General features: G+C 45.6%; 43 protein-coding genes and 1 tRNA gene (2 of these 44 running past the window's edge). 29 read left to right on the plus strand and 15 right to left on the minus strand.

Annotated features, from left to right (window positions below; translation table 11 throughout):
* The 5 genes from AC5JPO_RS00730 to arfB form a co-directional block, all read left to right on the plus strand.
* On the plus strand, nucleotides 1-517 hold the 3' portion of the coding sequence (locus AC5JPO_RS00730; RefSeq protein ID WP_493853015.1) for an NADP-dependent oxidoreductase. 491 nt of this gene lie to the left of the window's left edge; only the last 517 of its 1,008 coding nucleotides appear in the window; its start codon lies off the left edge, out of view; it ends in the stop codon at nucleotides 515-517.
* A gap of 3 nt (nucleotides 518-520) precedes the next feature.
* Nucleotides 521-1,315, plus strand: coding sequence for an SDR family NAD(P)-dependent oxidoreductase (locus AC5JPO_RS00735; RefSeq protein WP_493853016.1), 795 nt, complete (start codon nucleotides 521-523; stop codon nucleotides 1,313-1,315).
* A gap of 208 nt (nucleotides 1,316-1,523) precedes the next feature.
* Entirely contained in the window at nucleotides 1,524-2,288 is a 765-nt protein-coding gene (locus tag AC5JPO_RS00740; RefSeq protein ID WP_319050466.1) for an SDR family oxidoreductase, read from the plus strand.
* 107 nt (nucleotides 2,289-2,395) lie between these two features.
* Entirely contained in the window at nucleotides 2,396-3,286 is an 891-nt protein-coding gene (locus tag AC5JPO_RS00745; protein ID WP_493853017.1) for an HpcH/HpaI aldolase/citrate lyase family protein, read from the plus strand.
* Between the two features lie 62 nt (nucleotides 3,287-3,348).
* Complete coding sequence (gene arfB / locus AC5JPO_RS00750; RefSeq protein WP_493853018.1) at nucleotides 3,349-3,762, plus strand: alternative ribosome rescue aminoacyl-tRNA hydrolase ArfB; 414 nt, start codon at nucleotides 3,349-3,351, stop codon at nucleotides 3,760-3,762.
* A 170-nt stretch (nucleotides 3,763-3,932) separates the two neighbouring features.
* Here the strand turns inward: arfB and AC5JPO_RS00755 are convergent, their stop codons facing one another.
* The 3 genes from AC5JPO_RS00755 to AC5JPO_RS00765 form a co-directional block, all read right to left on the minus strand.
* Entirely contained in the window at nucleotides 3,933-5,786 is a 1,854-nt protein-coding gene (locus AC5JPO_RS00755) for an autotransporter domain-containing protein (protein WP_493853019.1), read from the minus strand.
* A gap of 294 nt (nucleotides 5,787-6,080) precedes the next feature.
* Complete coding sequence (locus tag AC5JPO_RS00760) at nucleotides 6,081-7,343, minus strand: MFS transporter (protein WP_493853020.1); 1,263 nt, start codon at nucleotides 7,341-7,343, stop codon at nucleotides 6,081-6,083.
* A 330-nt stretch (nucleotides 7,344-7,673) separates the two neighbouring features.
* A complete protein-coding gene (locus tag AC5JPO_RS00765; RefSeq protein ID WP_493853021.1) occupies nucleotides 7,674-8,873 on the minus strand; it encodes a sugar transporter in 1,200 nt (399 codons plus the stop codon).
* Nucleotides 8,874-9,436: 563 nt separating this feature from the next.
* On the opposite strand from AC5JPO_RS00765, the gene AC5JPO_RS00770 reads away from it, so the two are divergent.
* A complete protein-coding gene (locus AC5JPO_RS00770) occupies nucleotides 9,437-10,072 on the plus strand; it encodes a hypothetical protein (RefSeq protein ID WP_493853022.1) in 636 nt (211 codons plus the stop codon).
* A gap of 221 nt (nucleotides 10,073-10,293) precedes the next feature.
* On the opposite strand, the gene AC5JPO_RS00775 is transcribed toward AC5JPO_RS00770, so the two are convergent.
* The gene (locus AC5JPO_RS00775) at nucleotides 10,294-10,932 is read right to left on the minus strand and encodes a TetR/AcrR family transcriptional regulator (protein WP_493852045.1); all 639 of its coding nucleotides are present in this window, start codon (nucleotides 10,930-10,932) and stop codon (nucleotides 10,294-10,296) included.
* Nucleotides 10,933-11,287: 355 nt separating this feature from the next.
* Here AC5JPO_RS00775 and AC5JPO_RS00780 point away from each other — a divergent pair, with 355 nt between their 5' ends.
* From AC5JPO_RS00780 to AC5JPO_RS00800, 5 genes are all read left to right on the plus strand, one after another.
* A complete protein-coding gene (locus AC5JPO_RS00780; protein ID WP_319050456.1) occupies nucleotides 11,288-12,439 on the plus strand; it encodes an acyl-CoA dehydrogenase family protein in 1,152 nt (383 codons plus the stop codon).
* Between the two features lie 56 nt (nucleotides 12,440-12,495).
* The gene (locus AC5JPO_RS00785) at nucleotides 12,496-13,704 is read left to right on the plus strand and encodes an acetyl-CoA C-acetyltransferase (RefSeq protein ID WP_493853023.1); all 1,209 of its coding nucleotides are present in this window, start codon (nucleotides 12,496-12,498) and stop codon (nucleotides 13,702-13,704) included.
* A 74-nt stretch (nucleotides 13,705-13,778) separates the two neighbouring features.
* Nucleotides 13,779-15,977 (plus strand): 3-hydroxyacyl-CoA dehydrogenase NAD-binding domain-containing protein, encoded by a 2,199-nt coding sequence (locus AC5JPO_RS00790; protein WP_493853024.1) that lies wholly within the window; start codon nucleotides 13,779-13,781, stop codon nucleotides 15,975-15,977.
* On the plus strand, nucleotides 15,970-17,142 hold the full coding sequence (locus AC5JPO_RS00795; protein ID WP_493853025.1) for a CaiB/BaiF CoA transferase family protein: 1,173 nt from the start codon (nucleotides 15,970-15,972) through the stop codon (nucleotides 17,140-17,142). Before AC5JPO_RS00790 ends, AC5JPO_RS00795 begins: the two co-directional genes overlap by 8 nt.
* A gap of 299 nt (nucleotides 17,143-17,441) precedes the next feature.
* The gene (locus AC5JPO_RS00800; protein ID WP_493853026.1) at nucleotides 17,442-18,146 is read left to right on the plus strand and encodes a hypothetical protein; all 705 of its coding nucleotides are present in this window, start codon (nucleotides 17,442-17,444) and stop codon (nucleotides 18,144-18,146) included.
* A 115-nt stretch (nucleotides 18,147-18,261) separates the two neighbouring features.
* Here the strand turns inward: AC5JPO_RS00800 and AC5JPO_RS00805 are convergent, their stop codons facing one another.
* Nucleotides 18,262-19,062 (minus strand): alpha/beta fold hydrolase, encoded by an 801-nt coding sequence (locus AC5JPO_RS00805; protein ID WP_493853027.1) that lies wholly within the window; start codon nucleotides 19,060-19,062, stop codon nucleotides 18,262-18,264.
* Between the two features lie 444 nt (nucleotides 19,063-19,506).
* On the opposite strand from AC5JPO_RS00805, the gene rluF reads away from it, so the two are divergent.
* Nucleotides 19,507-20,502: a 23S rRNA pseudouridine(2604) synthase RluF gene (gene rluF, locus AC5JPO_RS00810; protein ID WP_493853028.1), complete on the plus strand. Its 996-nt coding sequence runs from the start codon at nucleotides 19,507-19,509 to the stop codon at nucleotides 20,500-20,502.
* Nucleotides 20,503-20,571: 69 nt separating this feature from the next.
* A complete protein-coding gene (locus AC5JPO_RS00815) occupies nucleotides 20,572-21,015 on the plus strand; it encodes an SRPBCC family protein (protein ID WP_443526352.1) in 444 nt (147 codons plus the stop codon).
* 75 nt (nucleotides 21,016-21,090) lie between these two features.
* Here the strand turns inward: AC5JPO_RS00815 and AC5JPO_RS00820 are convergent, their stop codons facing one another.
* Both AC5JPO_RS00820 and AC5JPO_RS00825 read right to left on the minus strand, forming a co-directional pair.
* Nucleotides 21,091-21,402, minus strand: a complete 312-nt coding sequence (locus AC5JPO_RS00820; protein ID WP_493853029.1) for a DUF1244 domain-containing protein — start codon at nucleotides 21,400-21,402, stop codon at nucleotides 21,091-21,093.
* Nucleotides 21,403-21,768: 366 nt separating this feature from the next.
* Nucleotides 21,769-21,843: transfer RNA gene (locus tag AC5JPO_RS00825), tRNA-Gly, on the minus strand.
* A 259-nt stretch (nucleotides 21,844-22,102) separates the two neighbouring features.
* On the opposite strand from AC5JPO_RS00825, the gene AC5JPO_RS00830 reads away from it, so the two are divergent.
* The 3 genes from AC5JPO_RS00830 to AC5JPO_RS00840 all read left to right on the plus strand — a co-directional run bounded on the left by AC5JPO_RS00830 (nucleotide 22,103) and on the right by AC5JPO_RS00840 (nucleotide 26,296).
* Nucleotides 22,103-23,773: an alpha-keto acid decarboxylase family protein gene (locus AC5JPO_RS00830; protein ID WP_493842966.1), complete on the plus strand. Its 1,671-nt coding sequence runs from the start codon at nucleotides 22,103-22,105 to the stop codon at nucleotides 23,771-23,773.
* Nucleotides 23,774-23,962: 189 nt separating this feature from the next.
* On the plus strand, nucleotides 23,963-24,298 hold the full coding sequence (locus AC5JPO_RS00835; RefSeq protein WP_319052153.1) for a GlpM family protein: 336 nt from the start codon (nucleotides 23,963-23,965) through the stop codon (nucleotides 24,296-24,298).
* Nucleotides 24,299-24,502: 204 nt separating this feature from the next.
* Entirely contained in the window at nucleotides 24,503-26,296 is a 1,794-nt protein-coding gene (locus AC5JPO_RS00840; protein WP_493853030.1) for a potassium/proton antiporter, read from the plus strand.
* 14 nt (nucleotides 26,297-26,310) lie between these two features.
* On the opposite strand, the gene AC5JPO_RS00845 is transcribed toward AC5JPO_RS00840, so the two are convergent.
* Nucleotides 26,311-27,213 (minus strand): LysR family transcriptional regulator, encoded by a 903-nt coding sequence (locus AC5JPO_RS00845; protein WP_493853031.1) that lies wholly within the window; start codon nucleotides 27,211-27,213, stop codon nucleotides 26,311-26,313.
* A 250-nt stretch (nucleotides 27,214-27,463) separates the two neighbouring features.
* Here AC5JPO_RS00845 and speB point away from each other — a divergent pair, with 250 nt between their 5' ends.
* The 9 genes from speB (at nucleotide 27,464) to AC5JPO_RS00890 (ending at nucleotide 39,034) form a co-directional block, all read left to right on the plus strand.
* A complete protein-coding gene (speB, locus tag AC5JPO_RS00850; protein WP_443526363.1) occupies nucleotides 27,464-28,432 on the plus strand; it encodes an agmatinase in 969 nt (322 codons plus the stop codon).
* A 130-nt stretch (nucleotides 28,433-28,562) separates the two neighbouring features.
* The gene (locus AC5JPO_RS00855; RefSeq protein ID WP_493853032.1) at nucleotides 28,563-29,909 is read left to right on the plus strand and encodes a purine-cytosine permease family protein; all 1,347 of its coding nucleotides are present in this window, start codon (nucleotides 28,563-28,565) and stop codon (nucleotides 29,907-29,909) included.
* Complete coding sequence (locus tag AC5JPO_RS00860) at nucleotides 29,906-30,703, plus strand: carbon-nitrogen hydrolase family protein (RefSeq protein WP_493853033.1); 798 nt, start codon at nucleotides 29,906-29,908, stop codon at nucleotides 30,701-30,703. Before AC5JPO_RS00855 ends, AC5JPO_RS00860 begins: the two co-directional genes overlap by 4 nt.
* Nucleotides 30,700-31,443, plus strand: coding sequence for an MBL fold metallo-hydrolase (locus AC5JPO_RS00865; RefSeq protein ID WP_493853034.1), 744 nt, complete (start codon nucleotides 30,700-30,702; stop codon nucleotides 31,441-31,443). The genes AC5JPO_RS00860 and AC5JPO_RS00865 overlap by 4 nt, the downstream gene beginning before the upstream one ends.
* Nucleotides 31,444-31,565: 122 nt before the next feature.
* Nucleotides 31,566-33,302: a 5-guanidino-2-oxopentanoate decarboxylase gene (locus AC5JPO_RS00870; protein WP_493853035.1), complete on the plus strand. Its 1,737-nt coding sequence runs from the start codon at nucleotides 31,566-31,568 to the stop codon at nucleotides 33,300-33,302.
* Nucleotides 33,303-33,361: 59 nt separating this feature from the next.
* Nucleotides 33,362-35,152, plus strand: coding sequence for a D-lactate dehydrogenase (dld, locus tag AC5JPO_RS00875; RefSeq protein ID WP_493853036.1), 1,791 nt, complete (start codon nucleotides 33,362-33,364; stop codon nucleotides 35,150-35,152).
* A complete protein-coding gene (locus AC5JPO_RS00880) occupies nucleotides 35,136-36,542 on the plus strand; it encodes a YjiH family protein (protein ID WP_493853037.1) in 1,407 nt (468 codons plus the stop codon). Before dld ends, AC5JPO_RS00880 begins: the two co-directional genes overlap by 17 nt.
* A 152-nt stretch (nucleotides 36,543-36,694) precedes the next feature.
* Nucleotides 36,695-38,206, plus strand: coding sequence for an aldehyde dehydrogenase family protein (locus tag AC5JPO_RS00885; protein WP_493853038.1), 1,512 nt, complete (start codon nucleotides 36,695-36,697; stop codon nucleotides 38,204-38,206).
* A gap of 216 nt (nucleotides 38,207-38,422) precedes the next feature.
* Entirely contained in the window at nucleotides 38,423-39,034 is a 612-nt protein-coding gene (locus AC5JPO_RS00890) for a TetR/AcrR family transcriptional regulator (protein ID WP_493853039.1), read from the plus strand.
* Nucleotides 39,035-39,051: 17 nt separating this feature from the next.
* Here AC5JPO_RS00890 and AC5JPO_RS00895 read toward each other — a convergent pair whose 3' ends face one another.
* The 7 genes from AC5JPO_RS00895 to AC5JPO_RS00925 form a co-directional block, all read right to left on the minus strand.
* The gene (locus AC5JPO_RS00895) at nucleotides 39,052-39,681 is read right to left on the minus strand and encodes a CDP-alcohol phosphatidyltransferase family protein (RefSeq protein ID WP_319052165.1); all 630 of its coding nucleotides are present in this window, start codon (nucleotides 39,679-39,681) and stop codon (nucleotides 39,052-39,054) included.
* A 174-nt stretch (nucleotides 39,682-39,855) separates the two neighbouring features.
* Nucleotides 39,856-40,500, minus strand: a complete 645-nt coding sequence (locus AC5JPO_RS00900; protein WP_493853040.1) for an ATP-binding cassette domain-containing protein — start codon at nucleotides 40,498-40,500, stop codon at nucleotides 39,856-39,858.
* An 84-nt stretch (nucleotides 40,501-40,584) separates the two neighbouring features.
* Complete coding sequence (locus tag AC5JPO_RS00905; RefSeq protein WP_493853041.1) at nucleotides 40,585-42,348, minus strand: ABC transporter permease; 1,764 nt, start codon at nucleotides 42,346-42,348, stop codon at nucleotides 40,585-40,587.
* Nucleotides 42,345-43,643, minus strand: coding sequence for an ABC transporter substrate-binding protein (locus tag AC5JPO_RS00910; protein ID WP_493853042.1), 1,299 nt, complete (start codon nucleotides 43,641-43,643; stop codon nucleotides 42,345-42,347). The genes AC5JPO_RS00905 and AC5JPO_RS00910 overlap by 4 nt, the downstream gene beginning before the upstream one ends.
* 126 nt (nucleotides 43,644-43,769) lie before the next feature.
* Nucleotides 43,770-45,971 carry a dihydrolipoyl dehydrogenase family protein gene (locus AC5JPO_RS00915; protein ID WP_493853043.1) on the minus strand — a complete coding sequence of 734 codons (2,202 nt, stop codon included), beginning with the start codon at nucleotides 45,969-45,971 and terminating at the stop codon, nucleotides 43,770-43,772.
* Between the two features lie 230 nt (nucleotides 45,972-46,201).
* Nucleotides 46,202-46,606, minus strand: a complete 405-nt coding sequence (locus AC5JPO_RS00920; protein ID WP_319052170.1) for a hypothetical protein — start codon at nucleotides 46,604-46,606, stop codon at nucleotides 46,202-46,204.
* A 474-nt stretch (nucleotides 46,607-47,080) separates the two neighbouring features.
* Nucleotides 47,081-47,614, minus strand: coding sequence for a DUF2058 domain-containing protein (locus AC5JPO_RS00925; RefSeq protein ID WP_493853044.1), 534 nt, complete (start codon nucleotides 47,612-47,614; stop codon nucleotides 47,081-47,083).
* 236 nt (nucleotides 47,615-47,850) lie between these two features.
* On the opposite strand from AC5JPO_RS00925, the gene AC5JPO_RS00930 reads away from it, so the two are divergent.
* The 4 genes from AC5JPO_RS00930 to AC5JPO_RS00945 all read left to right on the plus strand — a co-directional run.
* The gene (locus tag AC5JPO_RS00930; RefSeq protein WP_493842984.1) at nucleotides 47,851-48,714 is read left to right on the plus strand and encodes a universal stress protein; all 864 of its coding nucleotides are present in this window, start codon (nucleotides 47,851-47,853) and stop codon (nucleotides 48,712-48,714) included.
* 240 nt (nucleotides 48,715-48,954) lie between these two features.
* A complete protein-coding gene (locus tag AC5JPO_RS00935; protein ID WP_493853045.1) occupies nucleotides 48,955-49,638 on the plus strand; it encodes a cupin domain-containing protein in 684 nt (227 codons plus the stop codon).
* 1,151 nt (nucleotides 49,639-50,789) lie between these two features.
* Complete coding sequence (locus AC5JPO_RS00940; protein ID WP_493853046.1) at nucleotides 50,790-51,341, plus strand: hypothetical protein; 552 nt, start codon at nucleotides 50,790-50,792, stop codon at nucleotides 51,339-51,341.
* Between the two features lie 47 nt (nucleotides 51,342-51,388).
* Nucleotides 51,389-57,671: the 5' portion of an Ig-like domain-containing protein gene (locus AC5JPO_RS00945; protein WP_493853047.1), read on the plus strand. 1,187 nt of this gene lie beyond the right edge of the window; 6,283 of the gene's 7,470 nt are visible here — the first part of the coding sequence; its start codon is at nucleotides 51,389-51,391; its stop codon lies beyond the right edge, outside the window.

Below are 57,671 nucleotides of genomic sequence, written 5' to 3' on the forward strand. Positions count from 1 at the left end.
TCAAATTGCCAAGATCAAAGGCTGCCGCGTCGTCGGTATTGCAGGCGGGGCTGAGAAGTGTAAATTCTTGGTCGATGAGCTTGGGTTTGATGCAACAATTGACTACAAAAACGAAGACGTGAAAAAAGCATTGAAAAAAACCTGTCCAAACGGCGTCGATGTCTATTTCGATAACGTTGGCGGTGACATCTTGAATGATGTACTTACTCAGATTAACCTGCGTGCGCGTATCGTAATCTGCGGTGCGATCAGTCAATACAACAACACCACAGCGGTCGAAGGTCCATCGAACTATCTGTCATTACTTGTCAACCGTGCTCGGATGGAAGGCATCGTTGTGTTCGATAATATCAAAGAATATCCAATCGCCATGAAAGAAATTGCAGGCTGGATTCAGTCAGGCGACATGAAGGTGAAAGATCATATTGTTGAGGGTATTGAGACGTTCCCTGATACGCTTATGATGCTCTTTAATGGCGAAAACTTCGGCAAACTAGTACTTAAGGTAGAGGGATAAATCATGACATCAAATACAAATGGAATTGCATCAGACGTAGCTAGTAATGTAGCTGGCAAACGAGTTTTGATCACGGGTGGTGCCTCAGGCATTGGTGCCGCAAGTGCATTGTTGTTAGCCAGTCGCGGCGCAAAAGTGGTCATCGGAGATATGGCAGAAGAGATGGGCGCTGCTGTTGCGCAGCAAGGTCAGGATGCTGGTAACAGTATTGTCTTCAAAAAAGTAGACGTGACCAGCGGTGATGAAGTGCGCGCGTTATTTGATTTTGCCATGGAAACGCTGGGCGGTCTAGACGTGGTGGTAAACAACGCTGGCATCGATCATAAACCATCACCGATGCATGAGCTGAGTGATGAAGAGTTTGATCGCAATATCGCCGTGAATTTAAAAGGCGTCTGGCACTGTATGCGTGCCGCAGTTAAGTGTATGTTACCGAGTGGCGGTGGTCATGTGATTAACGTAGCGTCTATTGCAGGTCTACGCTCAGCGCCTATGATTTCAGCCTATAGTGCTGCCAAACACGGAGTTATGGGTCTCACCAAATCAGCAGCCCATGAGTATGCTCGCGCCAATATTCGTTTTAATGCGGTCTGCCCAAGCTTCATCGATACGCCAATGGTACGCAATACTATGGCGTCTATGGATGAGCGTACGCAGCAAGCAACCATCAAAGCCAGTCCGCTGCGTCGCTTAGGAAACGTTGATGAGATTTCTAATGCGATTGCATGGCTTGCCAGTGATGAGAGCACCTTTATGAACGGTCATGCATTCACCTTAGATGGTGGTATGCTAGCGTAATCGGTGAGCACGTGTATTTTGCTCATTAGTGCTTGATAATCGCTGTTGTGTATGACAGCGATTGTCTGCGTTCAGCGGTCTAGGCTTGAATATATAGGCTTTAATATATAGTCTCAAACATACAAGCTTAGTAACCGAATTACTTTAGCCACTAATATGTATAGCCGTGAGTCTTACACGTATAAAATATCTAAAAATATAAGGAATAATGATGAAAGATTTATTTGATTTAACGGGCAAGATTGCCCTAGTAACGGGCGCTAGCCGAGGCATTGGTGAGTCTATTGCCCGTCTCTTGGCATCAAGAGGCGCACATGTCATCGTCTCTAGCCGCAAAATCGACGCTTGCCAAGCAGTCGCTGACAGCATTGTCGCCGATGGTTATAAAGCAAGCGCTTTTGCTTGTCATGTGGGCGATATGGAGCAAATTGATGCGACGTTTGCACATATCAAAAGCGAATTTGGTCAAATTGATATTTTGGTCAATAACGCCGCAGCCAACCCATACTACGGTCATATCTTAGATACAGATTTAGCCGCTTTTGACAAAACCGTTGAAGTGAATATTCGTGGTTACTTCTTTATGTCAACGGCCGCTGGCAAAATGATGAAAGAGCAGGGCGGCGGTGTCATCTTGAATACGGCATCGGTCAATGGTCTAGTAGCAGGCGATAAGCAAGGGATCTATTCAATTACTAAAGCTGCCGTCATTAGCATGACCAAAGCATTTGCTAAAGAGTGCGGCCCGCTCAATATCCGTGTCAATGCGTTATTACCAGGTTTGACCGATACCAAATTTGCCTCGGCTTTGACGACTAACGATAAAGTCTTGAAAATGGCGCTACACTCGATTCCGCTAGGACGTGTGGCTGACCCTGATGAAATGGCAGGTACAGTACTCTATCTGGTATCGGATGCTTCAAGCTATACGACTGGCGCAACTATTGTTGTCGACGGTGGTATGCTGGCTTAATTAACATGACGTCAGTCAAAAGATTGTTACTATCGAAAACCGTATGAGACTAATGCTCATACGGTTTTTCTCATTCAATTTTTGATGAACTATAAAAGGAGTGCAGTATGGGATCGATGAACAATGACCGTGTACATGCCATTTCTCAAAACAAAACATGGTTGTTTGTACCAGCGACTCGAATCGATAGAGTAGACAAAGCCTTTACTAGTGGTGCAGATGCGGTCATTGTAGATTTAGAAGATACGGTAGCGCCAGAGGATAAAGCAACAGCACGTGCAGCATTAAAAGATTACTATGACCACCAGCACCACAATCAAACCAGAGATCAAGAGAGCACTCAAGATTATCGATCGATTTGGGTCCGTATCAACAAAGCAGGCAGTGAAGCGTTCTTCAAAGATATTGTACTGTGTCAGAAAATGCCACACTTAGCAGGTGTGGTATTAGCCAAAGCTGAGAAAGCAGAAGACATTAATAGTGTACATCAGGTCACAAGCTTACCTGTCATCGCATTGATTGAGAGTGCTGTTGGGTTATACCAAATCGATAGCATGGCAAAGGCAGTTGGGCTAGTGGCATTTAGCTATGGGTTTTTGGACCTATGCAACGATTTGCAGGTGCAAGTAGGGACAGCTGCTGCAGATGTCATCGCCAATCAGATTCGCTATCAACTCATTCTAACGTCAACAGTACATCAGTTATCGCCGCCTATCGACACTATTTATGCAGACTTTGACGATGAAATAGGACTGAGCGCGCGAGTGCAGCTATGGTCACAGATGGGCCTATCAGGAATGCTATGTATTCATCCCAAACAAGTGGCTGTCGTCCAGCAGGCATTGCACCCAACAGATGAGGCGCTATCTTTTGCTAAACGTGTGGTAGATGAGTACGAGCGCAACGGGCAGGCAGTGTTCAAAATAGAGGGAGAAATGGTGGATGCACCAGTGATAGAGCGAAGTCGTCAATTACTGAACCAATTTCTGGCCGAGTAGCAGGCAAATCTATAATGCTTTATCATGAGGCACTATCCATTCGTATTTTATAAAAGCATATTATGATATTTATCAACAACCGTATTAGCCTCAATGATAATGAGGTGGAGATTAGTGCGATACGCGCCCAAGGTGCAGGCGGGCAGAATGTTAATAAAGTCTCATCAGCTATTCATCTGCGTTTTAACATTCATGACTCAAGTCTGAGTGATGAATACAAACAGCGATTACTAGATAGCAAAGATAGCCGCATCACTAAAGAAGGTGTGCTCATCATAAAGGCGCAGCAGTTTCGTACGCAAGAGCGCAATAAAATAGATGCGCTTGAACGTTTGCAAAGTTTTATCACCAAAGCCACTTACATCAATAAAACCAGAAAGCCGACCAAACCTAGTAGAAACGCCAAACGCAAACGCGTAGACCAAAAAACCCAGCGTGGTAAAACAAAAGCCTTACGCGGTAAAGTAGATTTTTAGAAGGTTTGCTATATCAGATTTTGTTGTTAAGACATATTTGCAGTAGAAGGTAATAAGCAGTAGAAGGTGCTACGCGGTAAGAACAATTGTAGGTATTCTAAAATAAAAATCGGTATAGGGGATTAGTTATCACCTATACCGTATTCCATTATTAAAGATTCGCTAGTTGTTTAGAAGGCACCGCTAAGACCAACAAATAAGCTGGTTGAGTCGTCATCATCACCTTGTGAATGCGTGACGCCAGCATTGGCGTTCAACAAGCCAAAGCTTCTAGATAGACCAAGTGTCATAGCAACATTATCATCATCAGTTTCGATCGTAGGCGTCTCAAAACTGATATCCGGTAGCGTATTCAAACGTGCGGTTACCGCATCGCGATTGTCACTCAGCTGCTTTTGATAATGAATATCACCAAATACGTTGAGGTTTTCCATCAAAGTATGATTGGCTTTTAGCCCAAGCTTGCCATATGTCGTAGAGTATTTTTGTTCATCAAACTGCATGGCAATACCAGACATCTCTTTTTCTTTGAGTCCATCGATTTTTACGCGGCTCGCTGTTGCGCCGATATAAGGGGTGATGGCAATGCGACTGACTTGCATAGGGTAGCCTGCTTGTACATTGGCATAGAAGCGCTTGCCATCAGCATTTGACTCAAACTGTTGTCGGTTGCCACCAAGTGTGACATTACGTGTAACATCGACATCCATGTTGCCGAACCCTGCAGCGCCATTAAGCTGCAAACCGCCAAGGTTGTTGCTATGGTAAACACCAAAACCAACCTCTCCGAGATCAATATCGCTCAAACCGGTACCGACGTCTGAGTCTTCAAAGTCTTTTTGGGTGATATGACCATATAAACCAGTCACCGCGTTGGCTGAGCCCGGATGAGCAAAATCTACACCAAGCAATACCTGAGTATTATTGTCACCGTCAAACCCTGCAATCTCTTGGTTGGCAACCTCACCGACTGCCCATAGGGTACGGGCAGGTTTTTGCGCGCTATTTTGGACTTGATTGATGTGTGACTGCAAGCGCTCATTGGTTGCAAGTCCAGTGGTCGTCGCAATATGAGGTAAAACGCCTATCAGACTGGGTGCCGTGACAACCGCATTTGCATAATCTGCAATCAACTGATGCGTGCGCCCTGTGGGGTGGATACCATCAGCGAAGAAGTAGTTTTCGTTAGCGTTTGCCTCTACAAGATCATCAGGTCCACAAGTTAGAGAGCTGTTGTTGTCACCACAAGCTTCGTCCGTAACATTGGTAAAGCCATATTGAGCAGGTGACGCAATGATTTCTTGTGACAAGCTAAACATATCTAGGGGTATGATGTTGGCCCCAGTACCCGCCACGCCACTCAACATAAATTGATTATATAGACTGGTAGCCCCGGTACTTTGCGCCTGAGCAATAGGACCTTGATCAATAGCTCTAGGCGTTAGACCAACATCAGGGATATTAGGCACTAAAATGTAGTTCGCGCCATTATCCTTTAGAGTGTTAATCGTTGCGATTTGGCTATCTACGGCACCAAATATGGTAGCTTGAGCATTATCAGAATCTTCAGCCGCCGCTAGCAAATCATTTGCACCTGCCCACACGACATAGAGTCCATTAGGATCGACGTTGTTATCAGCTAAGTAGTTATTGACTTGGGTACTGGCAGAATCAATGGGAACACCACCAGGGAAAACTTCCTCTTCGCCTGCTCTTGCACCGCCAATAGCATAGTTATTACCAGTTTGAGGACTACCAAACACCACAGGGGTAGCGGTTGTACCTAGCTGTTCAGCAAATGAGGTCGCCCAGGTATTATCAGGGTTAGTAGTGAACTGAGCAGGACCTGGCACAACTTGGCTAAAATAGCCGCCATCGGTTAGGCTATCACCAAAAAAGGTCACGCTACTATAATCATTAGCATGAGCAAATCCTGCCGTACATAGCGTAATGGCCAGCATGCTTTTGGTAAGAGTTTTGAGCGTGGTATGACCAACCTGTGAGCGAGAGATATTACGAGGCATAGCGACTTCCTTGTCGTGAATGTAATAGTTTGTCAGCCGAGTGTAACCGCTTTTGGGCAAGCTATCAATCTTTTTGATAGCAAAAAAAAGAACATAGCGGTCAAAATATCAATTGCAAATATTCAAAAAGTCTGTGGCAGTTAATTGCGGTCCTCTATTTTAAAGGAACAGTAAGTATATGATACATATGAAGATTGCGTTTTTTAAATCAGTTGCTTTAGCCGACCAACCTCTCTATTCAACTCAAAACATGTCCAACCATATATAGTATAGAGAGTGTCGCCTATAGCAATATTAAGATGATTTTTGTGGACGCAAGAATAGAGCCAGCCCAAGTGCCACAAAAGCTGCGATGCCAGATAGCAGATAGCTGATACTAAAATCTCCAGTGATCTCTGCAAGATAACCTGCCAGCACAGGTCCAAGCGCCTGCCCACCCGAAAAAGCAAACGTCAGTGCCGCGAGCGCACTTGCTGCGGCTGCCGCTCCAAAATAATCGCCTGCAGAGGCAGCCATAATGACAGGAACACTCCATACCACTATGCCAAACAAGACAATTGATAAATACAGCCCTAACTGCCAATCAGTGAGTCCGACCAACAGATAAGCGATAGCCAAGAAGAAAAAAGCCAAGGCAAGACCAAGGCGTCTGCCAATGTGGTCAGAGATCCAACCAAACAACATGCCTGAAAACATGCTAAGCAGTCCAATCCACGCCCAAATACCACCAGCAGTCGCTTCGCTCAGTTGATAAGCGCCGACCATGCTAGTGACGATAAAGGTGACGTAAACCATATAAGTGGCACCATAAATCGCAAAGATGATACCCAAATGTACAAGTAGCTTGATATTGCTGCGTTCTAGCTTTTTTTTGTTTTTGACAGGTGAGGTAGGGATACGCCCAAAAGGGTCTTGCCTCACATCATCTGGATGGTTGCGAATCAAAGTAAAAGTTAGCAAAGCCACTACCACGTTGATAACAGCAAAAATGAGCCAGCCTGTCTGCCAAGATAGTAGGCCTAAAAGGGGCACAAGTTTGGGTACCACAAAACCTGATAGTATGATGCCAAATCCCGGGCCTGCCATAACCAATCCTAAGGCAAGTCCGCGATGCGATGGAAAAAACCAATGTGACATGACGCTCATCATTGGTAGAACCACACCGCCGCTACCGATACCTGTCAGCACATAGAGTGCGCACAATGCCGGAAACCCTGTCGTAAAAGCCATACCAAGCATAGAAACTGCAATAAGGAACAGACTGGCTGTCGCGGTATTGCGAGTGCCAAGTCGCGGTAGCACCAATGGACTCAGAAGTACGGCGACGAGATAGCCTATTAGGTTGGTAAATCCCAATAGGCCACTTTGGGTGTAATTCAGCCCCAAAGAAGATGACATAGATGGCAATAGCATACCGAAGGCAAATCGCCCCAATCCTAGTCCGCAGAACATTGCCACAGACCCAGTCATAGCGACGATCCAAGCATAATGCACATTGCCTAGTCTAAGCGGTGCGGTGCTGTTCTGGTTCTCTCGTTGAGTTGATCCGTTCGACATCACCAACCTCCAACAAGCTGAAAATTGGCAATATTCAATGCCGTTAAAGGCAGAGCGTAGACAACAGCGTCCCTGTTTTTAGTGTCATTCATTTTACACGTATCCTTGTGTGCTCAATCCTTGTCGATCTTTTATTAAGTATGCTTATCGATTAAGCATACTTTTGTCCAATAGAAATCAGTATAACGATACGTGAACGTTCGTTCAATGAAAGTTTAAGTAAATTCTTGCAATGAACTAAGAGACAATGACAAAAAAATACCAGCCTGTTTATATGGCTGGCATGTTTACTGCTATTTTTTAATGACTATCTTTTGATAGTGTTTTTGGTTAACCCAGTCGCCGACTCAGCTCAGGAAAACGCTTTATCATAAATAGCATGAGCAGTAGCGCAAGGCTGGCAATCGTAGTACCCGCATAGCCCACGCTAGACAGCGAGATGTGGGTGACAGCATAACCGCCAAATAGCGCACCCGTACCGATTCCCAGATTAATAATACCTGAGAACATCGACATGAGCATGTCTTGGGCGTTGACATCAACCATGATGACTTTGGCCTGCATTGAGATGATCAGTAGCATGAGCGCCGTACCCCACAGTATGGCGTTGATGCTAAGTGCCCACACTGAGGTTACGGCAAACAATAGTGTCAGCATCGCTACCAGTATCAATATCGTCGACATCAGCATCAACTGAGTATTGAATCTATCGCCCCAACGACTAAATATAATACTACCCAAAATACCTGCCGCGCCAAACAGCAGCAACACAAAAGTCGCTGCGTTCTCGCTGATGTTACCAACCTGACGCATAAACGGCTCTATATAAGAATACGCCGTATAGTGGGCGGTAAAGACCAATAAGATAAGCAAATATAAGCAGACCAATAGTGGGTTTTTGAGTAATTCTGGAATTTTTCTAAAAGACCCCTCAAACATACTGGGCAGCGTGGGCAAAAGCCTCGCCTGTAGCACAAATACCACCAGCGCAATGAAACCAATACCGCCAAAAGTGGCGCGCCAACCGAACCATTGACCGACCAAGCGACCTAGCGGCACACCCAATACCATTGCCAATGAAGTGCCAGTCGCCAGTACACTGAGTGCCAACGCTTTTTTGCCTTCAGGAGCCACGCGTATGGCAATAGCTGCTGTGATGGACCAAAATATTGCATGCGATAGTGCAATACCGACGCGGCTAATGAGCAGCACGTCAAAACTCCATGCAAATACAGACAGCACATGACTGGCGATGAATACCGCAAAAATTCCCAACAGCAGTCGTTTGCGCTCAAATCGGCTGGTCAGTAGCATCAGCGGTAATGACATCGCTGCGACAATCCAAGCATAGAGTGTCAGCATCCATCCCGTCTCCGCCGTAGTGATAGAGAAGTCTTGAGCGATATCACTGAGCAGTGCCACAGGAACGAATTCTGTGGTGTTCATAATGAAGGCACTAACGCCCATCAAAAATACTTGAAAATATTGAGTTCGGCGAGCGTTTGCGCTGGCCTCAAGGTTATGTGTCATAAGATCCAATATAAAGCAGGTGCTAATACTACGGGTGATAACTCAAGGTGGGGTAGACATTTGGTAATACAAGGGTCGCGGTGCAAGATAGCAAGTCAAAGAGGATCGTCATAGATATTTTCTGATAAGAGATGTTACGTAGACTTTACTAAAAGAGAGCATGGTATACAGTGCTATTGAGCAATGATATTAGAGCGCTTTAATTCTATCATTTGGATTGACGAGGCAACGTACCACAATGAAGATTAAGACATATTTGTAGTCCCAAAAAGCAGCTGCTGACATACGAAAAATAAGTAAACATTTCGGTATTTATTTTCTGTCATCTGATGTGCTATCATCGTTGAACGATCTATCGTGGGTTTAACAGTTTTGAGTGGTCGATCATAAGGCAATCCTTATGACAGCATTCGAACCTTGCAACTTCCAGCACGATATAAAACAACTCTGGTAAAGCGCATGAGCCTGTACTCCGACACCCTCATTTGTGCCTGATTTTTTGCCTATTTGGCATATCTCAACCTTTTTTGTCGGAGTTACAGGAGTCTAAGGTGTTCAATATCATGAGCCACATTACTAATCCATCTAAATATACCCGTCGTTATCATCCACGCCATTCTCTAGCGCAGTATATAATTAATCAAATAGAGTCGCTTGAGCTGCGCCCGCAAGATATCGTCAAGCAAATGGGCTATCCTCTCAAACACACCATACCTGCCTATGACCGCCTGCGCCATGTGCTATCGAACAAGCACCTCGGACTCGATGGCAGCTATATGGATAAATACTTTACGGCAGATGAATTTTTGATAGCACTTTTCGCTGTGCTTGAGATACCGTATCAGCCATTCGCAGAAGACATCGCTCAGATTAAGGATGATGTAGCGAACCATTCCAATACACTACCCAAATATAGCTTGCGTGCCGATGTGGGTTTTACCTTTGTCAGTAGCACAAACTGGATGTCTCGCGATGCAGCGTCGCGTTTTGCGCAAGTATATCTGCCCAATGGTTTTGCCAAATTAGACGATGCTGCACGTAAGTCAGCGATTGAAGAGTGTATCTGTGAGCACTATCAGCAGTATGAGAGCCATTTGCCATATGATGGGGTTATAAAAAGTTATCAGCTGACTATCGAGAAACCCAATCACAGGATCGAACATATAGAGTACGGATTGCCGAAATCTAGTAGCATCTGAAATACTGTGAATATACAATCAGCTTAACTGATTAGTTATATTGACTGAATAATCAGATTGATTTTAAAAGACAAATAGTTTCAAAAAACAAAAAATTTTAAAAGACAGAAAAAAGCCTCACTTTTTCGTGGGGCTTTTTGGTTTTTTTAATTACGGTTGGTGTGTTGAATACCTTCTTGTGCTAAACATTGAGGCATAAGAATCGTTGTACAAGTATCATATTAAACCTCAGGTTTAGAGATAGCACGCCACAAAATAGTGAATAGTGCATCAAACTCTGCATTTATGGGTGTCTCTGTTTGGCGAATGGTATGCATGAGTCCAAGACGACTGATAAAGCCCATAAACACATCAAAGAGTATATGCAAGGGAACGGTATCATTGAGTACCCCACGATTTTGCCCATCTTCTAGTACCGCCAAAAACGCCCCAATCAGCTCTTTGTTTTCGTAGATTGCGATATTACGTATCCGTGATGCCGACACAGATGAGAGCACCATCACTGCATCTGGGTGCGAGTCGACAAAGTCAAAACACACCCACAGCGTCTTTCGCAGACGATCTTGGACGCTATCGATACCTTGCAGATGATCCATGATACGAGCAGCCAATCTGCCCAGCACAATATCCATAATGGTATAAAACAGCGTTTGTTTGTCGCCGAAGTACTTGTAAAGCGTTTGCAATGAGACGTTTGCAGATTTTGCAATCTGCGCCATCGTTACCTCATTCGCATCAAATCCTGCAAAATCTTGACGAACCGCCTTCTCGATTTTCTCCAAAGTTGCAGGTCGCATATCGGATAGCGAGGCTAGAGCTCGAGTTGGGTTGGCATCATCTAACTGATTGGCGACGGTCATACTTATCATTCCTTATTTATCACTGCCTGTTTATCACTACCTATTCAGCATCGATTATTTATCACTACGTTAAGTCATGGTCTATCTCATGCATAGCACTTGCTAGATATCTGATGATATAGCCTGATTGATAAAAGCCTATTTAATTTATATTTAATGAGTAACGATAATTACTATTTTTACTCATTTGATTGCGAATTTATTTTTCATCACCTAGTATAAGACTCAGTTGTTAATAAATACAATGAATCTATAGTATATATCTAATGGTAATATAAATTACCGTAATTTGTTTTTCTACCAAAATAACGTAGATATCGTTGTTGTTCACTTAACCTTGTCAAGGATAGACATTATGAGTATCGAAAAATTCACTCCGAACTGGATGACCGAAGAGCATCAGATGGTGCACGACAGTGCCCTAAAAATGTTCCAATCTTGGGATTCCAAAGACGAGCAGTGGCGCAAAAACGGCATGATTGATCGCGATGCGTGGGAAGAGGCGGGCGAAATGGGGTTTCTGTGTGCGGCGATACCAAGCGAGTATGGCGGCGGCGGTGGTGATTTTGGTCATGAGGCGGCGCTTATCTACGCACAGACTGAGGCCAATCAGTCAGGATTTGGCGGCATGGTGCACTCAGGTATCGTCGCGCCCTATATTTTAGACCACGGTACTGAAGAACAAAAACAAGCGTGGCTACCCAAGATGGCAACAGGCGAATACATTGGCGCTATCGCTATGACCGAACCTGGTACAGGGTCTGATTTACAAAACATCAAAACCTATGCGATAAAAGATGGTGATGACTACATCATTAATGGTTCAAAGACCTTTATTACCAACGGTCAGCATGCCAATCTGATTTTATTAGCTTGCAAAACAGACCGTGAAAAAGGCGCACAAGGTGTCTCACTTATTATCGTAGAAACCGATAAAGTAGAAGGGTTTGAGCGTGGACGCAATCTTGATAAGATTGGTCTGACGTCGCAAGATACCTCAGAGCTGTTCTTTAGTAATGTACGTGTGCCGCAAACCAACCTCTTAGGTACGGTAGAAGGTATGGGTTTCATACAAATGATGCAGGAGTTGCCACGTGAGCGTCTGATCATTGCGTTATCAGGTATTGGGTCGATGAAGCTGGCGATTAACTTGACCCTAGATTATGTAAAAGGTCGCGAAGCTTTTGGCAAGCCCATCTGGAAGTTCCAAAATACCCGCTTCAAGATGGCAGAGTGCTATGCCGATTATCTTGCTGCTAGTAGCATGTGTGACGCGGCAGTAGATGCCATGTTAGATGGCAAACTGTCTGTACCGCATGCGTCATTGATCAAATACTGGGTTACCGAAAAACAATGTGAAGTGTTGGATGAGTGTGTACAGCTGTTTGGTGGCTATGGCTATATGACAGAATATCCTATCGCACGTCTATACGCTGATGCCCGCGTACAAAAAATCTATGGCGGTACCAATGAGATTATGAAAGAGCTGGCTTCGCGCTTTATGTAGACGTGTCGCTTATTGATTGAAATGATGGTTTGTTTAAAAATAAAAAAGGATTTTTTATGACTGAGAATGCATATATTTATGATGCTATGCGTACGCCACGTGGTAAAGGAAAAAAGGATGGCTCTCTTTATCAGGCATCACCGATTTGGCTAACACGTACCTTATTAAAAGAGATGGAGCAGCGCCACAACTTAGATACCAGCTTGGTTGATGATGTGGTGCTTGGCTGTGTGACACCAGTGGGCGAGCAGGGCTCTGATATTGCGCGTATCGCCGTGATTGATGCTGGCTGGGCACAAAGTGTGGCTGGAGTAACCTTGTCTCGCTTTTGTGCCTCTGGTCTAGAGTCTATCAATTTGGCGGCTGCTAAAGTCATGTCAGGAATGGAGGATATGGTGGTGGCGGGCGGCGTTGAGTCCATGAGCCGCGTGCCGATGGGCTCTGATGGCGGCGCTTGGTACATGGATCCACGCGTCAATGAAGCGACGCATTTTGTACCGCAAGGCGTAGGTGCGGATACTATCGCGACGCTCAAAGGCTTTAGTCGTAGTGATGTCGACGCCTTTGCCACCGAGTCGCATCGCCGCGCTGCAAATGCTTGGGAGAAGGGCTATTACGACAAATCTGTCGTCCCTGTCACCGACCTCAACGGTATGATGCTGCTGGATAAAGATGAAACCATCCGCCCTAATACCAATGTCGAGACTTTAGCAGGTCTTAAACCTTCTTTTGTTATGCCAGGTAAAATGGGCTTTGATAGCGTGATATTGGACCGATATACCACGATTGAAACCGTCAACCATGTGCATCATGCAGGTAACTCTTCAGGTATCGTTGATGGGGCCGCGATTTGTTTGGTCGGTAGTGCTGCTGCTGGTCAAAAAGCAGGTCTAAAACCACGCGCCAAAATCACGATGGCATCAGTTATTGGCTCAGAACCTGCCATCATGCTGACAGGTCCAACGCCAGCTTGCCAAAAAGCCCTCGATAAAGCGGGCATGCAAGCCTCTGATATAGACCTGTGGGAAATCAACGAAGCATTCGCTGCTGTCCCGATGAATACCGCTGATGATTTTGGAATCTCGCTTGATATTGTCAATGTTAATGGTGGTGCAATATCCATGGGTCATCCGCTTGGGGCAACGGGTGCGATGCTAATGACAACCGTCCTCGATGAGTTAGAGCGCCGTGACCTCAAGACCGCTATGATCACGCTATGTGTGGGCGGTGGTATGGGCATTGCCACCATCATCGAGCGCGTTTAACTTCTTTCTCAAATAAAATGAAAAACAAGTAGGCAAAAAACAATAGATAAAGAATCATTTAAGGGATAAAAATGATGACAAACAACCAGGCAGCTAACCAGACAACAGATAGCGTGACAGTCATTAAAGCATTAGAAAACTTCTCCGCCCAGCGTGATGACGATGGCATCGTCACCGTTACAATTGACCAAAGCAAACGCAAAATGAATGTCATCGGTGACGGTTTTACGGAGTCGTTTGCCACAGTGGTCGATAGCGTTATCAATGATGACTCAGCCAAAGGCTTGATTCTCACTTCTGCCAAAGACACCTTTGTAGTTGGCGCAGATATCGACCAATTGGGTAAGATCGAGACAGCCGAGCAAGCATTTATATTAACTGAAGCGCTCAAAGGGAGTTTGCGTCAGCTTGAAACCTCAGGCAAGCCTGTGGTCGCTGCGATGACGGGAACGGCGCTGGGCGGTGGTTTAGAGTTGGCGCTTGCCTGTCATTATCGCATTGCCATTGATACGCCGAAGACTAAGCTTGGTCTACCTGAGGTGAAATTGGGCTTGCTGCCGGGCGGCGGCGGTACGCAGCGCTTGCCGCGATTGGTCGGTATTCAAGTGGCACTAGAGCTGATGACGCAAGGTAAAGAGCTGCGCGTCGCTGCGGCGAAAGACATCGGTCTGATTGATGCGACAGCTATCGATCATGCAGATATGCTGGTGCAGGCTAAGGACTGGATTCAAAATAATCTAAGCGTGCAGCAGCCATGGGATAAGAAAGGCTTTAAAATCCCTGGTGGTGATAGCAAACACCCCAAAGTGGTGCCTATATTCTCCATCGCCCCAGCTATGGCCAATCAAAAATCTCACGGCAACTATCCAGCGATTACTCATATTATGTCTTGTGTGTTTGAGGGCTGTTTGGTAGATATCGATACGGGACTTGAAATTGAGTCGCGTTATTTTGCCGCTTGTGTGCTGTCGACTGAATCAAAAAACATGATCAACACCCTATGGACGCAGCTGAATAATATCAAGAAAGGTCAGTCTCGCCCTCAAGGGTTTGAGCGGACACCGACCAAAAAAGTCGGTATCTTAGGGGCTGGTATGATGGGCGCAGGCATCGCTTATGTCACTGCTAAAGCAGGTATAGATGTCGTGCTATTGGATACAGATATTGCGAATGCTGAAAAAGGCAAAGCGTATTCTGCTAACATTTTGGATAAAGCCATCAGCCTAAAGCGCGCTACCGAAGAGAAAAAGCAAACCCTCTTAACACGTATCACGCCAACCGTCTCTTACGATGATTTGGCTGATTGTGATCTCATCATCGAAGCAGTATTTGAAAACCGAGAAATCAAAGCCAAGTGTACCCAGCAGAGTGAGGCAGTGATTCCAAGCACAGCTATTTATGCGTCTAATACCTCAACGTTACCTATTACAGGACTGGCAAAAGCCAGCACTCGTCCAAATCAATTTATTGGTCTGCACTTTTTCTCACCAGTAGACAAGATGCCACTGGTCGAAATCATCGTAGGCGCGCAAACCGACGATGTGACGCTCGCCAAAGCGTTCGATTATGTTTTGCAAATCGGCAAAACGCCTATCGTCGTCAATGACAGCCATGGATTTTATACTTCCAGAGTATTTGGTACCTATGTATCAGAGGGCATCGCGATGCTGGGCGAGGGTGTCCATCCGCGTAGTATCGAAGTCGCTGGATTAAGAACGGGCATGCCTATGCCGCCCCTGGCATTGCAAGATGAAGTGTCACTGAGTCTAGCGTTACATGTCAGCGAGCAGCAGCAGGTGGATATGGCAGCCGAAGGCAAATCTGTCACTGTGCGCCCTTCTTACGAGATACTAAAGACACTGGTCAATGAGCATGGGCGCGAAGGCAAAAAAAATGGCAAAGGGTTCTATGATTATCCAGAAAACGGTAATAAGCATTTATGGCCTGAGCTTATCAACTTGTATCCACCACAGTCAGAGCAACCCTCACAGCAGGACCTAGTTGATCGCTTAATGTTTATTCAAGCCAATGAATCTGCGAGATGCTATGAAGAAAACGTCGTGCGCTCGGTCGCCGATACCAATATAGGGTCTATCTTTGGCTGGGGATTTGCCCCGCAGCACGGCGGCACGCTACAGTTTATCAATGCGATGGGCGTCGATGAGTTCGTCAAGCGTAGTCGCGAGCTGGCGGCAAAATATGGTGAACGGTTCGAGCCTGCCAAGATATTGTTAGACATGGCAGCCAAAGGCGAGGCGTTCTCTGATGACTGATGTACATGTATCAAATCATGGTCAAATGACAGATTGTCTACAAGGGTTACGAGTCGTCGATTTGACTCGTAACCTACCAGGGCCCTTTGCCACGCGTCTGCTTGCAGATCTAGGGGCAGACGTCCTAAAAATAGAACCCAAACAAGGCGATCCTGCGCGCGTGTTTGGTGAGCTATTTGCGGCTTTAAACCATGGTAAGACGACTGAGAAGCATGACTTTCATGATCCTAAAGCGATAGACAGTATAAAAGCACATCTTAAAAATGCTGACGTGATGCTAGACAGCTTTCGTCCAGGTATCCTTGCGGACATCGGACTAGATGCCAAGACGCTTCATACTATCAACCCAAAGCTAGTCATGGTGTCGATTACTGGTTATGGTGTGGCAGGCAAAGACACAAAAGAAGAGTCTCACGGAAAAGAAGGTGTGCATCTAGAAGGTGCTTACTTAGAAGACGCCCACTTAAAAGATAACTCTCAAGTAACTCATCATTGGTCTGACAAGGCCGGTCACGATATCAATTTCATGGCTATGAGCGGTGTGCTTGATCAGTTAAAAACAGCAGCAGGCGGGCAGGCCATGCCCAACATCCAGTTTGCGGACTTGGCAGGTGGTAGTGATACAGCAGTGATTGCGCTACTGGCTGCTGTGTTTGCCGCCCAGCGTACCGGCAAAGGACGACATATTGCTATTAGTATGACGCATAGCCTTTATAATCATATGGTCATGCCAAAGGTAACCGGCAAGTTAATCAATCGTTTGTCAGGTGATACTTCAGCAACGCCGCCTATGCCGCAGCACGATTTTTTAGGTGGCGCATTGCCATGTTACCGACTGTACCAAACCGCTGACCTACGCTATATGGCCGTTGGTGCATTGGAGCTAAAATTTTGGCAAGGTTTATGCGAGGTTTTGGATTTGCCTGCCCTTAAAGACATACATTGGCAGCTTGGGGTCATGCCAACTACGCCTGAAAGTCAAACAGCCACCAAAACAATGGCGGAGACATTCGCCAGTCAGACGCTTGAGCATTGGCAGGGCGTATTTGCAGCAACGGATGTCTGTGTGACGCCTGTATTGAATTTATATGAAGCTAAAGCGCATCCATTATTTGCACATCAAGACGAGCATCATACAACGTCTGGATGGCAGCAAATCAATTAACGACTAGTATGTAAGTAGCTTTAGCGAAAAGTGAAAGTTGGATTAGCGCTTGAAGGCGATACCAAGCCGCTGCTGGCTAGTATCGTCTCTTTAGTCTGTACCATTTAGACTGCCTGTCTAAAGTAAAGTGATTGAACGTGTATATTTATAACTGTCTATCTAAAATCGTCTGAATAAGAGACAATATACATATAGAACCTAAGGCACTATGATATTCACAAATCACGCGCTTAAAGGTTTAGCTAGTTCGATACTTACCGCTATTCAACACATTAACTTAAGCAAAAAGGCCGTTCTGAATGACCACAAATAACCCATATAATTTCCTACCTTTGCAGCCTACTGGTAGAAATGAGAACGATACTGCCAATACCTATGCTCCTGAAGATATGATCAAAATATATGAGCAGCAGTTCCTTATTCAAGTACCCGAAGACAAGCTGACAGAGTTTCTGCCAGCGCTCAAAGCGTTTTATGATATTGATAATCATACGTTAGATGTTAGTGCTATTATTTTCGATGCAATCGCAGACTCTGCTATTATTTATAATCACAAAATCAAAGTAGGCGACTATCAACTGCTGGGCGGACTGGTAGAGGAAGCGATTGAATACGACGAAGACGATACAAGCGCGGATAGTGTGGAAGGTGAAGAGATCCAAGCCTACACGTTAGAGTGTCAGCGTAAATTTTTTATTAATGATATAGAGATACCTTATCATTTCAATCTATTTATCTACGGCGATGGTTATTCTACATTGACCAAAAAAGACACGGTACTCGAAAAGATGTATTGGTTCGTTAGAGGTCGATTCGAAGAAGACTTATTAGATGATGCTGAAGACAACGATAGCTTAGCGTCTATCAATAAGCAACTGGCTGAGTTAGGTATTCGAGAAATGGACCTGACAACTATAGATGAAATGGTCAGCTATGTAGAAAACAGTATCATAGACGATGCCATGGTAGATGAGTTAAATAGGCTTTTAGATGATGCCGAGTAAGGTGAAGCACTATCTTGTAAGATGAGTAGTCACTTGGTACACCACAAAAAAGGGCGCTTTAGATTATAGATCTAAAGCGCCCTTTGATTGCTATGGTTAAGTGCCTCTCGTATCATTACGAATGTGCTGAGATGAAGTCGGCAATAAACTTATTTACGATTTCTGGCTGCTCAAGTGCTACGGAGTGACCGGCCTTTGGAATGACAAACATTTTGCCGTCTGCTACCTTTTTAACAATATTTTCTGACAGGGGTACTTCATACGCATGGTCTTGCTCACCTGCTAATACCAGCATAGGTACCTGACAGCCCTCAATCTCATCTAGTATACCTGTACGATGAATAACGCCATCGGCACTACGCGCAATGTCTGGTTCTAGCTTTAGCATATGTTCGCGCCAGTACTCACGCTCGCTTGCTCGAGAGGCATCTGCCAAGTAATCATCCCCAAACATTATGTACATAAGCGTATCGATAAATGGTTCAGTACCTTGTGCACTTAATCCTTCTACCAAAGGTGAAAAATCGGCTAGTTTGTACTCAAGCTCTCCGCTAGATCCAAGTACAATACAACCCTTTAATAAATCTGGGCGACGAGCGGCTAAACGTAGCGCAATAAATCCGCCCATAGAGTTACCAGCGAAGAAACAAGGTCCTAGCTCAAGCGCCTCAATCAAAGCGATAGCATCGTTGGTGTGGGTATCCATATCAACGCTCACAAGCTCTGAACGCGCACTCTGACCTTGATCTCGATCGTCATAACTTATAATGCGAATGGTTTTAGATAACTGCTCTATCTGATGAACAAACATTTTGTGATCAAAAAATAGCGAGTGACTTAGTACCAATACTGGCGCATTTTTAGGACCTTCATCGCTATAGAACAGGGTGGTTCCGTTGACATTAATATTTGGCATGATCTTTTCCTTGTGTGAACACTATTGAGTCTGATAACACGCACAATAAACAGAGCGTCATATCTACGTTGTGTGATATCTGTGTTAATCCTTTAACCTTATTATTTGTATCAGAGTTCTTTGGTCATTGAAAGCGATGAATGGTAAGACAGTCTTTTACTGAAGTAAGCATCAAAGTTGATGGGTTGTATCAGTACCATTGTCATTATAAAAGGTACACTACGAATGACTCCGTATACGCCTGTCTGAGAGTCGCTATCATTAATAAGTTGCCTTACTGCTATTTACGATTACACGACTCTGTATATATTTCTAGGTTTTTGCCCATCTCTGTTCAAAGGGTTGCTGGATTTCCTATATAATGTCAGCAGTCTCGTTATAGACGTCCCATTCAATGTAGACTTTTTTAGTAAAAATACTCCTTATCAGGTAAAACGGTGCTTTATGTTTAACGCTTCCTCGACTCGTCTAAATAAATATATCAGCGAAAGTGGTATTTGCTCACGGCGTGACGCTGACCGCTTTGTGGAACAAGGTAACGTATACATCAATGGCAGGCGTGCGGCGGTGGGTGATCAAGTGGTCGCTGGCGATACCGTAAAAGTAAACGGACAGCTGATTGAGCCACGAGAGCCTGATGATTTTGTATTTATTGCTTTGAATAAGCCCGTGGGTATCGTGAGCACGACAGAAAGCTCTGAGAAAAACAATATTGTTGATTTTGTCAGACATGGGGTTCGTATTTTTCCGATTGGTCGACTGGACAAAGACTCTCAAGGACTGATCTTTTTAACCAACAATGGCGACCTGGTCAATAAAGTATTGCGTGCTGGTAACAATCACGAAAAAGAATATCTGGTCACGGTCAATAAGCCGATAACGGACAGCTTTATTGAAGGGCTAGCAGGTGGCGTGCCGATGCTGGGCAAAATGACGAAAAAATGCCCCGTAACTAAAGTTGCGCCCAACATATTCAATATCACACTCATTCAAGGTCTGAACCGCCAAATTCGCCGTATGTGTGAGCATTTTGGTTATGATGTCGTCAAGCTTGAACGTACACGAGTTATGAATGTCAGTCTGAAAGGACTCCCTGTAGGCGATTGGCGAGACCTCACGCCAAAGGAGTTAACTGATTTGCTTAAGGCTGTAGAGAACTCTTCGTCACAAGATAATCATTCAGGCAAAAAATCTCGTAAAGCGCCAAGAAAAAAGCCTTATAACGATACCTCATCCAAGTCAAAACCATCTTCAAAATCGGCGGGCGCTTCAAAAGGGCGCAACAAACATGCTAAGGATGATGCCAGAAAGCCCGCAGGGTCTAAAGGCAGAGATGGACGTCCCACTGGTCGCGGCAAGAATGCTGGCGGCAATGGTAAGCCCACTACAAACGGTAAGCGTCCCTCAAAAGGTCGAGGGGCTAAGCGCTCTTCACGTTAACATCTGATTGCTTTACTTATTTTGAAATGCCAGTAAGCTAAATAATTCTAACCTTAACGAGACACTATTATGTTTAAAATAAAAGTAGAACGCATTGTCAAAAAACCAATTGATGACGTTTTTGAAGCCTTAAGCGACCATGCCAGCTATGGATCATTTAAAGCGGTAGGAGTAGCTAAGTTAGTCACTGAAGGTGATGAGGAGCGCAATGGCGTTGGCGCTTTACGCACCATTAAGACAGGACCTGTTAAGTTTTGGGAGCGAATTACAGCGTTTGAGCGTCCTACTCATATGCAATACCAAATCGAAAAATCTAAACCTATCAAGATGCGACACGACAAAGGCGTCATTGACCTAAAAGACTTGGGTGATGGCACTACACACGTGACGTGGGTATCTGAGGGTCGGTTGACAGTACCATTGCCATTAGTTGGTCGTCTATTCGACCGTCAAATGCAAAAACAAGGAACCATAGGGTTTAGTAGCATACTCAAATCTATAGAAAACCGCTAATCTAGTAGTCATATGAGCTCGTCTGATGTAACTTACAGGTAGTGGCTATTTTATTTGAGCCGCTACCCGTTGGCTTTAATTGGTTTTGTTCTTGGTAGCTTCAATCTCATTAAAGCGCGCTAACTGCTCTGGCGTGGCTTTTTGTTGATATTTCTCTTTCCACTCAGCGTAAGGCATACCATAAACGAGCTCGCGCGCATCTTCGTAGTCGATGTCAATACCACGCTCTTCACCCGCAGCTTTATACCATTTAGACAAGCAATTACGACAAAAATCAGCAAGATTCATCAGCTCGATATTTTGTACATCTTTACGCTCATCCAAATGCGCCAATAAGCGACGAAATGCCGCAGCTTCTAATTCGATATTTGATTCTAACTTTGCCATAAGGTTTTCCCTAATTGTCGTTGAGCTATTTTAAAACTAGATGATACTAATGATATAAACATTGCGCAACCTGTGTTGGTGTATCAAAAACGCGCAAAATAAACTCAACCATAGTAACGGTTTATCAGCTTAAAGCTTTCTAATTACAATATAACTCTGACAGTTGGAATTAGCTTTTCGCTTTAAAAAGTTAGCTTGAAATGGTTACGTTCTGTTCACGGTGATTTTCTTTAGTAGCTCTATTTGCGTAGCAACTGGATTGTTTAGTCCATACTAAAAATCGCTACAAACCCCGAAAATTAGACAAAAAAAAGCCTCATTTCTTATGTAAGAAATGAGGCTTTTAGTGCTCTTTCAAGCCATATTTGGAGCGGGAAAAGAGATTCGAACTCTCGACCCCAACCTTGGCAAGGTTATGCTCTACCACTGAGCTATTCCCGCTAATTATCAATTGACTATCGTCAGTTGATGAAGGCGTATTATACGCAGTTTTTTTTGGGTGTCAACACCTATGACGAAAAAAATTAAAGTTATTAAAATAGGCATGTCCTCTGCCCACAAATGTATGTTATAACGGTTTATTATAATATGTATTCCAAAAGCTTTGCATATATAAATAAGCTGGAACGCATTTTATACTTTCGCTTTAATTACATTCACAGTTATCAATACTTATAAAGATAAGTCATAGGGATAAAAAATGAGTCAACAGTATACCATCGCTGATTATTTGTTTGATCGTGTTGCAGAAGCAGGTGCTTCTGAGATATTCGGCGTACCAGGTGATTTTAACTTAACTTTTTTGGACAATGTACTTGCCTCTGATAAGCTACGCTGGGTAGGTAACACCAATGAGCTAAATGCAGGCTATGCGGCCGACGGCTATGCACGCGAGCGTGGGTTTGCCGCTATGGTAACGACCTTTGGCGTAGGGGAATTATCCGCTATTAATGCGACGGCAGGTTCTTTTGCCGAGTACGCGCCTGTATTGCATATCGTAGGGGCACCAAGCACCGCTTTGCAAGATTCAAAGCGCCGTATTCATCATTCGCTGGGCGATGGCGTATTCAATCATTTTATTAAGATGGTCGAGCCTGTGACGGTAGCACGAGCGCAGATTACCCCTGAAAATGCCGCCTCAGAAATTGATAGAGTCATTCGCTTGATTCTCAAAAAGCATCGTCCAGGTTACCTACTGCTTTCACCAGACGTCGCGCGTCAGCCTATCTATCCACCAACGACCAAGCTGATCGATAGTCAAGAAGATATCACCAGTCAAGCGGCATTATCGGACTTCAAGCAAGCGCTAACAGAATTTTTGCCAAATAAGACCACCACACTAATGGCAGATCTGATGGTGCATCGTTTGGGCTTACAGCCACAGCTCAAAGCGTTAATCGCTGACACCGATATTCCTTATACCACGCTGTCTTGGGGTAAGACCTTACTTGATGAAAACAGCGATCGCTGGGCTGGGACTTATGCAGGTGTTGCCTCACGTCCTATCGTCAAAGATGCGGTAGAAAACTGCGAATGTCTCATAAAAGTAGGGGTGCAATATACGGACACCACTACCGCAGGATTTAGCCAAGATATTGACGAGAGTATAGTAGTCGACTTGCATTATGAGCGTGCTTCTATCAGTGGAAAGAACTTTGCACCGATTGCCTTGCAAGATGCGTTACAGGCCTTGCATGAAGTCATGACCTCTGGCATTAATATCGTACCAAAACCATTCTGTGAGCCAGTTAAGCCGCATGAACAAAAAGGCGGGGATAATGAGGCGATTCGCCAAGACGACCTATGGCATATCATTGCTGACTGCTTAGATCGTAATAACCTAGTGTTCTCTGAGCAAGGAACAGCATACTTTGGTATCAGTGATGTGCGTCTGCCAGAGGGCGTGACGTCATATGGGCAGCCAATGTGGGGGTCGATCGGCTATACGTTGCCAGCCAGCTTAGGTGCAGCGGTTGCCTCGCCAGATAAGCGCAGTGTTTTATTGATTGGTGATGGTTCAGCACTACTTACTATCCAAGAACTGGCGGTTATGATTCAAGAGCGTATCAATCCAGTCATCGTCCTAATCAATAACGATGGTTATACGGTGGAGCGCGCCATCCATGGCGAGAACCAATACTACAACGATATTCCTAAATGCGATTGGCAGATCATGCCAAAAGCGTTTGGTGCAACCGAAGCGAATAGTGTATTGCTCAAAGCAGAAACAGCAGGCGAGCTAAAAGCGGCTTTAAACAAAGCTGCCGCGACTACCGATAAGCTCGTAATGATAGAAGTCATCGCTGATAAGCATGATATTCCGCCATTGCTAGCCGATATTAGCGCCGCACTAAAACCAAAGAAGGATTAAGTAACTTGTAAAAGCTTACTTAATAAAAGCGAAAACCCCATTTAGCAACGTCGCTAAATGGGGTTTTTGCGTTTTTTTATCACCCTAGTCAATTAATCAGCGATGCCTCTTATTTCAATTCGTAGACTCTAGTATCATGGCTGATTGGGCTATGTTTAGCCTTTATATTCAATAGGAGATAACCCCGTCGTGATTTGGTTAAAAATGCTTATTGGCGCGTTGATGGTACTGGCTATTCAATTATTTGCACAAACTCGGTTCTTTTATTTGGCTGCACTTGCGCCGCTGTTTCCTACCTTTACATTGATCAGTCACTTTATTGTTGGTACTGAGCGTAGTCCCGCAGATTTAAAGGTCGCGTTGATATTTAGTATGCTGGGGGTCATACCGCACCTGATTTATACCTTTGCCGTATTTTTTAGCATCAGTTATATCGGACTGTATAAAGCACTTCTATTAGGCGTCGTCGCTTGGCTGATTGCAGCGGCAATTTTGGTATTAGCATGGCAGTATATTCAGACGTAAAGTTTTATGATAGAGAGCACTCTGTGAGAATAGGGGTGCTCGATAAGATAGAAGAAGTGTAGATAGGCAAGCAAAAGATTTATGATCTGAGGCTGTCTGGCGTGATGTTTGCTCACAGTGGAATAACGCAAATATTTTGGCAATCGATTACTATTATGCTGCACCACATACTAATATAACAACGATAAAAATAGGGCTTCAAAAATGGATACCTTAAATATCCTATACCTTGTAGGGTCAGTGCTAATCTTTGCCAGTATCATGGCGAGCACATTGTCGGCACGCTTAGGTGTGCCACTGCTACTACTATTTTTGATCGTCGGTATGCTGGCAGGTGAGCAGGGTATCTTGGGTATTGAGTTTTCTCAATATGGGATTGCCAACTTTGTGGGTCAAGCAGCGCTCGCCTGTATTCTATTAGACGGTGGTTTGCGTACGTCCTTTAAATCATTTCGGGTCGGTCTAAAACCTGCGATTACCTTAGCGACATGGGGCGTGCTGATCACCGTGCTGGTGCTCGGAGTGTTTGTCACATGGCTACTCGATGTCGATTGGCGTTTTGGTCTATTGATGGCGGCGATTGTGGGCTCGACCGATGCGGCAGCGGTATTCTCTCTATTGCGTAACGGCGGCGTCAAGCTCAACGATCGTGTCCAAGCCACGCTTGAGCTAGAGTCTGGTGCCAACGATCCCTTGGCTATTTTATTGGTGACAGGTTTGATTGCCTTGAACGTTGATCCCGCTGGGCAAACGGTCTTTGGTTTTTTAGTTTTACTGTTGGAGCAGCTGGGCTTTGGGTTAGGGATGGGCTTGATTTTTGGTTATCTGCTATCTCGGCTGTTGCCCAAGATACATCTGGCAGAGGGTATGTATGCCATTTTGATACTATCAGCAGGCTTGGCAGTGTTTGCCGCGACCAACTTGATTGGCGGTAGTGGGTTTTTGGCAGTGTATCTGACAGGGGTGCTAATAGGCAATCACAAGGTACGCTCAACCGAGCATGTGATGCGCGTGATGGACAGCTTTGCTTGGCTATCACAAGCGGTATTATTTGTGGTATTGGGACTATTGGTCACGCCATCAAACGTCCTTAATGTCTGGCATTATTCAGTGGCGATAGCGGTCTTTATGATATTTGTTGCCCGTCCTATCGCGGTCTATACGAGTGTGAAGCCATTCAAGTTTAAAGACCGCGAGATTGGGTTTATCTCTTGGGTTGGTTTGCGCGGTGCGGTACCTATTACCCTTGCTATTTTGCCTGTTATGGCGGGTATAGATAATGCCTTTATGCTGTTTGATATTGCGTTTGGGGTTGTGGTGTTGTCGCTCATATTACAAGGCACGACCATTCCTACTATGGCAAATTTGTTTAAGGTACGTATTCCGACCAATAAAGACCCGAAAGAGGAACACGAGGTCTGGGTATCAGATAAGGCGAGTATTACTTTATACGAGTTTGAAGCGCAATCAGGCGCATTTGCCATTGGTCGTCATCCTATGGGAATATCTAGAAGCATCAACCCCGATGAGATCAGCATCTTTGCACTGGTGCGGGGACAGCAAATTGTTGTGGTGGACGAAAACACAAAGCTAAGATTTGGCGATAGCGTCTGGTATGCTATGCGCGGCAATCACGCGAGCAAAATCGCCAAAATTTTTAATGATACGACACTAGATCGTAAGGCTATCGACGATTTTTATGGCGATTGGTTGCTGTCACCCAGCGTCAAACTCGGGGACTTACCGTTTTTTGCAGAAGTAATGGCGTCTGATACGTTAGTAAAAAAGCTGAAAAAGACGGATAACAATAGCCAAGATGACATGTGGGAGCAGACGGTCGATGAGTATGTCACATCACACTTAGGTACCGCACCAGTCTCAGGCGATACCATCGTGGTAAATGACGAATGGTCGTTGGTTATCAAAGAAGTGGGTGATAAAGGCAAGCTAAGAAGCATCGGTCTAAAGCATCAACAACCGTCTACTGCAGAAATATAATAATTACTCTATTTTTATAGCAAGTTCATCATCTTGTTTAAAAAATCAGCCGCTTGCTTGGGCTGGTTTTCCCGGTATGCCCAGTGATGCTCGACGTCATAGCTTGCCTCATTGGGTAGTAGTATCTTCATCAGCCCCATACCCTCATAACGCCTCGCCAGATCACGTGGTAAGTAGCCAACATGATGGCCTGCAAGGATAAGCTGCGCCGTCGCCTCCATATGGTAAGTGGTGGCGCTCAAGGTTTTGGGTCGGATGTGATTAATATGATGTTCAACCACATAGCCTCTTTTTATCCATGGATAATTTTGCTCTAAATCCTCAAGTGTCAAATCATCTGAGTTATAAAAAAGCCTATGCTCGCGTCCGCAGCAGACCACTTGCTTTTCAACAAATGCCGGTTTAAATGTCAGTAACGGTGGAAAGCTGCCAAAATAACCCACACCGATATCGCTCTCGTTACTTACGAGCTTTTCTAACATGCTCTCAGGACTTTGTACGTCGATAGAAAAGTGAATCAGTGGGTTATCACGGTAGCTGCTGGCAAGACGCTGTCTAAGCGCGTCATAAAAAAACTTGGGCATCTGATCAATCAAGCACAGCCTGATATGGCCCCCGTGTACTGAGTCTAATTGCTTAATGTAATGCAGCTGATGCTGAAAACTTGCGACTGATTCGGTAAAACCCAAACATGCCTCATAGACCGCCGCACCGTCCTCCGTTAGCTTAAACCCTGCTCGACCACGGTGACATAATGTCATGCCCAAACGATCTTCTAAATGAGTGAGATGACCACTGATCACCGAGGTTGTGACACTCAAACGTGACTGAGCGGCAGTGACGCCTTGGCACTCCACGATAGCCATAAAGCTACGTAGTGTTTTGATGTCTATTTTTATCAGCTCATCTAATATCAAAATCGATTCCTTTTTTCAATGACGTACTGTCTTAACGTTGTCCTGCCTCGACGATGTATCTTTTTAGCCGCTGGTATCTGATCAGTATTATTGCTTCTACACTTCTGGTAATAACCAATAAAGACACTTTACTACGAAAAACCAAAAGTTTACTTCTAAATTTTACCATGGTTCCTTCCCTTATATTTATGTATTGTCAATCGTATGTAGCAAATTGTGTATATAAACAAAACGGACAAGGAAGTAACTTATGACATTCAATCAACCATTAAGCGGCAACGACATGCCAAGATTTGGCGGCTTTGCTTCTATGATGCGTCTGCCAACTCAGGCTGATGCTGAAGGCTTAGATGTGGCATTCGTTGGTGTGCCTCTAGACATTGGTGCCTCCAACCGTAGCGGCGCTAGATTGGGCCCTAGACAGATTCGTGATGAGTCAAGAATGATTCGCCCTTATAACGTCGCCACGCGTGCGGCTCCCTTCGAGTCACTACAAGTGGCTGATATCGGCGATGTTCCTATCAATACATTCAACCTGCTAAAAAGCGTTGATATCATCGAAAAATTCTATTCAGAAAAAATCGTTAAGCATGGTGCCATTCCGCTCACGCTAGGCGGCGATCATACCATCGCACTACCTATCCTGCGTGCACTCGCCAAAAAACATGGCCCTGTCGGTATGGTGCATATCGATGCCCATGCTGATATCAACGACGACATGTTCGGCGAAAAAATCGCTCATGGCACACCGTTCCGCCGCGCTGTGGAAGAAAACCTAATCGATGGCAACCGTGTGGTACAGATTGGTCTGCGCGGTACAGGTTATAGCGCCGAAGAGTTTGACTGGTCGACCCAGCAAGGCTTTCGCGTCGTGCCTGCTGAGGAATGCTGGTATAAGTCGCTTGCACCGCTCATGGCAGAAGTACGCGAAAAGCTCGGCGATGGTCCTGTTTATTTAAGTTTTGATATTGATGGGATTGACCCTGCGTTTGCGCCTGGTACGGGTACTGCTGAGATTGGTGGTTTGACCTCCACGCAAGGTATCGAAATCATTCGCGGGATGCGCGGTCTTGATGTGGTCGGTGGTGACTTGGTCGAAGTATCACCACCATATGATCCATTTGGCAACACCTCTGTACTGGCGGCAAATCTGCTATTTGAGATGCTATGTATCTTACCAGGCGTACGCTATGACGATAAGGTCAAAGCCGTCTACTAAGAGCAGCCGCTTATTAGTTAGAGCTGCAGATAAAGCAGCTATCCGAATAGGGTATGTGAGTAGATAAGGACATGGTTATCAGCGTTTTTGAGCCGCTGGTATGAATGCAATTTGGTTAAGGAAGACCCCAATGAGTAAATCCGCTTCGTTTTTTGGTCAAGACACACTCTCTCCAAATGAGGCTGGACAAAGTCTAGGCTCGATTGGTACGTTTGCGTTATGGTTTGGTGCCAATATTGTGGTCACGACCATTTTGACGGGCATGTTACTCGTACCTGATTTACAGTTCACGACGGCTATCACCACCGTGCTCATTGGTTCATTGATTGGGGCGATTCCGCTGCTGTTGGTCGGTCTAATGGGGCAGCGTACCGGACTGCCATCGATGGCGTTGACGCGCCGTGCTTATGGCCCCGTTGGTAGTCAATTGATCTCGTTAGTAAATATGGGTGTACTGATTGCGTGGAGCTGTATTCAGGCGCTATTGGCTGGCATGAGTCTTGATTACGCGGTTGAGGCCACCACAGGTTATAGTAACTTGCCACTGTTTGTGATTTTGTGCGAGACCGTGGTGGTGCTCATCGTGCTGAGAGGTCACCTCGGCATTGAGCTGGTTGAACGCTGGGCCGCATTGGCAATGGCGGCGCTTACCGTTATAGTGCTCTATCAGTTAAACCAACATTACGATGTTTCAAGACTGTTTGAGATGCCTGTTGAGTCGCGTAATGGCATTACCTTAGGAATCGCCTTTGATATTGTCATTGCTACTGCTTTTTCGTGGATGTCGTCTGCCGCTGATTACAATCGTAATTGTAAGTCCCCAAAAGTAGCCATATGGGGTACATATTTTGGTTACATTGTGGCAGCCATCGTTGCCATGGGGTTGGGCGCGACCATCTCAGGTCTGTCTATCATGTATGGTATGGAGCAGACTTATGATCCAACGCGTTTGCTTGCTGATTTTGGTTTTGGTTTGCCAGCCGCACTGGTTATTTTCTTCTCGGTCATGACCACCAATGTTATGGCTGTCTATAGCGCCACATTATCCTGCATGAATATCAAGCCTAATATGAGCTTTTGGAAACCTGCCCTTATCATTGGCTTGGTCACCATTTTTGGCGCACTGATTCCGGGTATTTTGGATCAATTCCAAAACTTTCTACTGATCGTAGGCGCGCTATTTATTCCCGCATTCTCCGTTATGATTGTCGATTATTACCTTGTTAGTAGAGAAGGCTATACGGCAAAACTGCTTGATGCGACTCATCAGTTGGGACGTCCTACTGCAAAGATTGCGATTGCAGCTTATGTGATAGGTGCGGCTCTAGCGGCTTATTGGACATTGATTGCTCCGCCGTCGTTTGGTGCATCGTTACCCGTCTTTATTATTACAGGTGGACTCTACTGGTTAGGCGCGACGGTGTTTACCCGTCCGAATGATGCCAGTATTTCCGCTAACGAGGAGCCATCATTATGAAACTGATGATTGCTCAAACCAATCCCTTATGGTCTGAACCAGTCGCTAACCTAGGCGCACTAGAGTCGCTTTGCCGCCTAGCTGCAGAAGCAAAAGTAGTTCTGCTCGCACTGCCAGAGCTTGCATTTACAGGCTACAACATCTTTGAGCGTCTTGATGATTTAGCGGAAGCGATCGATGGGCCAATTGTCACTGAGGTGGCGAGACTTGCTAATCAGTACAACTTACATGTGTTATTTGGTCTCGCTGAGCGGCGAAATAGTGGTGGGCTGAGTAATGTTGCCGTTCTAATAGACGACAACGGACAGCGCCTTGCCACTTATGACAAGCGCTACCTGTGGGATCGCGAACACGAGTTTTTTACAGCAGGTAAAAATCCCTGTGTGGTCGATACGCGTTTTGGCAAATTAGGCTTGATGATTTGCTATGACAACGAATTCCCAGAAGTAGCTAGAGAGCTTGTGCAAGCAGGCGCGCAGATCATCCTATCACCGACAGCCAATATGCTGCCAAATGCAGAACGTCAGGTGCTTCAAGTGCGCGCTCGCGCCATGGATAATCAATGCTTTGTCGCTTGTATCAACCGCTCGGGCATAGAAGAAAACCTTCATTATTGTGGAAATAGCATTGTCGCCGGTCCCGATGGTGAGGTGCTCGGCAGACTTGGCCTAACGGCTGGTACGATGATCGTCGATATCGATTTCGCCCGTATTGATGAAAGCCGTACGCACCAAAACTATCTCAGTGACTTAAATCTCAGCCGCTTGGATATTTCTAATGGAGCTGACTTATGAGTAAACAATCACTAGCGCGTATCAAACCAGAGAACTGGTATCGCACCACCGCGCATAGCGATGGTGTCACGCTCATCGATGAGCCGTGGATTAAGCCGTTTTTTCGCTGCAATCTGTGGCACGTGCGCGGCAGCCAGCGCGATTTGTTAGTCGATTTTGGATTAGGGGCAGTACCGCTGCGTCGCCATGTCGCTTTGCTCAGTGATCGCGATATCGTGGGCGTTGCCAGTCATACGCATTTTGATCATATCGGCGCTGCCAGCGAATTTGACTGCTGTCACGTCCATTCTGCTGAAGCCCATATTCTCGCTGAGCCAGACAATGCCCGTACGTTGGCAGATATGTTCGTCAATGACGAGATGTTTGACGCGTTGCCGCCCGAGCCTTACGCTCATTGCGGCTACAAAATCGCAGCACCCGCCAAAATTATGCCATTAGAAGATGGCGACATGATCGACTTGGGCAATCGTCAATTTGAGGTGATTCATACGCCTGGTCATTCACCAGGCGGTATCGCCTTGTGGGAAGGGGCTAGCGAAACGCTGATCTCAGGTGATCTTATCTATGATGGTCCATTGATCGAAGATACATGGCACAGTGACATGACTGACTATGCCAAGAGTATGCGCCGCCTCAATGCTCTGCCTGTGCGTGTCGTTCATGGCGGTCATTTCCCCAGTTTTTCAGGCAAGCGTCTGCATGTGATGATTGATGATTGGTTACGCCATCATGATTTGTGATTGAGCGCATTTAATTATCACTCTAAATAAATAGCTACTAAAAAATAACGACGCTAAATAAAAAGCTATTTCCAATAAAACATCTAACTTAATACTTATTAAATTTTTAGGATGACTGACTCATGACCCAATTGACACAAACGCCTCCTGTATCACCCAAAATCCCGTCTCTTACTTGCGGTGAGTTGCTCGTCCAGTGGCTAGAATATTATGGGGTAGAGACGGTGTTTGGCATACCGGGCGTGCATACGGTAGAGCTATATCGCGGTCTACCGAGTACCAATATTCGTCATATAACCCCGCGTCACGAGCAGGGTGCTGGGTTCATGGCAGATGGTTATTACCGTGCCTCAGGCAAGATTGGTGTGTGTTTTATCATCACAGGCCCTGGCATGACCAATATCATGACAGCGATGGCGCAAGCACTGGCTGACTCTATACCGATGCTGGTTATCTCTAGCGTCAATAAGGTAAAAGACACGGGAAGCGGGGAAGGGCATTTGCATGAGTTGCATGACCAGCAAGGTATGGTCAGTAAGGTAGCACTCACGAGCAAAACCATTTGGCAGCCTGAGACATTGCCCAAAGTTATCGCCGAAGCGTTTGCATTATTTAATGGCGCACGTCCAGGACCAGTCCATATTCAGCTGCCTATTGATGTTATTACCGCTGATGCCAGCCATGTTGCCAAACCGCCTAGTCTAAAGGGTGTAGCTGATAGCCAAGCTGACAAGAACAGCTTGACCCTACCACAAGTGATGAGACCACTGCCAAACCCTGCGCAGTTAGATCTGATTATCGAGTCATTAAAAACCGCAAAAAAACCAGTATTGCTTTATGGCGGTGGCTGTGTCGATGTCGATCACGATGCGCAAAGACTGGCAGAGCTGATCGATGTGCCTACGTTTTTGACCATCAATGCTAAAGGATTACTGCCACCTAGCCATCCGTTAAGTCTAGGCAGTAACCAGTCATTAGACGCGGGTCGAGCGGTGATTACAGAGGCAGATTGGGTGCTCGCCATTGGTACTGAGCTTGGCGAGACTGATTACGATGTGTTCTTTAAAGGTGAGTTCAAGATCAATGGCACATTAGTGCGTATCGACTGCGATGCTGAGCAATTGCAGCGTCCATTTATAGCGGATATCGCGGTATTGTCTGACGCACAGATGGCTGTCAATGGTCTATGCAATCGTTTAGAAACTCAGATATCAAACGGGCAGGTATTCGACCATCAGGCATTGTCACGAGTGAATGCTGCAAAACAAGCGCTCATAGAAGAGACAACCCCAGATTTTGCCGGTCAAAACGCCTTGCTAAAACTGATTCGGGATGAGGTGGAAGGCGTGATTTTTGTGGGCGACTCAACCCAGCCTGTCTATAGTGGCAACCTTGGTTTTGAAGCATTGGCACCGCGCAAATGGTTTAACTCCTCAACGGGCTTTGGCACGCTGGGTTATGGCTTGCCTGCAGCGATCGGTGCCATGATTGGTTCAAACCTACCTGTTGTTAGCTTAATCGGAGATGGTGGGATTCAATTTACCATTGCGGAACTTATTTGTGCAGCCGAGCTTGAACTGCCATTGATTGTACTGCTATGGAACAACCAAGGTTATGGCGAGATTCGCCGTTATATGGAAGAGGGCGGTTTGCCACTGATCGGCGTCAATATTAAAACACCAAACTTTGAGCCACTAGCCGCAGGGTTTGGCGCTGGTTATCGCAGAATTACCGATAAGCAACAGCTGCTAGAGTCGTTGCAATCAGACATCAAAGGCAAGCAGCCAATCATCTATGAGATTGATGAAGCGGATGAGTTTTTAAAAGAAATGGGGAAAACTGTCACTTATTTTAGCTAACGCTATCAATATTAGCGCTACTAATAATAAAACTGATTGTTCAAGGAAGTACGTCAATAATGCCAAATGCCAACAACTTGTCGGAAAATAGACAGAAGCGAATACCGCGCTTGTTAGCAGATTTGACGGCTGTGGTTGGCGTGAGCAATGTGTTGACCAGCCGTAGCCAGCAACAACCCTATGTACAAGGGGCGATTAAGGCAGTGACGGATGTTACCGTGGCCGTTGTGACACCGCCCTCACTTGTGGCACTATGGCGCGCTATTAATATCTGTGCCGCTGCGGACGTAGTTATCATCGCGCAAGCGGCCAATACAGGATTGACCGGTGGCTCAACACCGAACGGTAAGTATGATCGACCACTAGTCGTGATATCTATGCAGTTATTGGGCGGCGTGCACTTGCTCAATGATGCAGCAGAGCTGGTTGCTCTGCCAGCTGCCACTTTGCAGCAGTTAGAGACTACGCTTTCGCCGTTAGGGCGTGAGCCACACTCTGTACTGGGCTCTAGTTGTGTGGGCGCATCGGTGATAGGCGGTATCTGCAATAGCTCAGGCGGTATGCTGGTGCAGCGTGGCCCTGCCTATACTGAGATGGCGTTATTTGCCAGACGCAATGCCCAAGGCGCGTTTGAGCTGATCAATCATTTAGGGCTGAATCTGGGGACGCATCCAGAAGAGATACTTGAGAACTTGCAAACAGGCAGGTTCCAAAAACAGTTAGACAGTACGAGCAGTAAAGCCTGCAACCAGCACTATCAACACAAAGTACGTGATTGCGATGCCGATACTCCGGCTAGATTTAATAATGATGCTAGCGGTCTGTATGAAGCATCTGGCTCAGCGGGCAAGGTGATCGTATTTGCGGTTAGAGTGGCGACATTTGCCAAACCCAAGCAAGAGCAAACGTTTTATATTTCGTCCGATGATGCAGATACTTTAACGGCACTCAGGCAGCAGTGGTTAAAAAGCGAGCTGGCACTGCCTGTCTTAGCAGAATATATGCACAAAGACTACAACGAGATTACGTTGGATTATGGTCGTGACACTTGTCTGAGTATGCGCAAACTACCTGCTAGCAAGATAGGATTGCTGTATCGGCTGCAAGCAACCATAGGCTATTATCTGGACAAGTGGCATCTACCAAAGACGTTGCCTGATCGGATATTGCAACTGATCTCTAGGGTTATGCCGCCATCATTACCTATCTCGCTGAGTACGCAGGCGCGCTCATATCAGTACCATCTGATTATTAAGGTGTCAAATGGCATTGATGGTAGTCGTAGCAACAGTAATGACGATGACATTGCCGCTGCGCAAACGTTTTTGCAACACCATATGCAGCAGTATCAAGGCACATTACATACGTGTACAGAGACTGAATCACAAGCGCTATTGGTTTTTCGCAGTGCTGCTACAGCTGCTATGTTCCGTTACCACAATCTCAACCACACTGAATTTGGTGAGCTGCTATCGACTGACATCGCCTTGCCAAGAAACGCTGTAGATTGGGATGAAGTGTTACCCAAGCATCTGCAAGAACAAGTCAGCAAAACCTTTTATTTGGGACATTTTTTTTGTCATGTCCTGCATCAAGATTACTTGTTACACCCAACTACTAATGCCAAGCAGTTCAAGGAAGAGCTCTTAGCATTTTATGACCAGCGTCATATTGAATATCCTGCTGAACATAATGTCGGGCACATGTATCCCGCCAAGGCTGAGTTACAGCACTTTTATAAAAAACTGGATCCAACCAACTCGTTAAATCCAGGTATCGGTCAGACAGAAAAATGGAAAAACTGGCGATCATCGCCCATTAAGGAGAAGTTAAATGACGAATGCTATTGATAAATCTCAGCAGCCGATTTTAGGGAACAATACTGTCGACCCAGAAACGCCGCAGGCAGGGCAGTGGCGTGCAGCAATGTGGAAGTTTCTATTGTTCTCAGCATTGGGTATCGCTCTGTTTATCATACCGTTTGAGTGGGATGGTAAGGTCACGATTTTGTTGGGCGTGTTGACCGATACGTTGCAAGCAGTATTAGGCGGGTTTGTGGTTTATATTGCCATAGCAATTGTGACCATTTCTGCGCTGGGCGCGCTGGCAGTCAAGGTGCTAAAACCCAATTTACCTGAAGACTCACTGATAAAAAACCTTTTTGATGTTGATTGGTTTTGGCTGACCACCCGATTTTTGGGAATGCTATTTGTGTGGATGATTTATCTACAGGTTGGCCCTGAATTTATTATCAATCGTAATACCGGCGGCGTCATTTTTGAAGATTTGATTCCTATCCTCATTCCGTTATTTTTCTTTGCCATTTTATCACTGCCATTTTTGACTGACTTTGGCTTGATGGAGTTTTTGGGCACCTTAGCCAGTAAGATTTTTATAAAGCTGTTTAAATTGCCGGGTCGCTCAGCTGTTGATGCCATGTCTTCTTGGTTTGGAGCGGCGTCTATTGGTTTGCTGGTCACCATGCAGCAGTATGATAAGAGCTTTTATAGCCAGCGTGAAGCAGCCATCATCGCCACTACCTTTTCAGTGACCTCTATCGCCTTTACCTATGTTGTTGCCAAAACCATCGGCGTGGACAATAACTTTGTCTACTTTTATCTAACCATTGCGCTGACTGGTTTTATCGCTGCAATCATTATGCCGCGTATACCGCCACTATCACTAAAACCCGATACCTATCATGCTGGCAAAAGCATGCTGGACGAAGGTATTCCTGCACAGTACACCACTTATCAATGGGCAGTGAACCGCGCCGTCACGCGTGCACACTCTATGCCGAGCTTGGGTTATGTGTTCAAACGCAGCGTTGGTAACTTGTTCGATATCTACTTTGGACTGATTCCTGTTATTTTTGCTATCGGCACCATTGGTCTTGGATTAGCAGAGTACACGCCTGTCTTTAATTGGCTCGCGACCCCACTTGTGCCATTGCTTGAATGGTTGCAGATTCCGGAGGCCGCAAAAGCTGCGCCAGCTATGATTATGGGCTTTGCAGATATGTACTTGCCAGCACTGGTTGGCAAGAGTATTGAGAGTGAGATGACAAGATTTATCGTTGGTGCGGCCTCAATCACTCAGATTATCTACATGTCTGAAGTCGGTGCGCTTATCTTAAAATCAAACATCAAACTCAACGTATTAGAGCTGTTTTTTATCTTTATGCTGCGTACGCTTATTAGCTTGGTAGTGATTACCTCAGTGGCGCATCTACTGTATTAAACAGATACGTTACGATGAGGTTTGGCTAAACGATACGGCAACTGGTGGTCCTGCTATTTTGACATAAGTGTGTAGGTCGCCAGTAGTTATAGGATGCCTATAACCACCATCAGTAAAGTAAACACCGTGAAAAATAAGAGGTAAGAATACTCATGAATACAGCAAACGCTACATACCTAACCAGACAAAAGGCCCAACAGGTCGCCCAAGAAGAAGTGGTATTAAATGCCGCTTATATTAATGGCGACTGGGTCGCTATTGACAGCCTCACTACCGTTTCTGATAATAAAAATAGCCATGCCCTATATGACCCCAACTCAGGCGAAATAATTGCCACGACACGCTTGTGTAGCAGCGCTCATGTCGAATCAGCAGTCAGTGCTGCTACTGAGGCTTATGCCAGCTGGTCACAGACTGATGTGAGCATACGCGCCCGTTATCTAAGCGCGATTGCAGAGTCCATGGAGCAGCAGTTTGATAAATTGGTTGGGCTATCGGTGCTAAACAACGGCAAGCCAATTGAGGAGGCCAAGATAGACGTTGGTGATGCGATTGCTTGCTATCGCTATTATGCCGATCTCATCACCGATCAGGCCACATGGTCTAAGGTATCTACACTTGAGTCGGGCATCAGGCTGCTAAAGACGTACGCGCCTGTAGGTGTTTGTGCGCTGATTACCCCCTGGAACTTCCCGATGGTGACGACAGCTTGGAAGCTAGCACCGGCGCTAGCAGCGGGCTGTACGGTATTATTAAAGCCGTCTGAGGTGACACTATTGCCAGAGCTGATGTTAGGCAACATCTTATCCCAGATAGGATTGCCCAAAGGCGTGGTAAATATCTTACCAGGAGCAGCTGAAGTGGGCGCTGCTATGACCAGTCATCCGCTGATTGATAAAGTCTCGTTTACCGGCAGTAATGCGGTGGGCGAAAAGGTCATGAGTCAAGCAGCCAAAAACGTCAAAGACATCAGCCTAGAGCTGGGCGGTAAATCTGCCATCGTGATATGCGCAGATGCTGACATTGATCACGCTTGTGATTTGATTATTGGTGGTATATTTACTAACGCGGGTCAAATATGTTCGGCAACTTCACGGCTAATCGTCCACCAAAGTATAGCCGAGGCGCTATTTGAGACTTTAAAAGCAAAAACGACAAGTCTACAAATCGGTGACGGTTTTGATACCGAGACGCAAATGGGACCGCTGGTGAGCAAGCAGCAACTAGACCAAGTCAAAAAATACGTTGATATTGCCACGACCGAGCAGCTCACGTGCTTAACGGGTGGCAAGATCATGGATAGCGCAGGATATTTTGCGACGCCAACCATCTATACAGACGTGCCAACGACCAGTCAGTTATGGATAGAGGAAGTGTTTGGTCCTGTATTGGTCAGTACAATTTTTACCGAAGCGTCAGAAGCTATTCGCTTAGCCAATGATAGCAAATTTGCCTTGGCAGCGACTATCGTGAGTGCAGATGAGACTGTAGCGCTGGAAATGGCACTACAAATTCAAGCAGGTCACCTTTGGATTAATGAGCAGCAAATCGTGTTGCCAGAAGCGGGCTGGGGCGGATTTAAGCAAAGCGGTATCGGCCGTGAGCTGGGCGGCGATGGTTTATCTGCTTACCAGAAGAGCAAACACGTACTGCTGACTTATTAAATTGCTTATGGTTTTATAAGATACTTTAGAACCGCGCCCCTAGCTATATGACTATTGATAGCTAGGGGCATGATCGTTCTCTATTTTATGACCCAGTCTATTTTCCTGTATTCACTTTACTGAAGCGCCTATTAAGGATAAAATTGAGCAATCATTCAAATTTTATCGCCGTGCTCATTTTTATATGAGGTCACGGCTTTTTACATGGGGCATAGTATGTCACGCACCGCACTCTATAATCGTCAAGATGCTTTGGAGCGAGCTTTACAGCTTTTTTGGCAAAAAGGTTTTCATGCCACCTCATTAAAAGACATCGAACAAGCGCTCGATATGCGTCCAGGGAGCATTTATGCCGCTTTCGGTAGTAAAGATGGCCTGTTTCAAGAAGCGCTAGAATACTATGCCCGTCTAGGATTGACTGAGCTTGAGCGCGTATTAAGTCATCACCAAACGCCTTTATCAGGTTTAGCCGCTTACATCAGGCAGCTGGGCGGTATTCGTGATAAAGCATTGCCGAGTCGCGCCTGTATGCTGGTCAAAAGCTTATTGGAGCTAGGTGCTCGTGAGCAGGGGGCACTAGAGAAAGTTGAGCTACTACTGGTAGGGATGGAGACGCGATTTATAGAGTGCTTTAAAAAGGCTCAGCAGATAGGTGAGATAGACAGTAAGCTAGATGCAGTGAGGCTAGGACGACGACTACAGGCGGAGGTCATGGGTCTGCGTGCATTCGCACAGCGTGATGTCGATAGTGCGGCGATTCATAATCTTGCTGAAGATATGGCCTCATCTATAGAAGCGCTGCGACTTGATCATTCAGCAAAAGCCTAGCAGTGGATTAGATATCTCTATCGCTGTGAAGCCTCTAACTGCTTGAGGGTATGGTAGCCGCCATGGATGCGGGTAAAGATCGTAATCGCGCAAGCAGTCGCAAAGATACTGGCAAGTAGCACAAAATGCTGTGGCCAAATACAAAAAGCGATGAATAGCGCGATGGTTTCGGTGCCTTCAGTGAGGCCGTTTAGGTAGTAAAAGCTTTTGTACTTAAACTGAGGTTTATCCAATTTGAATTTTTCTGCGGCAATCGCAAATGCCAAAAAGCTCGACCCAGTTCCTATGAACGCCGCTAGCAATAACGCGCCTGCAATAGCGTTCTGTGCAGGGTTGGCCAATATAAACCCAAGTGGCACGGCGGCATAAAATAAAAAATCGAGCGTAATATCCAAATAACCACCTGCGCTTGAGCTTTGCTGTGCATGACGTGCCAATGCGCCATCGAGACCATCAAAGAGTCGATTCACAATAATGGCTGCTAGTGCGCCATACCACAGCCCAAAGGCAATGAGTGGCAATGCTAGCATCCCAATCAAGAACCCAGCGACTGTCAACTGATCTGCGGTGACACCGCGTTGGTGCAAGATCACGACGACAGGACTCAATATCGGTTTGATAATAGGCGTAATAAATTTGTCTAGCATGCGATCTGCCTTTTGTATTTTGCTTATATAGTCAATCCAATATAAAAGCGTTACAGCGTTAACCTCGCTTGAAGTATGACAGATACATCTTCACTCGGTTGCCTTGTACCACTCTTAAATTGGATCAACTATACTGTCTTTGGACGTCTGAGCATGATGATCAAGGTTGGCTGGCTATCGCTCAAGATGAATGATTTTGCCGCCTGCTGCTTTGGCATCGCTCTCATCATGTGTCACCATGATAGCAGGGAGCTTGTATGTCTGTATTTGCTCAAAGACCAGCTGGCGCGTGTCTTGTCTGAGCTGAGTATCAAGCTTACTAAAGGGCTCATCCAGTAGTATGGCTTTGGGTGCGCCAAGCAAGGTCCGTAGTAATGCCACGCGCGCTTGTTGACCACCTGATAGATTATCAGGATGCCGATCTCCCATACCTGCCAAACCTACTTGTGCTAACGCGTGCTCTATTTTTTCAAGCCGCTGTTTTTTACCACCATTTTTATTGTTTTTTGGCATCGCAAAAGCAATATTGTCTGCCACTGACAAATGCGAGAATAGCAATGCATCTTGATAGAGTACGCCAATACCTCGCATATGCGCTGGCAGGTGAGTGACGTCTTGATCATTTAGCCATACCGTACCAGTTGCCGTAAAATCCTTGGATAATGATCCCGTCAACCAGTTCAGTAAGCTTGACTTGCCGCTACCAGAAGGTCCCATCACGGTGAGTATGTCGCCACCAGCGATATGCTCATCCATACTGAGTAATCGCTCGTTTTGACGAAACAGCTGCAAGTCTTTTATCTGTAAAGTTGATGGCATCGAGAACCCTTTATATGCGTTTTGAACGACTGATATTTTTATGGTTGATATTTTTGGTGACCGTTTTTATGAACGATTAGACTGCTAGCGAGCGCCACTTCTAAAAAATAACTTTGGTAATATCCAAGCCAGTATAAAACCGATGAGTGGCAGCACCATTTGTATGATGGCATAAACGGCACTGGTGCGCCTACTGGCACCGTTCGCGAGTGTCACCGCTTCTGTCGTTATCGTGGCGATACGACCGCCGCCTGCTAATAATGTTGGTAAATATTGCCCAAAACTAATCGCTAGACCAAGTGCGATAGCAATCAAAATCGGGGCAAATAATTGCGGCAGTTTGATTTGAAAGAACACCTTAATTGGTGCTGCACCTAGGCTGGCTGCCACATGGGCAAAGCGAGGGTCTAGACGTCGATAGCTACTGGCAAGTGACAAAAAAACATATGGTAAGACAAATAACACATGCGCAAAGACAACATTGAAAAATGCTGATTGGTAATTGATCAATTGCTGCATCCACACCAAGCCAAACAAAAAGGCAATGCTGGGCACCAGTAGTGGTAAGTAAATAATCAAACTGGTCAAGTTTGAAAGGTGCCTTGCACGCAATTGCTCAGCTTCTAAACACAATAGGGCAAGTACAATCGCAAATGCAGTGCTGACAAGACCGATAGTTAGGGTGTTAAAAAGTGGCGTATCCATCTGTGCAAAGGCACTATCAAAATGCAGCCAGACAAACTGCTCCGGTAGCATTGCTGGGAATCGCCAATATCCAGCGATAGACCATAATACCAAACCCACAAGCGAGAGCAGCATAAAACCGATAACGAAGACAGTAAGTACACCAGTAACTTTTTGCCATGCTGTATCCGCATATCGGCGTTTGCCATTTATCAAAGAAGCGCCGCAGCACGCTTTGATGGCTTTTTCACTGCCCAACCAAAAAGCGACCAACCCTGCCGTCAATGCCAGCTGTAATAGTGCTCCAGCAGAGGCCTTTATACGCAAGGTCAAATCCACATCATTGAACCAATTCATGATAGAGACGGCGAGCGTGGGCGGGGTGTTAGGACCGAGTATCAATGGCATCTCGACGCTTGCACTGGCATAAGCGAGTACCGCCAATATGGGCAGACGTAAAAAAGGGTATAACAGAGGAAATACTGCCTTAAAAAAAGCAGTGATCGGGTAGTAGCCGAGATTGAGTGCGACTTTATATTGCTGTCGTAGCTTTTTACCAAGCTCAGGCTGTGCTAACGCGCCTAACGCCATTAATAACAAAAATGGGAGCTCTTTTAAGGTCAAGCCCAAAATGATGCTAATGCCATAAGGGTCATGTGGCAATATACCATTCGGTGCCAACGCCCAGCCGCTGAGCCACGGAGAGATGAGCCTTGCAAACATCCCAGACGGCGCAATCAAAAACCCTACCGCAATAGCGGCTGCGGCATGAGGAATGACTAAGATAGGGCTTAGTAAGTGCTCAATACGTTGTAGCCAAATACTGTTAAAAAAGGCTGCCAATATCATCAGTGCGAGAATAAAAGCAAGTAGGGTGCTGATGAGTCCAGTAGCAACGCTCAAGGTTGCCATCTGAGTAAGTCCTGGCGTTTGCCAAAGCTCAGTAAACCCCTGTAAGTTGAGCGTGGTTCTATCGAGCGCAGGCACCCAGCCAAAAGCAGGTAGCACCACACCAATCAAACCACCCAGCACAGGTAGTATCAGTATCAGAACCAAGAGTTTTGGACTCAAAGTGACAATACGTGTAAAACAGTCTGTTTGCTCAAGGACAATAGGTTTGGCGCGCGCTTGCGTCTTTGCTATTTTGTCAAAACCCTGACTCATGGGCTTACCCCATAACGCATTTGCCAACCTTGCATAATGGCATCTACCCAGCTTGGATGCGGTTCACTCACTGTGCGCGTGATGCTGTCAAAGGGTAGGGCGCTTGGATGTGTTTGCTTACTATCAAACAATGCTTGTTGCTCAGAACTGAGCGTCGACTGGACCAATACCGTTTTGTCACCCCATACGGCAGGGGTCTGCTTATGCGCCTGCGCCTCTGGACTCATCAAAAAGTTAGCGACTAGCTGCGCGGCTTGTGGGTGACTTGTATTGTAAGGAATGGCAACAAAGTGCGTATTACTCAGGCTACCATCACTCATGGCATAACTGCGTATGCTTTTGGGCAGATCAAACCGCTGAACGGCGGCAGGCACTTCAGGCGCTGAGAAGGTAAAGGCGAGACTCAGCTCGGTATCATCAACTAAGCGGCGCATCTGCGCTCCTGTCTGTAAAAATTGCTCACCATCACGCCATAGCGTTGGATGAAAATCATCTAAAAACGTCCACAATGGATCTAGTACGAGCGCGGTGTTTTGTTCAGTGGCAGGCAGGTTTAATTGTGCTTTGGTATTCTCGCTCGTGTCAGTATCGTGCTGCTCATGGAGCATGACCAAGGCGTATTTTAAAAAGCTCATACCCAAAAAGTCAGGCGGCTTTGGATAGCTAAAGCGTCCAGGATTCTGTGCTGTCCAAGTGCTGAGTTCATCAAGGGTGGTCGGCGGTGTATTGACAGAGAGACTGTCATAATAAAAGGTCAATGATGCCTGTCCCCAAGGGGCTTCCATTCCTTCGGTTGGTACACCAAAATCATAATTGACTGTCGGATTATTATTGGGATCGGTTAATGAGAAATTTGGCAGTTTATTTGCCCATTGCTTGAGTAACAATGAGTTTTCACTCATAGTGGCAAAGTTAGCGCCATTAATCCATACCAGATCAACACTACCCTGATCGTTATTGTTGGCTGATTTTTCTGCGAGTACGCGGCTGACAGCCTCACTGGTATCGCTCAATTTGACATGAACCAAGTTGATATCATATTTATCATCAACCTGCTTGGCCGCCCACTGTAGATAAGCATTGATCTGTGGATCGCCGCCCCACGCATAAAAATAAACGTCTTGGTTCTTACCTTGCGCCTCTATCTGTTGCCATGGCGATAACGCTTGGTCACTCATGGTGCTATTGGTTGATGCGGTACTGGCAGAAATACCAATACAAATGCCAAGCATTGCTGCATAAGCACTGCATCTTGTGGAGCGTCTTAGCATCAGTAGAGAAGAGGTTGGGTCCATTGAAGCTTCCATTATGCTTATATATCTGAGTTGAGCTGATAAAAACTATTAGGGACACGCCTTAGCTCAACCAGATGATCTCAGGCTTGTTTTGTCGATCAGGTCACTCAATGGCCATACAGGCGACTAACCACGACGCCATGTGTGATATTTCTCTAACCAGTTCAATACGGTTTCAGGGGCATGGTTGCGTTTCCATTCGCCAGCAACATATTTGTTGCCCTCCGCCCATGTTGGGTAGGTGTGAATAGTACCAAGTATTTTGTTCAGTCCCAAGCCATGTTTCATTGCGAGTACAAATTCGCTCATCAAATCACCAGCGTGCTCGGACACTATCGTAACCCCTAGGATTTTGTCTTTGCCTTTGGGTGTAATGACTTTAATAAAGCCTTTGGCAGCGCTATCAGTGATCGCACGATCTAATTCTTCAAAGTCGTAGCGCGTCACTTCAAAATCAATGCCTTTATCGATTGCTTCTTGCTCGTTCAAACCCACGCGAGCGACTTCTGGATCAATAAAGGTCGTCCATGGAATCACTCGGTAATCAACTTTGAACTTCTTAAAGTGACCAAACAAGCCATTGACCGCAGCATACCACCCTTGATGTGAGGCGACATGTGTGAACTGATAAGGCCCAACAATATCGCCTGCTGCATAAATATTAGGATACAGCGTTTCTAGATATTCATTGGTAACCACCGTACGATCTGTCTCGATACCGAGCGCTTCTAGTCCATAACCTTCAAGACGAGCGCTGCGACCGACTGCACACAGTAGCTCATCGTATTCAAGCGCCATCTCTGGTTGTAGATTTTCTTGTAGGCCTTTTTGCTGACTGCTTTTATCCTCATCACCCAGCTGCTGAACGATAATGTACTTTTTGCCATCACGAATCTCGCAGCGAACCGCTTGATGTGATGTCAAAACCGTGACACCGCTGGCCTCTAGTGCGTTTTGAGCAAACTCGGAGACTTCCTCATCTTCTTTTTTCATAAGACGTGTGCTGCGTTCGATTTGGGTGACGTCTGAGCCTAGACGCGCAAATGCTTGTGCCAGCTCAGAGCCAATAGGGCCACCACCTAACACAACGAGCTTTTTGGGTGTCTCATCAAGCGTTGCAAATTTCTCCCACAAAGTATCGCTGGTGACATAACCTGTCTCCTCAATACCTGGAAGCGGCGGGACAAAGGGACGTGCACCAGTGGCAAGTATAATAGTGCGTGCCGTGAGCGTCTGAGTGCCACCATCATTGAGGGTGACCTCTACTGTCCATGGATCGATCAGTTTGGCATACCCTTTTAGGACTTCAACGCCCAGATCAGTGTAGCGCTCGACGCTATCGTGCGGTGCAATCTCCGCGATGACATCGTGCACGCGCGCCATGACTTTTTTGAATGAAAAATGCGGCATGGTATTCTCAAGACCATACTTCTCACCATCACGCATCTGCTCTGCGACTTTTGCACTTTTAATAATGGCCTTGCTTGGGACACAGCCATAGTTCAAGCAGTCCCCGCCCATCTCTCCTGCTTCAATCAGGGTGACTTTTGCCCTGACGGTCGCGGCGATGTAGCTGGTCACTAGACCGCCTGCACCTGCACCGATGACGATCATATTGCGATCGAATGTTTTGGGCTTATTATAGTTCTTATAGACGCGTCTTTTTTTGAACATATTTATCACTCCTTTTGCGATCAATGGGAACAAGCCCAATAGCGCAAATGAGAGGATCAAATCGAATGATAAGATCCCTGATAGACTATCAATTTGTGCCAACTGTGTCCCTGCATTTACAAAAACAAAAGTACCAGCAAGCATACCGATTTGGCTCACCCAATAGTAAGTCCATGACTTGATAGCGGTAACGCCCATCAACAGATTAATCAAAAAGAACGGAAATATCGGTACCAATCGCAAGGTAAATAAGTAAAACGCGCCTTCTTTTTCAACGCCTTTATCAATTGCTGCCAGACGCTCAGGAAAGCGCTGCTTGATGGTATCGCGCAGCAGATAACGTGAGGTCAAAAAAGCGAGCGTTGCACCTATAGTAGAGGCAAATGAGGCAATCAGTAAGCCCTGAACCAAACCGAACAGTGCTCCCGCTGCCAAAGTCAAAATAGCAGCGCCTGGCAAGGATAGGGCAGTGACGACCACATAGAGTAAGAAGAAGCCACCGATAACCAATAACGGCGACTGTGCCTTATACTCATTGAACTGAGCCATCGACCCTTTTAAGCCGTCAAGCGTCAGTAATTGATTGAGGTCAAAATAAAAAAAACTTGCCGCTAGTATCAATATTAATAGTATTAAAAATATTCTCTTAATCATGAGGGATCCGGCCCAATAGTATGGCGAAGGCTAAAGTCGTCGTCATTGCACTATGAGTAGTGTCATGACGTGATGGTAGTAATTGTATAGAGCTACTGCGCTGAACGGTTTACTGGTATGCCTGAGACAAAACGTAAAACCTCAGAACTATAGTATATGACCTGCAACCTGCTGTCTGGTATTTATATTATTTGGTAATTATAGAGTCTAACAGCAGATGCAACCAAAAATTATGCCACAGCAGCGTTTTTTCCCAGTGTCCAAGTGTCATAGTCTCTCATCAAGAACAGTACCAAGCAAGCAGCTAGCATCGGCCATGCGGCAAAGAACAGCAAGTTGTCAAAGGGCTGAAGATAAAGATGAAAGGTGGCAAAGGTCGAGGCAGCATGGAGCAATAAAATAATACCGTATGTCCATTTTTTGAATAAACCCGCGACAAATAACAATATGAGAATGATCTGCAAGCTAGCAACCGCATAAACCATACTAGTGCCCAAGTTTTCTAGAGCATAAAACTTAGCAAATACATTGGCAGCATGCTCAGGGTTTACGAATTTGTCTAGTGTCCAAACAAGAAAGACAATAAAAACACCCAGTCGAAGTAATAGTAATGAGAGAGGTAAGTGTTTTGGCATGAGTGATCTCTTCTAAGAAAGGGTGAAAGTGAATTAAAAACGATATAAACACAGCTATATAGGTAATCTACGTAGATGATGACAGTGCAAACGTCTGCTATTACATGTCAATAGACATAGTCGACATACTTATATATTTGAGTGATTACTCAAATATAAATAAAAGATTACCGCTGAATACCTTAAAATCGCATTGTAGTGGTTATTGAATGACTGTTCAAGCTTATACATTCATAATATGGTATTTATAGGGCTTGGTTACTTTTTTCGACCAAACCAGCAATAGTCGCTTAAAGAAGCATAACCGGTCATCGGTGCTGTTTTTTTGATTGTAGACAATGCATTTCCAAGCAGTTTGGTAAGCGAATGTCTACGCCAGCTGACTCTAGATAGCAAAACCCCTTCATAGAACACTGATTCTATGAAGGGGTTTTGACTACAAACTTATCTAAGCAGTACAGCAGTAAAAGATACCTACCACATCAAATCGTCTGGAATCACATAAGCGGCGTAAGGATCATCTTCTTCTAGTACTTCTTCAGCGGTGCCATTAGACACGACCATGAAGCCTTCCATTTTTGTATCGATGCGATCTGCCAATGGACGAGGAAGTAGAGCGTAGCTGTCTTCTAGTCGTGCGATCACGACATGACCTGCTACGATCTGATCATACAGCTTCTGTGTGATAGCAATTTTCTTTACTTTAGACTCATCGACGAACTGATAACTGACTTCACCATCTGTATCCGCTATTTGATGCTGCTTAATCATTTGGATGATATTAGCCTTTAATGCTTTTTCTTCTAGCGCTTGCTGTTTTTGTTGATTGAGCTGCTGATCTTTTTCAAGCTTTTTTGCTTGGGCATCTGCCAGCGCTTTTTTGGTCTCTAGACTTTCTGAGTCGCCAGTACGCTTGGCATGCTGAGTTTGCTTGCTGATTTTTTTGGCTTTTTTACTATCGACCAATCCAGCCTTTAATAGTTGAGCCTGTAGGGCGTTTTTTGCCATAATTTAATCACCTAAATAACGATACGTAAGTCTTAAATGCTGAATCATAAATACTAAAGGAGGTATTGTAGCAAACTTTAGTAGCGCTTGTGGTTACGCACTGGCTGAAACCGTCCAAATTGGTTATCATCGAATTAAGGGATAGCGTTTGTAACGCTTTCTCTCGCATAGAGGGCGTAGGTTGGCGGTATATGCCAAGCTATATAAGAATAAATAACACAATCTAAGGATGGATTATGACAACCTCACAGCATATTTTAGCTTGTATTGACGGCTCAGCAGTAACCGAATCGGTTTGTGACTATGCAGCATGGTATGCCAGCAGACTGAACCTACCTGTTGGGCTATTACATGTCAGCGATGTACCCGCTTCAGTCAGACGTGACTTGTCAGGGGCGATAGGGGTAAACAGTCGCCAGTTCTTGCTACAAGAGTTGTCGCAATTAGATGAGCAAAGAGCAAAGGTCGTTAATAGCTATAGCAATGCCTTGGTACAAGACGCAAAAAGTCATATCCAAAATTACTTTGCCGATGTCAATGTGCGCGTGTATCAGCGCCACGGTAAGCTGTTGCCTAGTATTGAACACTTCAAAACAGAAAACCGTGCAATCGTGATGGGACGGCGCGGTGAAGATCATAAAAACAGCCGAATCAATATTGGTAGCCAAATCGAGACGGTGGCTCGTGGATCAGACATACCCATACTGATCTGCTCAGAGACCTTTGAAACGCCTAAATCCTATATGATTGCGTTTGATGGGAGTAAAACCTCCATCAAAGCGGCATGGATGGTAGCAAAAAGCCCTTTATTAAAAGGCTTGAAAGGTCATATCGTGATGGTGGGTAATCATAATGAGGCTGCCAAGCAAAGTATGAGCGGCGCCGCGGCTGAGCTAGAGGACGCAGGCTTTGTGGTTGAAGCACACCACTTATCTGCTGCTGATACTGTTGATGGGTTATTAACATTTCAAGTGGATAATCATATCGATATTATGGTGGTAGGTGCCTACGGACACTCTAAGTGGCAGCAGCTATTCCTTGGGAGCACCACAACAGAAATCATCGCCAGTACGTTGTCACCTGTCATTTTAGTGCGTTAATTGGTATGTCAGTAAGTCCTTGCTGCTTTTTTTGTTAGGCTGCTTGTTTCTTTATTAGAGAGACACTAGATTAAGCTCACACAAGCTTTTGCTAGGCTATTGGTCTAAGCACATATGGTCTACGCACATATCGTCAGCGTTCACTATTCATTGTCATAAGCGGTTATCTAGCGCGCCAAATAACCGCTTGAGTTGGATGATGAGTGATTCAGCAACTTCACATTATCCTAGGAATACTTTATGCGTATCAATGCAGATTTCTCATGCCGTGCTGCCCTTACACCTGCAAACCATCAATGGGTACAGTCGCCTCAGAGCGGCGTAGAGCGTGTCATGCTAGACCGCGTGGGTGAAGAAAAAGCCCGTGCAACTAGTCTTGTGCGCTATGCACCGAACTCTTATTTTCCGCATCATATGCATCCGGGCGGAGAAGAGATTCTAGTACTGTCAGGAACATTTTCTGCAGACGACACACATTATCCAGCAGGTTGGTATTTACGTAACCCGCCAAACTCAGGTCACAAACCCTATAGCGATGAAGGCGCGGTGATCTTTGTTAAACTGCGACAAATGACATCTGATGAATCAAGTCATGTGGCTATCGACACTCAAGATAGGACCAATTGGCAGCGACAAAGCAACCGTGATGTCTGTCCTCTTTTTTCAAATGGGACTGAGCAGGTGAGCTTGCTACGTATAGACGCTGGCGAGTTGCTATTTACTGATCTTGTCAGCGGCGGTGCAGAGTTGTTAGTGTTGGCAGGTGAGCTGCTAGACGAGGGACAAGTATATCAGCGTGATGGGTGGATACGTCTACCTACAGACACATATGCACAGACCAAGGCAGGACCAAAGGGTGCTACGATATATCTAAAGATAGGGCACCTTAGCCAAGTGGTGGGTTCAGAAATAGACAACACCTAAAAAATCGTTCTGGAAGCATATTACCCATATAAACGACCAGCGAGCAAAATAGTTGACACACTAATTTTCTATATTTGATGTGTCAACTATACGGCGAGCTGGTGTCTTAAAAATCGACTTTGTATAACTCTGTGTCGATAAAACACCTCCTCGTATAGTAGTATCAGATTTTCTATCTGCATTCATAAACACAGTTTCTCTAGCTCGCGCTCTGTTCAATATCACTCCAGCACATTCACAAATTATCAAGCAGTAATATCTGAAATAAGATAGGTCTACTATCGTCTTGCAAAAATAAGCCATCCATATAGTATCCCATGCCGTTGAGCACATCAGACCCTACTAATAGTCTAAGGACCTAAGACGCCTATCAGTGTTCTCAAAATACTTATAGGCATAAAACAGATAGGGAATAAGTATCATCTGATATTAGCCTAGTTATGTCGGCTAATATTTATGGCATCATTCCAAAAATCCCATAGGTTTTTCGTTGAAATAAATAGATTTGATTATATATTGACTAAATAACCGAATATTAATTAGTATTTGATTTATAAAATTTATTTTTAAGAAAAAATTGTAAAAAATTCGCATTATTTAATAGAAGTTAAAAATAGTTATGCGTATTCATAAACAGTACTTATTTTTAGTTTTATAATGATTAAGTGTGCTGATACAAAGGGTTAGCCACATCTAGATAGCATCAAAAACATCAAAAGTTAAGAGCTTTATGATGAGGATTATAGGATACACATTTGTGTTAAGTTAGAAAATTTCAGATTGGACATGATAAAATATACAAAAGATACAGGAACTTAGAGTAATTATGTAACTAGAAAAACGTCAGCTGGAATTTTTCCTTACTTTGGGAAGGCGTTTAACTTGGAGTAGAACTGTCATTATTATAAATACTTAGCAGTGACTTTTACATACTGAAACATTGTTTACATTTAGACAAAGTTATAAACGTTGATATATATACATAAAAAGCTAATATGGTAACAACAGTATAAAAATTATGGCTTAATATTTTTTATAACAAGAATGATCATTTTAGTAATTTTGCTACAAATAAAAAATGATTCTGGAAGTTTATCTTAAAAATGAAACGTCAATAAATTAAGTGATTTATCTATAGGAGGTCAATTGCTATGAACAGCATAACCATACTATTATCGGCTAAATCAGCCAATTTAGTAGGTTGCCAGATTATCAAGGCTGCTCGAATGCTGTTTGCCTGTAGCATTACTCCTTCATTAACGTTAGTTAGCATAGTGACCGATAACATCGCTCTTCGTTCCAAAGATCATCAATATATCCCTCGTATAACACCGCACTTGCAGGTTTACTTACCCAAAGTAAAGCCTTCTATCGTCCAGCGCATAACACCTGATAAGAACATGCTATTGAAAAATGTGGCTCACTCCATCATCGGTGGTCTCTGTAATACATTTACCGTTCTGCACAAGTCTGTATATGGTCAAACACCGTACAGCCAAGAAACCAAAAGCCATAAGCCAAATCTCTTTCAATTTCATACTGACAACATCTTAGTAAAACGAGATGACATAGAGGCTATGTACTTCAGTATCATGAGTTGCATCAATGCTATGTCAATCACTACTGGTGATACTGAGCATGTCTTCCAAACCATTATCCAGCTATCGCCATTAAAAATTAAGGACAACAAAATTCACTTATGATTCTAGATTGCAACCTAGTTTAGAATTCTTTAATCAAGGATGATTCTATGAAAACTATAACCGTTAAGGCCAACAATCAAGTAGGGACAGTTGCTGAACACACTGTGATCACACAAAACAATATACCCACAGTCATACAAGCTACTGACAAAACGAATTATGAGATTTTTGATGTAGCAGCTGGACGAGCGCCCAACAATATAGTCACTAAGCGTGTGAATAAAGACCTACATGTTTCTTTTGAGAATAATAGCCAGAACCCTGATCTGATTATTGAAGGGTTCTACGATATTGACAGCGCGCTCGTCGGTGCTGCTGGAAATGGAAATTACTATTATTACCTTCCTGATACAGGTGACGTGACTGACTACGTTACTGAGATGCAGGTAGGCGAGGTGCAAAGTCACTCTCTGGGCGGAAATGCGTACTCCAGTCCTTGGTGGATAGGGGCAACAGATGCTGAAGGGTTTGCAGCGTTACCATGGTTGTTGGGTCTAGCAGGTGCAGGAGTCGCAGCAGCAGCTTTAGGGGGAGGGAGTAGTAATAATAACGATGATAATTCAGAAGTAGACACTACCGCCCCTGATGCCCCAAGTATTGATGCTTTCGACGGTACGACCGTTACAGGTAGTGCTGAGCCTGGCAGTCGCGTAGATATCTTAGATGCAGATGACAATATCATTGGTACGGGAGCAGCAGATGCTACCACAGGTGTCTACGAGGTAACTCTTGATACACCGCTTGCCAATGGTGAGACGATTAACGCCATTGCTACCGATGCGGCAGGTAATACCTCAGCAGAGTCTGATCCAATAAATGCTCCTGACACTACCGCCCCTGATGCCCCAAGTATTGATGCTTTCGATGGTACGACCGTCACAGGTAGTGCTGAGCCTGGCAGTCGCGTAGACATCTTAGATGCAGATGACAATGTTATTGGTACAGCAATAGCAGATGCTACCACAGGTGCCTACGAGGTAACTCTTGATACACCGCTTGCCAATGGTGAGACGATTAATGCCATTGCTACCGATGCGGCAGGTAATACCTCAGTAGAATCTGATCCAGTAAACGCCCCCGACACTACTGCTCCTGATGCTCCAAGTATTGATATTGGTAATGGTGACGCCTTGATCACCGCTGATGAGATTAGTGATGATCAAGTCACTGTCTCTATTGGTTTACCAGATAATGCTTCTGTAGGTGACACTGTTACTGTTAATGGTATCGACCAGCTAATAACCGATGATGACATCGTAAATGGTATGGCAACCGTAACTATTGATGCACCACTAGAAGGTCAATCACTGCAAGTCACTGCCAGTATCACAGACATAGCTGGAAACGAGTCGACGGCTGTTACAGTTAATGCTACTCGAGACACAGATGATGCGCCTGAAGCGCCAGACGGTGTAGCTATCGGTAACGGAGATGCCTTTATCACAGCTGACGAGATAGAGGGCAATCAGGTAGATGTTATTGTTGATTTGCCAGAGAGTTCGAGTGTTGGTTATAGCGTGGTTGTCAACGGTGTCGAAAAAGTTTTGACTAATGACGATATTGAAGCTGGTAATGTTGAGGTGGAAATATCTGCACCAGAGGAAGGAGCTGCATTAGAGGTTTCTGTCAGAATCGAAGATACGGCTGGTAATATCTCCCCTGCTGTAACGGCCAACGCTATTCGAGACACCACAGCGCCTGACACACCACTTGCAGCGCCAGTCATCACCGACAACGTAGATGGCAATGGCGATTTGCTTGCCCCTGCCGAAACCATCCCTGATGATGGCATCACCAACGACAACACCCCAGGTGTGGTCATACCAGATGGTGAATTGGCTAACGGCACACCGACATTGTTGGTCGATGGCGAGGCCGTACCAGCCACCTTAATAGGGAACACCCTAACGCCTGACACCCCACTTGCCGATGACACCTATGACATCAGCTACACCATTACAGATGCCGCCGGTAACGTGAGTGCCGCGTCTCCTGCGACCACCATAACGGTAGATACCGTGGCGCCTGGCGGCGAAGCAGATGCCGCTATCGCAGCACCAGTCGTGGTCATTGATGATGAAGCAGATGATGGGGTCAATGCCGCAGAGTTTGCAGATGGCGTTCAAACCCAAGTGACCTTGCCATCTGGCACGGTTGCAGGCGACACAGTGACCTTGACGGTAACTCTGGCTGGTGGCGATCCGATCACCGTTGACTATGTCGTGACCGCAGATGACCTTGATGCAAATCTTGGTAACGGTATTGTTGACGTGACCATTCCAAATGATATGGATGACGGCATCACTGCCGATGGTGAGTATAGTGTGACCGCCACCGTAACCGATGCGGCTGGTAACGTGAGTGTGCCAAGTGACGCGGTGAGCTTTACGGTAGATACCGTGGCGCCTGGCGGCGAAGCAGATGCCGCTATCGCAGCACCAGTCGTGGTCATTGACGACGAAGCAGATGATGGGGTCAATGCCACAGAGTTTGCAGATGGCGTTCAAACCCAAGTGACCTTGCCATCTGGCACGGTTGCAGGCGACACAGTGACCTTGACGGTAACTCTGGCTGGTGGCGATCCGATCACCGTTGACTATGTCGTGACCGCAGATGACCTTGATGCAAATCTTGGTAACGGTATTGTTGACGTGACCATTCCAAATGATATGGATGACGGCATTACCGCTGATGGTGAGTATAGTGTGACCGCCACCGTAACCGACGCGGCTGGTAACGTGAGTGTGCCAAGTGACGCGGTGAGCTTTACGGTAGATACCGTGGCGCCTGGCGGCGAAGCAGATGCCGCTATCGCAGCACCAGTCGTGGTCATTGATGATGAAGCAGATGATGGGGTCAATGCCGCAGAGTTTGCAGATGGCGTTCAAACCCAAGTGACCTTGCCATCTGGCACGGTTGCAGGCGACACAGTGACCTTGACGGTAACTCTGGCTGGTGGCGATCCGATCACCGTTGACTATGTCGTGACCGCAGATGACCTTGATGCAAATCTTGGTAACGGTATTGTTGACGTGACCATTCCAAATGATATGGATGACGGCATTACCGCTGATGGTGAGTATAGTGTGACCGCCACCGTAACCGACGCGGCTGGTAACGTGAGTGTGCCAAGTGACGCGGTGAGCTTTACGGTAGATACCGTGGCGCCTGGCGGCGAAGCAGATGCCGCTATCGCAGCACCAGTCGTGGTCATTGATGATGAAGCAGATGATGGGGTCAATGCCGCAGAGTTTGCAGATGGCGTTCAAACCCAAGTGACCTTGCCATCTGGCACGGTTGCAGGCGACACAGTGACCTTGACGGTAACTCTGGCTGGTGGCGATCCGATCACCGTTGACTATGTCGTGACCGCAGATGACCTTGATGCAAATCTTGGTAACGGTATTGTTGACGTGACCATTCCAAATGATATGGATGACGGCATCACTGCCGATGGTGAGTATAGTGTGACCGCCACCGTAACCGATGCGGCTGGTAACGTGAGTGTGCCAAGTGACGCGGTGAGCTTTACGGTAGATACCGTGGCGCCTGACACACCGCTTGCAGCACCAGTCATCACCGACAACGTAGATGGCAATGGCGATTTGCTTGATCCTGCCGAAACCATCCCTGATGATGGCATCACCAACGACAACACCCCAGGTGTGGTCATACCAGATGGTGAATTGGCTAACGGCACACCGACATTGTTGGTCGATGGCGAGGCCGTACCAGCCACCTTAATAGGGAACACCCTAACGCCTGACACCCCACTTGCCGATGACACCTATGACATCAGCTACACCATTACCGATGCTGCCGGTAACGTGAGTGCCGCGTCTCCTGCGACCACCATAACGGTAGATACCGTGGCGCCTGGCGGCGAAGCAGATGCCGCTATCGCAGCACCAGTCGTGGTCATTGATGATGAAGCAGATGATGGGGTCAATGCCGCAGAGTTTGCAGATGGCGTTCAAACCCAAGTGACCTTGCCATCTGGCACGGTTGCAGGCGACACAGTGACCTTGACGGTAACTCTGGCTGGTGGCGATCCGATCACCGTTGACTATGTCGTGACCGCAGATGACCTTGATGCAAATCTTGGTAACGGTATTGTTGACGTGACCATTCCAAATGATATGGATGACGGCATCACTGCCGATGGTGAGTATAGTGTGACCGCCACCGTAACCGATGCGGCTGGTAACGTGAGTGTGCCAAGTGACGCGGTGAGCTTTACGGTAGATACCGTGGCGCCAGGTCAACCAACTGTGATCATTGGTAATGGTGATGATTTAGTTAACGGCTTTGACTTAAACGACGATGGGTTGGTTGAGGTTACTGTGATCTTACCAGACAACGCTGAGGTTGATGACATTGTAACGGTCGATGGTATGGCGACTTTGATTACTCAAGACATGCTAGACAACGGGTATAACTTTGCGGTTGAAGTTCCACCACAAGGGGCAGTACTAACAGTTAACGCGAATGTGACTGATCAGGCGGGGAACGCTGGTCCGATAGGTAGCGACAGTGCTACAGTTGGTGATACTACGGTGCCTGCGGTATTGATTCCTGAAGCACTTGATGGTGTCAATGCGGAAGAGTTTGCAGATGGCATTCAAACCCAAGTGACCCTACCACCTGGCACCGTTGTAGGCGACACGGTGACCTTAACAGTGACGCCTGATGCTGGTAACCCTATTACCGTGGAATATGAAGTGACGGCAGCTGACCTTGATGTCAATGATGGAGATGGCATCGCTGAAATCACGATTCCAAATGGCGTTGATGGTATCAGTGATAATGGTGCTTATACGGTAGTTGCTACGGTGACAGATTCAAATGAAAATGTCAGTGCTCCGAGTGCTGCTGTCGAATTCGATCTTAATACGACCTTTACTGCCCGTGATGATCTGGATGATCTTGATTTAGGAGTGTTGCAAGTTACGTACTATGATCCGATCAGTGAATCTGATTTAGATGTTTTGGGGGTTGCTGAAGGTACTGGTGGTGCCGATAGCAGTCTTGGCTTTACTGTGAGTGCAGGTACAAATGGTACAGTCAGTATCGAAGTTAGTCAGACGGCATTAGTGGCAGTAGCGGATGCAATTAATATAGAGGTTTATAATAGTAACAATGAGCTTGTTTACGTTGGCACTACTGGTAGTGAGCCATTGTTAGGTAATGTTATTGGAATCGAGTTATTGGGATTAACTGGCAATGATACATTGACTGCGACAGTTTCTGGTTTAGAACCAGATAACTATACTATTGTGGTGCGAAATAGTGAGAGCGCCTTAGGAGCTTTAGTCAATGGTCTTACCTTAGCCGAGTTGGGTGAAGCAGGAGTTGTACTGGGTCCTGATAATCAAGAAGTTGTGTTTACCACAATCAATAATGCATTAGGTCCAGTTTTAGGAGGCACTGTTAATGGTCTTCTTAATATTGCATTAACTGCAGCTGGGGATGAAGGTTTAGGTCTCGATGCTGTAGTAGATATACTGGCAGATAATGTATTAGGATTAGGTGTTTTAGATCCATTACTTGATGACATCACTGCTGTGCTTCTTAGCAATACCCTAACCCTACTTGAAACCACAGATATTACAGCGACAGTGACTGAGTTTGATTATGCCGATGATACTGTCATTACTGGTAATGTGATTGATCCCGATGTATCGAGCTCAGGTGAGTTGGGCGAAGATACGGTAACGGTGGATACAGTACTGACTGATATCGACAGTAATGATAGCCAATCGGAACCTACCTCTGCGGTAGTCGATGGTACAACGGTGTTTACGATACAAGGTCAGTATGGTGTCTTAGTTATTGATGAAAATGGTGACTATACGTATACGGCAAATGGTGATTTTGCGTCGTCAGGTCAATCGGAGACATTTACTTATACAGTTTCTGATGGCGTTATTAGTGATACAGCAGAGCTGGTGATTAATCTTGATGCGGTCGTTGATACGACGCCACCAGAGGCCCCAACGATTGATGAGCCTATCGCTGGTGACAACATCGTTAATGGTACCGAAGCCGCAGCAAGTTTTGCTGTAACAGGTACAGGGGTTTCAGGCGACACAATTACGCTGACTGACGGCTCAAACAATATCTTAGGTACGGCTATTGTCGACGCAGCTGGTGACTGGAGTATCAATGTCGATGAGGCAGAAGTAAGGGCAATGGGTGAGGGTGCTGAGCAATTGAGCGCTACCGCAACAGACCCTGCTGGAAATACGGGCACCGCCGCGACTGCTACTATTACTGTTGACACGACTGTACCAATAGCGTTCGATAATGAGGTGACATTAGATATAGGTT

The sequence above is a fragment of the Psychrobacter sp. H25 genome (assembly GCF_059076335.1).

What these genes read in the sequence shown, in the direction of transcription:
- AC5JPO_RS00735 (WP_493853016.1), top strand. Translation starts at nt 521, where the DNA reads ATGACATCAAATACAAATGGAATTGCATCAGACGTAGCTAGTAATGTA.
- AC5JPO_RS00740 (WP_319050466.1), top strand. Translation starts at nt 1,524, where the DNA reads ATGATGAAAGATTTATTTGATTTAACGGGCAAGATTGCCCTAGTAACG.
- AC5JPO_RS00745 (WP_493853017.1), top strand. Translation starts at nt 2,396, where the DNA reads ATGGGATCGATGAACAATGACCGTGTACATGCCATTTCTCAAAACAAA.
- arfB (WP_493853018.1), top strand. Translation starts at nt 3,349, where the DNA reads ATGATATTTATCAACAACCGTATTAGCCTCAATGATAATGAGGTGGAG.
- AC5JPO_RS00755 (WP_493853019.1), bottom strand. Translation starts at nt 5,786, where the DNA reads ATGCCTCGTAATATCTCTCGCTCACAGGTTGGTCATACCACGCTCAAA.
- AC5JPO_RS00760 (WP_493853020.1), bottom strand. Translation starts at nt 7,343, where the DNA reads ATGTCGAACGGATCAACTCAACGAGAGAACCAGAACAGCACCGCACCG.
- AC5JPO_RS00765 (WP_493853021.1), bottom strand. Translation starts at nt 8,873, where the DNA reads ATGACACATAACCTTGAGGCCAGCGCAAACGCTCGCCGAACTCAATAT.
- AC5JPO_RS00770 (WP_493853022.1), top strand. Translation starts at nt 9,437, where the DNA reads ATGAGCCACATTACTAATCCATCTAAATATACCCGTCGTTATCATCCA.
- AC5JPO_RS00775 (WP_493852045.1), bottom strand. Translation starts at nt 10,932, where the DNA reads ATGACCGTCGCCAATCAGTTAGATGATGCCAACCCAACTCGAGCTCTA.
- AC5JPO_RS00780 (WP_319050456.1), top strand. Translation starts at nt 11,288, where the DNA reads ATGAGTATCGAAAAATTCACTCCGAACTGGATGACCGAAGAGCATCAG.
- AC5JPO_RS00785 (WP_493853023.1), top strand. Translation starts at nt 12,496, where the DNA reads ATGACTGAGAATGCATATATTTATGATGCTATGCGTACGCCACGTGGT.
- AC5JPO_RS00790 (WP_493853024.1), top strand. Translation starts at nt 13,779, where the DNA reads ATGACAAACAACCAGGCAGCTAACCAGACAACAGATAGCGTGACAGTC.
- AC5JPO_RS00795 (WP_493853025.1), top strand. Translation starts at nt 15,970, where the DNA reads ATGACTGATGTACATGTATCAAATCATGGTCAAATGACAGATTGTCTA.
- AC5JPO_RS00800 (WP_493853026.1), top strand. Translation starts at nt 17,442, where the DNA reads ATGACCACAAATAACCCATATAATTTCCTACCTTTGCAGCCTACTGGT.
- AC5JPO_RS00805 (WP_493853027.1), bottom strand. Translation starts at nt 19,062, where the DNA reads ATGCCAAATATTAATGTCAACGGAACCACCCTGTTCTATAGCGATGAA.
- rluF (WP_493853028.1), top strand. Translation starts at nt 19,507, where the DNA reads ATGTTTAACGCTTCCTCGACTCGTCTAAATAAATATATCAGCGAAAGT.
- AC5JPO_RS00815 (WP_443526352.1), top strand. Translation starts at nt 20,572, where the DNA reads ATGTTTAAAATAAAAGTAGAACGCATTGTCAAAAAACCAATTGATGAC.
- AC5JPO_RS00820 (WP_493853029.1), bottom strand. Translation starts at nt 21,402, where the DNA reads ATGGCAAAGTTAGAATCAAATATCGAATTAGAAGCTGCGGCATTTCGT.
- AC5JPO_RS00830 (WP_493842966.1), top strand. Translation starts at nt 22,103, where the DNA reads ATGAGTCAACAGTATACCATCGCTGATTATTTGTTTGATCGTGTTGCA.
- AC5JPO_RS00840 (WP_493853030.1), top strand. Translation starts at nt 24,503, where the DNA reads ATGGATACCTTAAATATCCTATACCTTGTAGGGTCAGTGCTAATCTTT.
- speB (WP_443526363.1), top strand. Translation starts at nt 27,464, where the DNA reads ATGACATTCAATCAACCATTAAGCGGCAACGACATGCCAAGATTTGGC.
- AC5JPO_RS00855 (WP_493853032.1), top strand. Translation starts at nt 28,563, where the DNA reads ATGAGTAAATCCGCTTCGTTTTTTGGTCAAGACACACTCTCTCCAAAT.
- AC5JPO_RS00860 (WP_493853033.1), top strand. Translation starts at nt 29,906, where the DNA reads ATGAAACTGATGATTGCTCAAACCAATCCCTTATGGTCTGAACCAGTC.
- AC5JPO_RS00865 (WP_493853034.1), top strand. Translation starts at nt 30,700, where the DNA reads ATGAGTAAACAATCACTAGCGCGTATCAAACCAGAGAACTGGTATCGC.
- AC5JPO_RS00870 (WP_493853035.1), top strand. Translation starts at nt 31,566, where the DNA reads ATGACCCAATTGACACAAACGCCTCCTGTATCACCCAAAATCCCGTCT.
- dld (WP_493853036.1), top strand. Translation starts at nt 33,362, where the DNA reads ATGCCAAATGCCAACAACTTGTCGGAAAATAGACAGAAGCGAATACCG.
- AC5JPO_RS00880 (WP_493853037.1), top strand. Translation starts at nt 35,136, where the DNA reads ATGACGAATGCTATTGATAAATCTCAGCAGCCGATTTTAGGGAACAAT.
- AC5JPO_RS00885 (WP_493853038.1), top strand. Translation starts at nt 36,695, where the DNA reads ATGAATACAGCAAACGCTACATACCTAACCAGACAAAAGGCCCAACAG.
- AC5JPO_RS00890 (WP_493853039.1), top strand. Translation starts at nt 38,423, where the DNA reads ATGTCACGCACCGCACTCTATAATCGTCAAGATGCTTTGGAGCGAGCT.
- AC5JPO_RS00895 (WP_319052165.1), bottom strand. Translation starts at nt 39,681, where the DNA reads ATGCTAGACAAATTTATTACGCCTATTATCAAACCGATATTGAGTCCT.
- AC5JPO_RS00900 (WP_493853040.1), bottom strand. Translation starts at nt 40,500, where the DNA reads ATGCCATCAACTTTACAGATAAAAGACTTGCAGCTGTTTCGTCAAAAC.
- AC5JPO_RS00905 (WP_493853041.1), bottom strand. Translation starts at nt 42,348, where the DNA reads ATGAGTCAGGGTTTTGACAAAATAGCAAAGACGCAAGCGCGCGCCAAA.
- AC5JPO_RS00910 (WP_493853042.1), bottom strand. Translation starts at nt 43,643, where the DNA reads ATGGACCCAACCTCTTCTCTACTGATGCTAAGACGCTCCACAAGATGC.
- AC5JPO_RS00915 (WP_493853043.1), bottom strand. Translation starts at nt 45,971, where the DNA reads ATGATTAAGAGAATATTTTTAATACTATTAATATTGATACTAGCGGCA.
- AC5JPO_RS00920 (WP_319052170.1), bottom strand. Translation starts at nt 46,606, where the DNA reads ATGCCAAAACACTTACCTCTCTCATTACTATTACTTCGACTGGGTGTT.
- AC5JPO_RS00925 (WP_493853044.1), bottom strand. Translation starts at nt 47,614, where the DNA reads ATGGCAAAAAACGCCCTACAGGCTCAACTATTAAAGGCTGGATTGGTC.
- AC5JPO_RS00930 (WP_493842984.1), top strand. Translation starts at nt 47,851, where the DNA reads ATGACAACCTCACAGCATATTTTAGCTTGTATTGACGGCTCAGCAGTA.
- AC5JPO_RS00935 (WP_493853045.1), top strand. Translation starts at nt 48,955, where the DNA reads ATGCGTATCAATGCAGATTTCTCATGCCGTGCTGCCCTTACACCTGCA.
- AC5JPO_RS00940 (WP_493853046.1), top strand. Translation starts at nt 50,790, where the DNA reads ATGAACAGCATAACCATACTATTATCGGCTAAATCAGCCAATTTAGTA.